We start from the raw sequence: 57,671 nt of genomic DNA, 5'->3' as shown, positions 1-57,671 counted from the left end.
GAGCATCGGCATCGACAGCAGGCCCATCCCCGCGCCCATCACCGCGCTTGCAACCGTCGGCTGCCAGGGCGCGGCGTCCGCGTCCAGCGTCACGAAGATAACCTCCGCCACCAGCGTCAAGCCGCAGCCGATCAGCGCGGTATCCCGGAACCCGATTCGCAGGTACAGCCGGTGCGCCTGCGATGAGGCAAGTGGCCAGGTCACCGTCATCACGGCGAGCACAAACCCAGCGGCGATCGGGCTGAGGCCAAGTACGGACTGCGCCCACGTCGGCAACGACGTCGACAGGCCAATCATCATCAGCCCCGCGATCAGCGTGGCGACGTACGACCCGGCTGTCAACCGTCTGGTCCATAGCCACGGCGGAACGACCGGCTCCGCGGCTCGGCGTTCCACGACAGTGACCATCACAAACGCCAGGACCGCGCCTCCGAAGACGACGAAACTAGGCACTGATAGCCATGCCCACGACGTACCACCCTGAAGGAGCCCGAAGACCAGGAGTCCTGAGGCGACGAGGATCAGCCCGGCGCCGGCATAGTCGATCCGATGCCGCTCACGTACGACGTTCTCCTTCAGGTAGCGCATCAGCATTGCCAACGCGATCGCGCCGAGCGGCAGATTAACCAGGAAAATCCACCGCCACGAAGCGTACTCAGCGAAGATGCCGCCGGCTGCGGGCGCGGCAATGGCCGAGATCCCCCACACGCTGGACAGCCAACCCTGGATCTTGCCGCGCTCCTCCACCCGGTAGAGGTCGGCCGCGACGGTGTTGACCGTCGCGGCGATCGAACCGGCGCCGAGCCCCTGGACGGCCCGGAAGATGATCAGCGAGAGCATGTTCCACGAGGCCGCCGACAGCGCCGAGCCGATGAGAAACAACACGATTCCGAAGACCAAGACCGGCTTGCGGCCATATAGATCAGCCAGCTTCCCGTAAACCGGGATCGTCACGGTGTTGGCTAATAGGTAGACAGAAAAAACCCACCCGATGAGGTTGAATCCGCCGAGGTCACCGACGACCTGCGGAATAGCCGTGGCGACGATAGTCGTATCCATAGCCATCAGCGCCATCGACAGCATGAGGGCGACAAGTACCGGAAATCGCCGGTCCCGCTGCTTGGTCGCCACAGTCACTCCGTTAGGCCGATGGTGGATCGGTGGTATGCGCGTCGATCAGATTACTGAAGCTGATTCGCCTGGCAGAGGCGGTGTGCGGCACGACTTCTCCCCGCATGGGAAGATGGAACGTGGATAAACCGTTACCGCATTACTACTCATAGATACCGAGCTGTGACCACAGCGCCTCGTCGCGCAGCGTCCAGTTATCGATTTCCGCACCAACTCGAAGGTGGCCTAGCATGACAGTCGCGCACGATCTCGCACCAAAGTTCGCCGAATATGCACACCCTGAGCGGCTCGTCAGCACGAGCTGGCTCGCCGACCATCTCAACGAACCAGGGGTCGTCGTCGTGGAGAGCGACGAAGACGTGCTGCTCTACGAGACCGGTCACATTCCCGGCGCCGTCAAGGTGGACTGGCACCTCGATCTCAACGACCCGGTCGCCCGGGACTACATCGACGGCGGGCGATTCGCCGACCTGATGTCCGCCAAAGGGATAGGCCGCGACACTACGGTCGTGATCTACGGCGACAAGAGCAACTGGTGGGCGGCGTACGCCCTATGGGTCTTCACCCTTTTCGGTCACCCCGATGTGCGATTGCTCGATGGTGGGCGCGCCCTGTGGCAGGCCGAGGGCCGAGAGATGACTACCGACGTACCCTCCGTGACACCGACCGACTACCCCGTTATTCGCCGCGACGACAGCCAGATCCGCGCCTTCAAAGAAGACGTGCTCGCCCACTTCGGCTCGCCGCTGATCGACGTACGGTCTCCGCAGGAATACACCGGCGAGCGCACCCATATGCCCGACTACCCGCAGGAAGGATCGCTGCGCGGCGGGCACATCCCCACTGCCGAGTCCGTTCCATGGGGTCGGGCCGCCGCCGAGGACGGCACGTTTAAGTCGCGCGCTGAACTCGAAGAGATCTACCAGGACGAGAAGGCGCTTTCACCCTCTGACAACGTCATCGCGTACTGCCGGATCGGCGAACGTTCAAGCCACACCTGGTTTGTGCTGCATCACCTCCTTGGCTTCGACAAAGTGCGCAACTACGACGGTTCGTGGACCGAGTGGGGTAACGCCGTGCGCGTACCGATTGCAACCGGCGAGGCGCCGGGCGAAGTGCCGGGATCGCCTGCATAGTAGACAAATCGATCGTTCTAAGCATCTGTTTGTGAGGAGTACGCCGTGACTGAGCCGATGACGGCCGATTTGCCCGAGACACTCGCCGGGATCGCACAGGACTTCCACGACCTGGCCGTCCCAGACCGGTTGACGCTCTTGCTGGAGTTCAGCAAGGAATTGCCAGATCTACCGTCGAAGTACGCCGACCATCCTGAGTTGCTCGAGCCGGTGCCCGAATGCCAGTCCCCGATCTTCCTCGTCACCGAGGTGGCAGACACCGGCCCAGAGGCAATCGTGCGACTGTTTTTCTCGGCTCCTCCGGAGGCTCCGACAACCCGTGGCTTCGCGGGAATCCTCAGCGAGGGCCTGGACGGTATGACCGCCGAGGAACTGCTCGACGTACCGATGGATCTGCCATTTCGGCTGGCGCTCGGCGAGGCCGTGAGCCCGTTGCGGCTGAATGGAATGGTCGGCATGCTGACCCGTATCAAGCGTCAGGTGACGGAGAAGGCGGGGCTGTAGCCCGTACGAGCACGCTCGAAGTTGCAATACAAAGCCCGCCGATCCCCTGGGGTGCAGGGACGGCGGGCTTTGTGACTTCCGCGTTATCTGGTGTCGCTAACCGACCCTAAGGCCGCTGAGCGACATTAAGGCTGCGGTGGCCGATTGCCGGCATCGAACTGCTGCGTCGGCCGATCATCGGGGTAGCCCTGCTGCGGCGAAGCGCCAGGAGGCGGGGCGAACTGCTGGGCGCCCTGCGGGCTCTGGAACTGCTCCTGGGCCGGGTAGTTCTGCGGCTGACCCTGCGCTGCCGGACGCTGACCCTGACCTGCCACGGGGTACTGACCCTGGCCCTGACGGTTCGCCGTCCGAGTCTGGTTGTGCTCCTTCGCCGCCTTGGTGTCGGCCGACATCTGATCGAGCCACCCGTCCCAACGCTGGCGCATCGGACCGATGAGTCCGCCGCCCACACCGACGATGATGACGCCGGCGATCGTGGCAAGGACTACGACCAGGACCGGGGTGGTCACCGCGAGGCCGATGCCTATCTGGTTGAGCGCGGCGATCACGCCGAGCGCGATGATGAACCAGCTCGCGATCTTAGCCAGCGTCGCGCCGTACGAGAGCGCGCTGAGCGAGCCGCTCAACAGGTCCCGCACGACTCGTGCCACGGCCGCGGCGATAACCACGATGATGATGGCGACGATCGCCTTCGGCAGCCACGCGACAATGTCGTTGACGATCGCACTGACTGGGTTAGTCGGGCCGAACGCCGACAGAGCCAGTTGCAGTGTAATGAGCAAGATGAAGTAGTAGACGAGCTTCTCAATCAGCGTGATTGCCGTGAAGTTCGAATTCTGGAAGAACTTGGAAATCCCGGATCGGTCGAGTAGCCGCGCGAACCCGACCTTGTCGAGGACCATCCTCACCAGCTTGGACACGGCCTTAGCGATAAGCCAGCCGATAAGCATGACGATGAGGAAGATGACGAGCTTGGGCACAAACGAGGCAATTGATGCCCACGCGCTTGTGAGACCCGAACTCCAATCCAGGGCTAATTGAGATGTGGATATTCCAGCTGACATGTGGCTCACTCCGTTGTCTAGCGGACAGTTCCTTACCTTTACCCCAGTTCGACGGTAACAATCATTCGGCCAAATATTGGCGATTTCGCAAGGTCACCGGCTCAAGTCCTACGGGCGGCGGTGCACTAGCAGCGGGAGCACGGCCTTCGCGCCGGCCGTGCGAAGGTGTGATGCGGCGACCGTGACGGGCCATCCCGATGAGCTCGCGTCGACCACAAGCAGCACGCTGCGGTCCGCGACAGCGTCGCACAACGCCTCGTTGACTCGGATCGAATCGCGCCAGTACGCCGCCTCGTCAGCAGAGGATGCGTCCGTTGCCAATGCCCGGTCGGAAATGATCGGCATCTCGGCCGTTTGCAACTTGCCGACGGCAGCGAGGTGGCGCGCAATACCGCCTGTCAACTGGGAGAACCCGGCGGCGGGAAGCGCGATTGCGACTTCAGGCCGGCCCGACCAGGAGGATCGCCATCGCGAGAGTGTGGCGACGGCGGCATCGTTGAGCTCTTGCACCGGTTCCCCGTCGACCCCGAACGCCTGCCGGATCACCTCGCGCCATTCTGGCGCGTCTGCGTGCACGATGACACGGCCAGGATCGGGCATCTCGTTACCGGGTATCCGGCCTCGGCTACCGAAGGCGCCTCCCGGCCACATCTTGCGTGGTTCGAGCACGTGCGTCTCGCCGCGCAATATGGTAGTGACCTGCGCCACAATCTCGTTCGAAGGCTCCACACGCAGCGGTTCGGGCAGCCTGCCGAGGCACACCGAACAGCGTCCACACGCTGCCGCCGTCTGGTCATCGAGCGACTCCTGCAGAAGCTGCATCAGGCAGCGTTCACCACGCGTATAGGCCCGCATGATTTGGGCTTCGCGTCTGCGGGTCGCGATGATCGCGTCGTAGTGAGGCGCGTCGTATCGCCAGTCCTTGCCGGTGCGCCGCCAGCCGCCCTCGGCACGCTCGACCACGCCGTCGACGGCGAGTTGCTTGAGCATCAGCTCCACCTTTGTACGACGCAGACCAGTCTCAGCCTCAAGCGCCGGCACGCTGGCCAGCTCGCCATCCGAGTACGCCGCCAGGCCTGCAAGCAACTTCTCGACCTGGCGTTCATCGGGGATGGTCGCGGTCGCGAAGTACTCCCAGACGCCAGCATCCGCTTCAGACGGCAAGAGCGCCACGATGGCGTGGTCTATCGCGCGACCGGCACGTCCGACCTGTTGGTAATACGAGACTGGCGACGGTGGGGATCCCACGTGCACGACAAATCCCAGGTCCGGTTTGTCGTAGCCCATGCCCAGTGCCGACGTCGCGATCAACGCCTTGAGCCGATTGTCGCGAAGCTGGTCTTCCAGCCGCTCGCGCTGCGCAGCGTCCAACTTGCCGGTGTACGCCGCGACCTTGGTATCGCTGCCATGAACCGCTTGTACGGCGGCGGCAAGGCGTTCGGCGTCGGCGACCGTGAGCGTGTAGACAATGCCGGACCCGGGCAGTTCCGGCAGATGGTCTATCACCCACGCGTAGCGTTCGAGCGGCGACAACGCGTCTACTACGGCCAGTTGCAGACTCCTGCGCGCGAGCGGGCCCCGCAACACCAACGTCGTCTCGCCGAGCTGCGCTGCGACATCTTCTGTCACGCGCGCGTTCGCCGTCGCCGTCGTGGCTAACACTGGCGTTTGCGGATTGAGTCGCTGCAACACCTCGGAGACCCGGCGATAGTCCGGCCGGAAGTCGTGTCCCCAGTCCGAGACCGCGTGCGCCTCGTCAATGACCAACAACCCGAGGTTGCCGGCAAGCCGGTCGAGCACCCGGCGGCCGAAGCCGGGATTGGCCAGCCGTTCTGGGGACACGAGGAGTACATCGAGATCGCCGCTGCGTAAGGAGTCTTCGATTGTCGACCATGCGTCGATGTTGGACGAGTTGACGGTCGCGGCGCGCAGTCCCGCGCGCTCGGCGGCTGCGACCTGATCGCGCATGAGGGAGAGCAGCGGCGAGACCACGAGTGTCGGACCGGCACCTTCATGCCGTCTGATCGCGGTTGCTGCCCAGTACACCGCGGACTTCCCCCACCCGGTCGCTTGCACGACCAGCACACGCGCGGCCGGCTCGCACAAGGCGGCGACCGCCTGCGCCTGGTCGTCGCGTAGCCGGGCACCCTCACCCGCGATCGATACGATCACCGACGCGGCGATCTCCGAGCGGGGCTCGGACAACTGGTCCACTGTCTGATCATTCAACGCATCGGTCATGACCACGACCCTAGGGGTCCGCGCCGACACGTGCGCACCATCATCCACAACCCTCAAATGTCCCTCTTGCTATCCCCAGAGCAGACTGTTGCCATGCAGCGACCAGATGAATCCGGTGATGCCGGCCCGATGCCTGACCCTGACACCACGTCCCGATCGCCCGCCAGGACGATAGCTCTGACCGATGGCGTCGCAGCGATCGCGATGACCTTGTTGGTGCTGCCGTTGATAGACCTGGTCCCCGAAGCCAGCAAACTAGGGTTCGGCTCGATGTTTGTCGACAACGTCGGACCGTTTTTTGCGTTCGCACTCTCATTCTTCGTGATCTACCAATTCTGGACCACCCACGACCGGCTCTATAGCGCATTCCCCAACCACAATGCGCGAGGCGTGACGGGACTGCACGGGATATGGCTGCTCTCGATCGCATTCCTGCCGTTCCCAACGGCGCTGCTCGGCCGCACCGACAATGGCGGGGCCGTCCCTCTGTATCTGGGTACGTTGCTTGTGATCAGTCTCAGCGGGGCGCTGATCGCACTCGGCGTGATGCGTCGCTACGAAATAGAGTCGGGCCAGGCCTCGCAGATCGTCACGGCGATACAGATGCGGTCGACGTGGCTGACGACCGCCGTTTTTGCGCTCTGCTTCGCGGTGAGCTGGTGGCTTGCCGATGCTGCGCTGTATGGTCTGCTGCTGCTGATCCCGGCCCGACTGCTGATCAGGCGTGCGCCGGCCCGCACCAGCTAGCGGCAGCACCGCACGTGCTCGCTACTGAGCCATTCGATTGCCGTGTTCATCCCAATGACCCTCGACCTTCTTGGACGGCTGTACTCGCGGAGGCTCGCCAGGCATCTTCGGGTATTCGGGTGGCCAGTTGAGCTCGCCACCCGGCAGCGACTGCCACAGGTCCAGCAGCGGCGTGATGTCATTAGCCGTCTCGTTCATGCCAGCCCACGGGTCACCATCGGCGAGGTAATCCACGACGGTAGTGACGTTGAAGGCGTGCGGTGAAGTAGTTTCGGCCAATCGCTCCCACGTCATTGGTGTCGAGACCGGAGCACCCGCCCTCGCCCGCACGCTCCACGCAGAGGCGACACTGCGATCACGCAGATTCTGGTTGTAGTCCAAGAAGACTGAGGACTCCCCTCGCTGTTCCTTCCACCACGCCGTGGTGACTGAATCGTCGCGACGCGCAAGTTCCCTACCCAGACCGATGGCGGCGTGGCGCACCTCGTCAAAGGTCCACCGCGGCTCGATGCGGACATATACATGGATGCCACGACTGCCACTGGTCTTCGGGTAGCTCCTCAGACCGAGCTCCTCCAAGAGTTCTCTGGCTGCCATCGCGACCCTTCGCACGTCGCCGAAAGTCGCTTCGGGTTGAGGGTCAAGATCGATACGCAGCTCGTCGGGATGGTCGACATCGGGCCGGCGTACCGGCCATGGATGGAAGGTCAGCGTGCCCATCTGTGCGGCCCACACGAATGCAGCGGGTTCGCTCGCACACAACTCATCGATGGGCCTGCCGTTGGGGGTTGCCACGCGCACCGTCTCTACCCACTCGGGAGCTCCCTTTGGCAGGCGCTTGGAGTAGAACCCATCCCCCTCCTTCTCTGGGGTTGTCAGTGTCATGCCGTCGCGGTAGCCGTTAGGCCATCGTTCGAGGGCGCACGGCCGCTCACCGATGCTGGTCATGAGTGCCTCAGACACGGCGGCGAAGTAGGAGCAAACCTCCAACTTCGTCAGAGCAGGCGTCCGATCCGTGGCCTCGAACACGACCCGATCAGGTGACGACACACGGACGTCGCGTTCGCCAACTTGCAGGTGCGCTGCTGGAGTCTTTGCCATTGCCTAGCCTTCCTCCGCCTGGTCGCACAGGGGCCATTGTGTGGTCACAACGAAACGCGCCCAGCCGAGTTCAAGCGATGCTACTTCGAAACCTGGACAGATCCGATACCAAGGTCTCGCGACCGTGGCGGCAGCGACGTACCGTGGAGGCATGACTTCTCATGCAACTGAACCAGCGCCCACCGTCGACAAGACCGACGAGCAGTGGCGCCAGCAGCTCAACGACGAAGAGTTCGCGGTCCTTCGGCAGGCCGCTACCGAGCGTCCGTTCACCGGAGAGTACGTCGACACCGAGACCGAGGGCGTGTATCAGTGCCGCGCTTGCGGTGCCGAGTTGTTCCGCTCCGACACGAAGTTCGGCAGTCACTGCGGGTGGCCGAGCTTCTATGCACCTTCCGAGTCCGACGCCGTGATCCTGCGCGAAGACTCAACACTCGGCATGACCCGCGTCGAGGTTCTCTGCCGTGCCTGCCATTCCCACCTCGGCCACGTTTTTCATGGTGAGGGTTATGCCACACCGACCGATGATCGATACTGCATTAACTCGGTTAGTTTGACCCTCGAGCCGAAGGCCTAGGCAACCGAGGTCGAACTATTCGTAGCCGTCCGCCCCGTCACTGAGGAGTACCACCATCATGAGAAGAGCCGCGCTCGTTTCCCCTGTCCGCACGCCTGTCGGCACGTACGGCGGATCGCTGCGCCCAGTCCCCGTTGAGGAGCTCGCCGCTCATGTGATCACCGAGGTCGTCAAACGCTCCGGTATCGATCCGGAAGTGATCGAGGACGTTGTGTTCGCCCAGTCCTACGCCAGCTCCGAGGTACCCTGCGTCGGCCGCTGGGCTGCGCTGCAGGCCGGACTGCCGACCCACGTTCCGGGGATCCAGCTCGATCGCCGCTGTGGCGGTGGCCTTCAGGCCATCGTGACCGCATCGATGATGATCGAAAGCGGTGCCGCGGACGTCGTACTCGCCGGCGGGGTCGAGAGCATGAGCAACATCGAGCACTACACGACCGACTTGCGGTGGGGCGCACGTTCCGGTGGCTCCACGCTGCACGACCGTCTGGACCGCGGTCGCGAACGTTCCCAGCCGGTGTGGCGGTACGGCGAGATCTCCGGGATGATCGAAACCGCCGAAAACCTCGCGACCGAATACGGCATCACCCGCGACGAGTCCGACGCTTACGCGCTGCAGAGCCAGCATCGTGCGCACGCCGCGTGGGAGGCAGGTCGCTTCGAAGAGGAGACCGTCCCGGTGACCGTCCCCCAGCGCAAGGGCGACCCGGTCGTGGTCTCCAAAGACGAAGGCGTCCGTCCCAACACGACGATCGAGACCCTCGGCAAACTACGCAGCCTGGTCAAGGACGGCGTGGTCACCGCCGGGAATGCGAGCCAGCAAAACGACGCTTCGGCAGCCGTTCTGATCGTCGCCGAGGACAAGCTAGACGAGTTCAACCTTGAGCCGATGGGCTTCCTCAAGGGCTGGACCGCGGTTGGCTGCGAGCCCGGCACCATGGGCTTCGGCCCGGTCCCCGCTGTCGCCAAGCTGATGCCGAAGATTGGCCTCACCCTCGACGACATGGATCTGGTCGAGCTCAACGAAGCGTTTGCCTGCCAGGTGCTCGCCGTCCTCAAGGGCTGGGGTTGGTCGGACATGGACAAGCTCAACGTCAACGGCGGCGGCATCTCGCTCGGCCACCCGATCGGCGCGACCGGCGTACGCATCGCGACCTCGCTGCTGCACGAGATGAAGCGGCGTGACGCAAAGTACGGCCTGGAGACAATGTGCGTCGGCGGTGGCCAGGGCATGGCGGCGGTCTTCGAATCCGCTAACTAACACGCACTTCTCGATGGGCCGGCCCGATCTGGGCCGGCCCATTCTGCATTCCGCTGTTTCGTGAGTTGGCGGGATCTGTGGGCATCTTGACATTTACGCCAGATCGTTGCCACGGCAGTATGGAGCCATGACCACGACATCGCCGGACCCGCGACGCGTGGTCGTGCTGTGTTTCAACGATGTGCAGTCACTCGATATCACCGGTCCTCTTGAGGTTTTCGCCAGCGCCAACAAGATCCGGCGGCCTGACGCGGACGACGAGCCATACGAATGCGCGCTAGTCAGTGCCGCGGGAACGGTCCGCACCTCGAGTGGCCTCACGCTGCTCACCGACAAGCTCCCCCTCAACACCGCCGGCATCGACACGATCGTCGTACCTGGCGGATTCGGCGCACGGCACCTCGCCAGCGACGACCCCACTGTCCGCTGGCTTACGCGTGCCGCCCCCAGGGCCCGGAGAGTCGCAACCGTGTGCACGGGCGCTTTCATCGCCGGCCGTGCCGGGCTCCTGGTCGGGCGTGAGGTGACGACGCACTGGGCGTACGGCGAGCAGCTACAGAACGAGTTCCCCGAGGCTGCGGTCAATACCGATCCGATCTACCGTCACGACGAGGACCTCTGGAGCTCGGCAGGTGTCACGGCGGGTATCGACCTCGCGTTGGCCCTCGTGCAGACAGACCTCGGTCACGAGGCATCTCAGACAATCGCTCGCTGGTTGGTGATGTTTCTGCACCGGCCAGGCAGTCAGAGTCAGTTCGCGATGCCCAGCTGGGCGCCGCGGGCGCGACTCTCACCCATCCGCGAGGCTCAGAATCTGGTCGCGGCGGACCCGGCGGCCGATCATCGGGTCGGCGTACTGGCCACGAAAGTCGGGATGAGTGAACGCAACTTCACCCGAGTCTTCCTTCGGGAGGTCGGCGTCTCCCCTGCCCGGTACGTCGAGGATGCGCGAGTGCGCACTGCCCGCGTCCTGCTGGAGAAGCGTGACGGCACGACAAACTCAATCGCCCACCGTTGCGGGTTTGGCACGGCAGAGACGATGCGCCGCGCGTTCATACGCCACGTCGGCATCGCCCCGGATCACTATCGAGGCAGATTCGGCAACGTATGACTCCCGAACTATCCACGACCGAAAGGACACCATGAAGCTAGCGATCGCCCTGTTTCCAAGGATTACCGCACTCGACGCGATCGGACCGTACGAGGTTCTGCAACGCATCCCGGAGTTCGAGGTGACCTTCGTCGGGCACGAGCGCGGCGAGGTCCGTACCGAGAACGGCATGCTCGGGCTGATCGTCGACGCGACATTCGAGGACATGCCGAATCCTGATGTACTGCTGATGCCCGGCGGGATCGGTACGCGCACGCTGATCAAGGACAAACGCATCCTCGATTGGGTACGCGGCGCGTACGACGGCGGCGCATTGGTGACCTCCGTCTGCTCAGGCGCCTTGGTAATTGCCGCAACCGGTCTGCTCGACGGACTTACCGCTGCCACGCACTGGGGCGTCTACGACCTGCTGAACACCCTCGGTGCAACTGCCGTCGAGGATCGCGTCGTACCGCATTGGGAGCGCCGAATCGTCACTTCGGCGGGCGTTTCCAGCGGCATCGACATGGCCTTGACGCTCGCTGCGCATCTCGTCGACGAGACCGCGGCGAAGGCGGCGCAGCTGTTCATCGAGTACGACCCGCAGCCGCCGTTCGACAGCGGGTCCCTGGCCAAGGCGGGCCCGGAGGTGCTAGCACGGGCCAAGGAGAACAACAAAGTCCGCGCCTAGCGCAGGTCCGTCACTGACCTTTCGTTCGATCCGGTGAATCGTGGCCTCGGCTCAGACAACTACGAATCGGTGAACTGTCACCGATGTCCTGACACATCACAACGCGGCCTGTGAACAACCTCAAAATTGTCGTACACCTGTCCTACCATCGAGACATGCGTAGGAGCCGGAGAACACCCCACGACCCGATCGGCCTGATCAACGATGACGACGTGCTCTACGGCGGAGAGTTCACCACCGCAATCGCCACCCTGAGCACACTCGAGACGGCCGCGGCACGTCACCACCACGCCGAAATCACCGCCCTGGTCACCGCGCACCGTAACTGCGCGCAGTTCCTCGAAGCCGACGCCGACCCCGCCGCGGTCCGCGCGCACGGACCGCACTGGCGCGTAGACACGTGGCTATCGGCGCGGCAGATCCTGCTCGCCGAATACGCGCCCGCCTGCGCGCTCAGCCTCAGCACCGCCAGCAGCAGGATCAACCACGCCCTCGCCGCGCACACCAACCACCCGGACGCCGTCACCGCGCTACTGCACCCCGCGAGCGGGATGACTGTACAGAAACTCCGCATCCTGATCCGCGAGACCGAAGCGCTGCACCATCAACAATGCGCCGAACTCGACGCGATCGTGCTGCCACGCGCCGCAGGAGACAACACCGCGCAATGGCGCCGCCGGATCCGCGCAGCCCTCCTCGCGGTCCTCGGCACACCGATCGCCAAGAAGATCCGTAAGAACCGGCAGTCTCAGCGGTACGTCGCGATCAGCCCCGACGGCGACATCGCGCACCTGCTCGGTGAACTACCCCTCGCCCAAGCCCAAGCGTTCACCACCGCCCTGGACGACCTCGCCGGCGACGCGGCGCCCGGCGACACCCGTACCCACCAGCAGCGCCGCGCCGACGCGCTCCTGACCTGCGTGCTCGGGCCGGCCGCGTTCACCCGCGACCACTCCGGCGACCCGGGCACGGCCTGTTTCGACGAAGACGGGCAGTACACGATTATCGACCCGGCCGAGACCGGGCAGGTCACCGAAATGTGGGACCTGATCCGGCAACTATCCGCGTGCATCGACCTCACCCTGCCCCGCACGCCCCTGGTGACCGTCGACGTCACGATCCCCGCGGCGATTCTGGCCGGTGCCGACACCGCCGCCCGCGCCACGACACAGGCCGGCCCGGCGTGCCCGGCCTGCGGCAGCCACCAACCCGACCCAGCCAGCAACACCAGCAACACCGGTACCTCAGAAGAGGCTGGTGCGACCGACGCCAACGTGACGACCACCGACCTCCGCGCGCATGCGGTGATCAACGGACTCGGACCCATCGACCCCGACCTCGCCCGCACGCTCGCCACAGACGCCCGCTGGCGACGGATCGTCAACGACCCGATCACCGGGATCGTCTACGACGTCGGCACCACCCGCTACCGGCCACCCGCCGACATGCGCCGCCGAATCGTCGCGCGAGACGGCGTCTGCCGCTTCCCCGGCTGCACCCGTAAAGCGGTCTACTGCCACCTCGACCACGTCACCGCATACCCCGCCGGGCCCACCGCCGATGCCAATCTCGCCGCACTCTGCGAATTCCACCACCGCATCAAACACCAGACCGGATGGACACCCACGATGCACACCGACGGGCGCATCGACTGGATCAGCCCCACCGGCCGCAAATACACCACCTACCCCATCAACCGACAAGCACCACCCCGCACGACCGCGGCCTAGTTCCACAGCAGTCATATTCAGACGGAACCACCCACGCAGGCTGCCCTGCGCGGGTGGTTCCGGTGGTTTACGGCAAACCGTGCTACGGCATGCTGGCGAGAATTTCACCTATCGGGCGGCGGATCCCGCTGTAGAACGGAATCTCTTCGCGGACGTGCCGGCGCGCCTCCGCGGCGCGCAGCTCGCGCATGAGGTCGACGATGCGGTGCATTTCCTTCGCCTCAAACGACAGCATCCACTCGTAGTCGCCGAGCGCGAACGCCGCAACTGTGTTGGCCTGCACATCGCCATAGTCGCGCGCGAGCTTGCCGTGGCCGGCCAGCATTTCGCGGCGCTCCTCATCGGGCAACAGATACCAGTCGTAGGACCGCACGAACGGATAGACGCAGATGTACTTCAGGGGCTCCTCACCATTGAGGAACGCCGGAATGTGCTGGCGGTTGAACTCGGCAGGGCGATGCAGTGCCATCTGCGACCACACCGGCTCCAAGTGCGCACCGAGTGCACTTCGACGTACGGCGGAATACGCCCGCTGCAGGCCATCGGGATCCGGCGCGTGCCACCAGATCATGATGTCGGCATCGGCTCGGAAGCCAGACACGTCGTACACGCCACGCACGATCAGGCCGTCGCTCTTCGCGCCGGCCTTGAAGATCTCCTCGATCTCCTTGGCCGCCTTCTTGCGCGAGACCTCCAGTCCGCGCAGCGATGGCGTCAGTTTGAACACTGAGTACATCGTGTAAAGAATCTTCGAATTGAGCTCTTCGGCGCGCTTAGCGTCCGGCTCACTTCTTTTTTCACTCATATTGACCTCATTCGCTCGATATTGCATGTGTCATTGAGAAGTTCCTTCCGTGGACTCGGTCAGATGCGAAAGCACGACCTCGGCGGCCGCTTGTCCGCTAGAGATGCACGCCGGCACTCCGACACCCTGGTACGTCGCGCCAGCAACAGCGAGTCCCTTCACCTCATCTACCGCTTGCCGCACGCGTGTCACCCGATCGAGGTGGCCGACGTCGTACTGCGGTAAAGCTCCGCCCCACCGTTGAACGACGACGTCGCATGGTTGGCCCGAAATGCCGGCCAGGAGCGCAAGATCGCGCCGAGCCAACGCCACAAGGTCGGGGTCCGGGCGCTGAAGCATGGCTTCCTCGCCAATCCGCCCGACCGACACGCGCACCAGAAACAAGTCCTCGTGGCCCGTTCCATCGGCGACCAGGTGCGGCCATTTGTTGGATACATACGTCGCCGCTTTGATCGTCGTACCCACCGAAACGGGCACCAGAAACCCACTACCCGTTGGTGGTGGCATCGCCAGGTCCGCTGTCCGGTATGCGAAAGCGAGGACAGCCATACTTGCGGTCGGGACTTCGGCCAGCGCCGCTGAGCCATCCGCGGTGACCCCGGCCAGCAACTGCGCGGCCTTCGACGGTCCGGTCGCGACAATGACCGACGTCGCCTTGATGAGATGCGGATCGGCGCCGGTGCCAACTTCGACATTGAAGCCGTCAGCAGTACGCCGCAACGACCGTGCGGGGCAGCGCAGATGCACCTGTACGCCGGCGGCCTCGGCCATTGCCGCAGGTAGCCGCGACACCCCACCGTCGACCAGTGTCGTGAAAACCGGCATCGCGGTCGTATCGGTAGATTTCGGCGGCAACAGCACCTTGGCCGCCTCGATCACATCGGGCTCCTGCTGCATCCGCGCGAAGAGTGCGGGCATCGTCGCGGCAAGCGAAAGGCGATCCGCGCGGCCGGCATACACGCCGCCGAGCATCGGTTCGACCAGTCGATCGACGACCTCACCGCCCAAGCGTGAGCCGATCGCTTCGGCCACACTCACATCGCCGCTGAGGACGGCGCCCCGCTGCCGGTCACGCACGGCGGCCACGCCAGCGGTCGTGAGCAGGCCAGAGACGGCGAGTGATTCCTCATCCGTGGGCACACCCATCGAGGTCATCGGCATTGGGTACTGTCCGTCAGCCAAGGCGATCTTTGCCGAAAGAACGCCGGGAAAGCGCATCTGGTCGCCCAGCCCGAGAGTGTCGATCAACTCGAGTGCTTCAGGTCGCCGAGTGAGCAGCGCCTCCGCGCCAATATCGATCGGCACGTCGGCCAAGTGAGCCGCGCGCAGCTTGCCGCCGACCACGTCGGCGATGTCGATCATCTGTACATCGAGTCGCGGATTTTCCTTACGCAGCCGCAATGCCGCGCTCAACCCAGAGATGCCGGCGCCGATGACGAGCACGTCGCACGCTTGAGGAAGCGGTGCGACGCGGGCTGCTGTAACCGTGCTCACGACGCGGCTGACACCTCGTGAACGAGCGCGACGACGCGGGTCAGCACATCCGGGTCAGTGTTTGGAAGCACACCGTGACCCAAGTTGAAGATGTGCCCGGGGGCGCGCTGACCCTCGGCGACGATTCGTCGTATCTCGGTCTCGATCACCTCCCAGTCCGCGAACAGCAGCGCCGGATCGAGGTTGCCCTGCACGGCGTACGCCGGACCCACCTGCGCGCTGGCGTGGTCGAGCGGCGTACGCCAGTCCACGCCGATCACGTCGGCACCGGCACCAGCCATCGACGGCAGCAGTAGCGCCGTGCCCAGCCCGAAATGGATCTTGGGCACCCGATCACCTATCGCCCCGAAAATCGCCGCACTGTGGGGCCGCACAAGCCGTTCGTAGTCCGCGACCGACAAGGCGCCCGCCCACGAGTCGAAGAGCTGCACCGCGCTCACGCCCGCGTCGATCTGGACCCGCAGAAATGTCGAGGAGATCTGTGAGAGCCTCTGCAGCAGGTCGTGCCACGCATCCGGCTGCGAATGCATGAACGCCTTGGTCTTCTCATGGTTGCGCGAGGGGCCACCCTCGATGAGGTACGACGCGAGCGTGAACGGCGCGCCGGCGAATCCGATCAGCGGCGTGTTACCGAGCTCGGCGACCAGTTGACGCACGGCCTGGTCGATAAAGTCCACTTGCGCGGGATCCATGCTCGGCAGCTGCGAGACGTCCGCGGCGCTGCGGATCGGTTCGGCGATGACGGGGCCGACTCCGGGTCGAATGTCGAGGTCGACACCGATCGCGCGCAACGGCAACACGATGTCCGAGTACAGGATGGCGGCGTCGACCTTGTGCCGGCGTACCGGTTGCAGCGTGATCTCGGTGACCAGGTCCGGACGCATGCACGAGTCGAGCATGTCGACGCCGATCCGCACCTCGCGGTATTCCGGCAGCGAACGACCCGCCTGCCGCATGAACCAGACAGGAGTGTGCGGCACCGGCTGCCGCCGGGCCGCGGCGATCAGCGGACTGGCCGTCAGGTCCTGCGGCAGGGACATCGACATGTGTGAATTGGGTTCCGGACTCGAGTGTTCGGTCGCCGTTGAATTTTTTCCCATGATGCCTGACATCTTCCCACGGCTCGTAGAACCCCGCCGCCGGTGAGTGCGCCGCACAGCAACCTTGGTCCGAGGTCACAATTCAGGCTCAGCCGGTATCCGGCGGCGCGTCTCCACCGATGCGACGTCGTTCGGTTTTAGTCTGCTCAGTGTGACCATCGCAAATTCGGCCTCGGACCCGACCTCCGCTCCTGAAGATTTCCAGCGAGCCGTAGCGAGCCTGTCGAGCGTGACGGTCCGGCCCGAGGTGACTCTCGAGCCCATCCGCGCCCCGCAGCGACTCGCGCCGTACTCGTACGCCCTCGGCGCCGAGGTGCTCCTCGACCCGGCCTCCGACGTGGCCGAGGCCACTGGCCGCCTGGTCCTGCTGCACGACCCCGCCGGCGACGAGGCCTGGGACGGCACGCTGCGCCTAGTCTCCTACGTCAGCGCGGCGCTCGAACCAGACATGGCCGGCGACCCGCTACTGACGGATGCGGCCTGGTCGTGGCTGACTGAGTCACTCGAAGAACACGGCGCACCATACGTCGCCCTCGGCGGCACCGTCACCCAGACGTCGTCGACGCGGTACGGCGACCTCAGTGGCCCCGAAAGTACGACGGACCTCGAGATCCGCGCCTCGTGGACCGCGACCGGTCCCGACCTGGCCGGTCATCTCAACGCGTGGGTCAATCTTCTGGCCTCCGCGGCCGGCGCACCGCCGCCCGGCGTTAGCCTCATCGCGCAGCGCGACTCCACGGGCTAGCGAGTGCCCGACTCACCCGATTCGCCTCCAGACGACGACGAGGTCACCGCACTTCTCGAGCCGCCCGGTGGAGTTAGCGCGCCGCTGACGACCCCGGAGCAAATCGCCGACCTGGCACGCAGGTTGTCCTCGGCCGAAGGACCGGTGGCGATCGATGCGGAGCGCGCATCCGGCTATCGCTACTCGCCGCGCGCACATCTAATCCAGCTCAACCGTCGCGGGGTAGGCACCGTGCTCATCGATCCGATCGAGGTGCCGGACCTCAGCAGTATTGGCGAAGCGCTGCGCGGTGTCGAGTGGGTCATCCATGCTGCCAGTCAAGATCTGGCCTGCCTCGCCGAGACAGGAATGCGGCCCGATCGACTGTTCGACACCGAGCTCGGTGGCCGCATCGCGGGCCTCGAGCGCGTGTCGCTCGGCCGGATGACCGAGCTGCTGTTGAAGATCTCGCTGGCCAAGGGACATTCGGCCGCGGACTGGAGCATTCGGCCGCTGCCACGTGACTACCTGGTTTACGCCGCGCTCGACGTAGAGATCTTGCTGGATCTGCGCGACGAAGTTGAGGCGCTCTTGGACAAGCAAGGGAAACTGGGCTGGGCACACGAGGAGTTCGAGAGCGTCCGCACTGCTCCCCCGCCACCACCGCGCGTCAACCCCTGGCGACGCACTAATGGCATTCAGGCCGTCAAGGATCGGCCAGGTCTCGCGATCGTGCGTGCGTTGTGGGAGTCGCGCGACGAGATCGCCAAACGCACCGATCTCGCACCGGGCAAGGTGCTCCCGGACCGCCTTATCGTCGCGGCCGCGATCGCGAAGCCGAAGCATATGGGCGCCATGCTTGACCTCGACGGATTCACCCGCCGCGGCGTGATCACTCACCGCAAGCGCTGGCTCGAGGCGATCAACGCCGCACTGGGCCTGCCCGAGACCGAGCTCCCCCCGCGCCGCGAGCCGACCGACCCTAGTGCACCTCCGTCGCGATGGATGAGCAAGGAACCTAAGGTTGCCGAGTTCTTCGCGACCGCTCGCGAAGTCGTGCTCGCTCTCTCCGAGGAACTATCTATCCCGGCCGAAAACATCGTCCCGCCAACCGCAATCCGCTCGCTCGCCTGGCAACACCCCGAACACGTCGACACCGAGTCGGTTGACGCGTTTCTCGCCGCCGAAGGCGCCCGCCCCTGGCAACGCGCGCTCGTCGCCGAACGCATCGCCGCCGCGCTCAATTAAATCTCGGCCGTCAATCAAAGTTACTCACGGGTAATATAGCGGTATTGCATCATCTTTCGCACCGTTAAGGAGCGCATTACCGTGAGCACATCCGAAGCCGCGCATACGCGCACGGCAACCCCGATCCGTGGGCGCGAGGTCGTCTTCGTCGACGGCGTACGCACACCGTTTGGGAAGGGCAACCACAAGGGCCAGTATGCCGAGACTCGTTCCGACGACATGATCGTCCGTGTCATTCGCGAACTGATGAAGCGGCATCCCGAACTCCCCAAGGACAGGGTCGATGAGGTTGCGATCGCCGCCACCACGCAGATCGGGGACCAAGGACTCACCATCGGACGGACAGCAGCACTGCTTGCGGGGCTACCCAACACCACTCCCGGTTTCGCGATCGATCGCATGTGTGCGGGCGCGATGACCGCCGTGACGACCACGGCGTCGGGCATCGCGGTCGGCGCGTACGACGTCGTGATCGCTGGCGGCGTCGAGCACATGGGACACCACCCGATGGGTGAAGGCGTCGACCCGAACCCACGCTTCGTCGCGGACAAGCTCATCGACGAGTCCGCGATCGTGATGGGCGCGACCGCCGAAAACCTGCACGACCGGTTTCCGCATCTGACCCGTAAGCGCTGCGACGCGTTCGCCAAGTCCTCGCAAGATAAGTACGACGCAGCGGTAAAAGCTGGCAAGATCGGCCCCGAGTTCGCGTCGATGGCGACCCGCTCGACCGAAGCGGGTTGGGGGCTGGCCACGGCCGACGAACCACCCCGACCCGGCACCACTCTTGAAGACCTTGCCGCGCTGAGCACTCCGTTCCGAGTGCACGGCCGCGTCACCGCCGGTAACGCGGCCGGCATCAACGACGGGGCGACCGGTTGCATCCTCGCCTCCGCCGAGACCGCAGCAGAGCTCGGCCTGCCCGTCGGGATGAAGTTAGTGGCCTATGCGTTCGCCGGTGTGGCGCCGGAAGTCATGGGCGTCGGTCCGGTGCCGGCGACCGAGAAGGCGTTGCGGTTAGCCGGACTCGGGATCGAGGATATCGGGCTGTTCGAGCTCAACGAGGCATTCGCCGTACAGGTGCTCGCGTTCTTGGATCACTTCGGTTTGCCCGATGACGACCCACGGGTCAACCCGTGGGGCGGCGCAATCGCGATCGGCCACCCGCTCGCCTCGTCCGGCGTACGGCTGATGACCCAGCTCAGCCGTGAGTTCGCCGAACATCCCGAGGTTCGCTACGGCATCACCAGCATGTGCATCGGGCTCGGCATGGGCGGCACGGTCATTTGGGAAAACCCGGCCTACGAGGGGAACAAGTAACAATGTCAGCTTCGGAGAACTCACTCGCGGAGTCGTTCAAGGACGAGGTCGTCACCCGCGCATACGTCCGCGAGGTACAGGTGCGAGGCCTTGCCGGCCACGTCGCGCTGATCACGATCGACAACGGGTTCGACCACACCAAGCCGTCGACGTTCGGCCCGGCGGGCCTGGCATCGCTGTCTGAGGCGATCGATTCGGCGATCGCGTCGCAACCGACGGCCATCGCCGTGACCGGCAAGCCGTTCATCTTCGCCGTGGGCGCCGACCTCACCGGCGTACCTATGGTCACCACGCCCGAGATCGCCCGGCAGATCGCCCAAGCCGGACACGCCACTTTTGGCAAGCTCGCTCAGACCGAGATACCCACGTTCGCACTCGTCAACGGTGCGGCACTCGGCGGCGGCCTGGAGCTTGCGCTTAGCTGTGACTACCGCAGCCTGTCGGCAAACACCGCAATGCTCGGCTTCCCTGAAGTGTTTCTCGGGCTCGTCCCCGGCTGGGGCGGCACCCAACTGCTCCCGAACCTCATCGGCGCGGACAACGCCGTCAGTGTCATCATCGACAACGCGCTGAACCAGAACAAGACCCTCACCCCCGCCCAAGCGGCGAAGCTGGGCATTGTCGATGTTGTCTTCGACTCCGCCGACTTCCTCGAGACCTCGCTCGCCTGGGTCGCCGACGTCGTCAACGGGAGCGTCGCCGTCAAACGACCCGCGGTGGACAAGGGCGAGGCATGGGACACGGCGCTCAAACGCGGCCAGACGATCGCCAACGTCAAGACGCATAAGGCGTCGCCCGCGCCGTACCGCGCACTCGACCTGATCGCCCTCGCACGCGAGGCCGACCTCCAGGCCGGATACCGCGCCGAAGAGGACGCGCTCACCGACCTACTGATGACCGACGAGCTACGAGCCAGCCTGTATGCCTTCGACCTCACCCAGAAACGGGCGAAGAAGCCCGCAGGCGCACCAGCTCGCAAGCTCGCGCGCAAGGTCACGAAGGTCGGCGTCATCGGGGCCGGGTTGATGGCCAGCCAGCTCGCATTACTGTTCGTGCGGACCCTCGAAGTCCCGGTCGTCATGACGGACCTCGACCAGGATCGCGCCGACAAAGGCGTCGCGTACGTCGTGGCCGAGATCGACAAACTACTGCAGCGTAAGCGAATTTCGCCGGATCGAGCCAACCGACTTAGGGCGCTGATCTCCGGTGCGGTGGGATACGACGCGTTCAGCGACGCCGACTTCGTCATCGAGGCGGTGTTCGAGGAGCTCTCCCTCAAGCAGCAGATTTTCGCCGAGGCAGAGAAACACATCAGCGACGAATGCGTGCTCGCCACCAATACCTCTTCGCTGTCGATCAGCCAGATTGCGGCCAACCTCGATCATCCCGAGCGGGTTGTCGGCTTCCATTTCTTCAACCCGGTCGCCGTTCTCCCGCTGCTCGAAATCGTCCGCGGCCAGCAGACGGACGACGCGAGTCTCGCGACCGCGTTCGCGACCGCGCGCGCCCTCAAGAAGTCGTCTGTCTTGGTGAAGGACGCCCCAGCGTTTGTCGTCAACCGGTTGCTGACGCGGTTTTTAGGCGAGGTTCTCGGCGCGATCGACGAGGGTGCCGAGTTTGCGGTCGCGGATCGCGCGCTCGATCCGCTTGGGCTGCCGATGAGCCCCTTGGTGCTTTTGCAGCTTGTCGGCCCTGCAGTCGCGCTGCACGTCGCCGAAACATTGCACGAGGCATTCCCCGACCGTTTCAAAGTGAGCGCCAACATGAGAGCACTTGTGGACGCTGGCAAGACCAGCGTCTACAGCTGGGACGCGGACGGACGACCATCCCTCGATCCCGATGTCGCGAAGTTGTGGGAGCGCGGCACTGCCCAAATCGACGGGTCCGAGGTACGCGAGCGGGCGTTGTCGGCGCTTGCGCAGGAGGCGCAGCTGATGCTCGACGAGGACGTCGTCGCGGAGGCGCAAGACCTCGACCTGTGCATGCTTCTCGGTGCCGGATGGCCGTTCTGGAACGGTGGCATCACCGCGTACCTCGATCGGTCCGGCGTGAGCGAGAAGGTCAACGGCAAGCGGTTCCTGCCGCGTGGCTACGCGAGCCTGCCGAATGCGTAGCTAGCAGGGGCTAATCGGACTCCAACTCGCCGGCACTCGCAAGCGGTATTCGCACGATCACGTCCAGCCCGCCTTCGGCGCGGGCTCGGGCGACCACGCGACCGCGGTGTGCCATCACGATCGCGTTGACTATCGACAGGCCCAGTCCGGTTCCTTCGCTGCGAGTCCGGTCTGCCGCGCGGCGGAACGGCGCAAACAGCTCCTCGGTGATGTCTGGGTCCAGCACTTGACCGGTGTTGCTGATCGTCAACACCGCCATCGCACTGTCTGTGGTGAGCTCGATCCAGATCATCCCGCCGTCGATGTTGTGGTTGACGGCATTCTGCACGAGGTTGGCTACCAGCTGTTCCAGAAGCCGTGGATCGCCAAGCAGCAGAGCGGGTTTAGTGAGCTCCTCGATCGTGAGGTCATGTGCCTGCGCCTTTGAGGCCATCGCGGAGACGGCAAGCGGTACGGCGTCGGCCAGGTCGTATTCGGACACCTTGTCCAGCCCCTGGTCGATTTGCGACTCGACCTTTGCCAGCACGAGTAACGCCTCGACGAGGTTATTGGCGCGTTCGGTCGCATCGAGCACGACCGCGCCCATCTCACGCAGATCGGGGACAGAGGCGTCCGGATCGGCGAGGGTCACCTCGACCTCGGTACGCATGATGGACAGCGGCGTACGCAACTCATGACTGGCGTTGGCCACAAACCGTCGCTGCGCGTCGAAGGAGCGATCTAGCCGCTCCAGCATCGCGTCGAAGGTGTCGGCGAGATCGCGCAGCTCGTCGTGCGCGCCGGGCAGCGCGATCCTTTCCTTGAGCATGGCGCCCGCCGCGATCCGGCGGGCCGCGGCGGTAACCTCGGCTACCGGCCCAAGCGCGCGGGCCGCGATGATGTAGCCCGCCCCGCCGCCGAGAAGTGCAGAGAACGCCGAGATCAGCAATCCGCGCAGCAGCAGCGTTTCGGCGGCATTCTTGCGGACCGCGTTGACGACCGCAGTGCCCTCAGCCTGTCCTTCGATGTGACCCGGAATCGTGATCTGGATGATTTGGCCGGGCGCGAACTGCAGCGCTGCCTCGATCGAGTTGTCGACAACCAGCATCGACATGAGTACACCGAGGATACTGATCGACGCGGACAGGAACGCGCACGCCAGCGCGAGCCGCATCCGCAGCCCGAGCCGGACAGCGGGCAACGCGCACTACCCCCTGATGCGGTAGCCGGAGCCCACGACCGTCTCAATGACGGCAGGCTCCCCGAGCTTGCGCCGCAGGGTCATCATCGTGACGCGGACGGTGGTGGTGAAGGGGTCGGCGTTTTCGTCCCACACTCGCTCGAGCAGTTCCTCGCTCGAGACGACGGCTCCGTCAGACGACATGAGCACCTCCAGGACACCGAACTCCTTCCTCGTCAACTCGATGTCCTTGCCGTTGCGGCGTACCTCCCGGCGCGCCGAGTCAAGCTCGACGTCCCCGGCCTTGAGCACCGGTGGCGCGGCCGGATGCGACCTACGCCCGAGTGCGCGCACGCGTGCCGTCAGCTCCGCGAACGCGAACGGTTTAGCCATGTAGTCGTCGGCACCCAGTGACAGGCCCTCAACACGGTCGGCCACCGCGCCACTGGCCGTCAGCATCAGCACCCGCGCGTTGGATCCCGAGCGCGACATCTGCTTGAGTACGTCATCACCGCTCATCCCCGGAAGGTCGCGATCTAGCACCACCACGTCGTACGGCGTAATGACTGCCTTCTCGTGACCATCGACCCCGTCGTACGAGACGTCGACGGCCATACCTTCACGGCGCAGCCCGCGCGCGACCGCGTTGGCGAGCTGCCGTTCATCCTCAACTACCAGTACACGCACGTGGACTCCTTCATCGACTATCAGACCTGACTGTTATTTCGAAGCGCCGATACCTCGTGAGGTCCGTGTATGCGCGCATACCAGGACGCTATGTTGTCCGTAATGAGGTCCGCGCTAAGTCCGCACTCTCGGAGAACTTCATCACGTGACCCGTGCTGGGGAAATACCGAAGGTACGCCGATCTCGCGGGTCGGAGTCAGTGACCCGGTATCGCGGATTGCCTGTGAGATAGCCGATCCGACGCCACCGAGTCGCAACCCGTCCTCGACGGTGACCACCAGCGCGAATTCGGTGAGACAGTTAGTCAGCTCGTCCGATACGGGAATGACCCAGCGCGGGTCGATCACCGTCGCGTCGATTCCGCGCTGAGCCAGCGCCGTCGCAACCTCGAGCCCGACTGCCGCCATGGGGCCGACCGTCACGATCGCGACATCTTTGCTCATGCCGTGCGCGAGTACGTCGTAGCCATCGTTGCGTTCGACCGCTGCTATATCAGCAGACTTCGTGCCCTTCGACCAACGCAGGACCGTCGGGGCATCGTCAACGGCGACCGCTTCGCGCAGCTCCAGCCGGAGAGTCTCGCCGTCGCGCGGCGCGGCGATTCGGACCCCGGGCACGGCACTGAGCAACGACAGGTCCCACACGCCGTTATGGCTCGGCCCGTCGTTGCCCGTGATCCCGGACCTGTCGAGGCAGACGGTCACGCCGACACCGTGCAACGCGATATCCATGACGAACTGATCGAAGGCCCGGTTGAGGAAGGTCGAGTAAAGCGCGACGACTGGGTGCAGACCGCCCATTGCCAGGCCCGCCGCGGAAGTCAAGGCATGCTGCTCGGCGATACCAACGTCGAAGGTGCGCGCCGGGAAGTCCTCAGCGAACCGGGCGAGCCCGGTGGGATGCAGCATCGCGGCCGTGATCGCCACTACGTTGTCGCGGTCCGCGCCGATCGTGGCCAGCTCATCGGCGAACACATCGGTCCACGAAGTGCTCGGGACCGCCACCGGCTCCCCCGTCTCGGGGTTGAACGCACCCGGCCCATGGAACAGGTCTTGCTCGTGGTTTTCGGCTGGCGCATAGCCAAAACCCTTATGGGTCACGCAGTGCACGATGACCGGACTACCGTAGTCCTTTGCGAGTTGCAGAGCGTTTTCGACGGCGGCAACGTCGTGTCCATCGACCGGACCGACGTACTTCATGCCCAGGTCGGCGAACATCCCTTGCGGCGACACCATGTCCTTGATGCCGACTTTGATGCCGTGCAACGCGTCGTACAGTACGGGTCCGACGACCGGCGTGGCGTTGATTGCGGAACGGAACTTGTCGAGCGTCTTCTCGTAGCGTGGGGTCAGCCGCAATGCGGCGAGTCGGGTCGCGACGCCGCCGATCGTCGGCGAGTACGACCGGCCGTTGTCGTTGACGACGATCACCACAGGACGTCCACCGGCGGCGATGTTGTTCAGCGCCTCCCATGCCATCCCACCGGTCAGCGCACCATCGCCGATAACGGCCACGACCGGGCGCGGATCGCCCTCGATCTCAAACGCCTTCGACAGGCCATCGACATACGACAACGACGCGGAGGCGTGGGAGCTCTCGGACCAGTCGTGCACGGACTCAGTGGTATTGCCGTAGCCGGAGACCCCGCCGCGAGCGCGCAGCTTATCGAAGCCTGCCTGTCGTCCGGTCAGGATCTTGTGCACGTAGATCTGATGACCGACGTCGAACACGAGCGGCTCACGCGGGGAGTCGAAGACCCTGTGCAGCGCAATAGTCAGCTCGACGACGCCGAGGTTGGGCCCGATGTGTCCGCCGGTCCGGGATACTTTTGTGATCAGGAAGTCACGGATTTCCTCGGCGAGCTCCGGTAGTCGGGACGCGGGGATTCTGCGTAAGTCCGATGGCGACGACACACCCGGGAGCAGATCCACGCCGGTCCCCTTTCTTTGCGCGTTGTATCAGTTCATTCGACACATCAGTCTAGGCCAACAGGGCAACACACTCCACGTGATGCGTCATGGGGAACGCATCGAATGCGCGCAGCCCGCGCAGTTGATAGCCGGACTCGGCGAACGATGCGACGTCGCGTGCCAGTGCGGCGGGGTCACAGGCCACGTACACAATGGCGCGCGGCCGCAGTTGCGCGATCGCCACGCACACCTCACGTTTGGCGCCTTTGCGAGGAGGATCGAGTACGACGATGTCGTATGCGCCGGCGTCCTCGGTCGGCACCACCGACGCAGCTTCCCGAATCCGATCCCCTGTGACCTGACCCTGCCTGAGCTCAACCTGAGGTAGGTCGCCAAGCTGCGCGACGCCGTCGCGGACCGCGGTGTGCGAGCCTTCGATTCCCAGCACGTAGCCGGTGGGCCCGACCGACTCGCCCATTGCGGCCGCGAACAATCCCATCCCGCAGTACAGGTCCAGCACACGGTCACCGGGTATCGGTCCGGCCATGCTCACCGCCGCGGCGGTGAGTACGTCGGCTGCCTGCGGGTGGACCTGCCAGAAGCCGCCGCCTCGAACCTTCCAGCTGCGACCGGCCGCGCGGTGGGTGCTTGTGTGCGACGAGCCCGTGGCGTACGACCATTTTTTGTTGGCCGTCATCTCGCTGACGACCCGCCGATGATCGGCTCCCGCCTCTACGTCGACCTCGACGGCTGGTTTCCAGCGCTGCGCAAACAAGGCGGGCTCTGCTACGTCGGTAGTGGCGATGAGGCAGTCGTCGATGGGCTGTACGTCATGGCTGCGGTGCCGTCGCATCCCCAGCGAGCCGTCGCGTGCGACGGCGTACTGCATCCGAGTGCGCCAACGCAGGTCCGGCGGGTCAAGCGCCTCGACCTCGACCTTGACCTCCAGACCAGCGAGTCGCTCGAACTGTTCACGTACGACGGCGCCCTTCAGCTCGCGCTGGGTCTGCGGGTTCGCATGCTGCCAGTCGCAGCCGCCACAGCCACCAGGGCCGGCGTACTGGCAGGGCGCCGTCACCCGACCGGGATGCGCGGCATGCACCTCGATCGCATCGGCACGGCAGAAACTACCGCCACGGTCCTCGGTGACCTCGACCGTGACGAGTTCACCAGGTAGCGCGTGGCGGACAAAAAGCACTCGGCCTTCCGCGCGCGCGACGCAGTGCCCGCCGTGCGCGACACGTTCCACCTCGACCCGGACCCGCCGACCCAACCAGGAAGAGCCCTGTTCAGAATTCATTAGTACAAATCTACTGCGCGGGCCCGGGTCGGTCGCCGTCCCGCGCCGTGCCACTTACGTTCTCCGAATTGGATAAGCCGTCGCTCTCGAGGTGACGTGCGGCGCTGCCGTCCGGATGCCGTACTCCGCCCGCCCGATCCCACAGCGGTACGTCGTTTAGGCGGTCCTGGCTCGACTCAAGTTGCCACGGGACGTTGGTGACCATGACGTTGGGCATGAATAGAAGTCGCGCCTTGAGACGTAGCGCGCTCTGGTTGTGCAGAAGCTGTTCCCACCAGTGGCCGACGACGTACTCCGGGATGAAAACCATCACCAGATCACGTGGACTGTCGAGGCGTACCCGCTTGACGTAGTCCAGGATCGGTTTGGTGATTTCGCGGAACGGCGAGTCGACAACGGTCAGCGCCAGTGGGATGTCGAATCGATCCCATTCTTCCTGCAATGAGCGAGTGTCCGAATCGTCTACGTTGACGGTCAATGCGGTGAGGGTATCGGGGCGGGTGGCACGCGCGAACGCGAGCGCGCGCAGCGTCGGCTTGTGCAGCCTGCTCACCAGCACGATGCTGTGCACGCGGCTCGGAAGCATCCGGTTGCCCGGCGATGGCTCGACCTCAAGTTCCGCGGACACCTTGGCGTAATGCCGGTGTATTGCCTTCATGGTCAGGAATAGCGCGACCATCGCTACCGCGGCGATCCATGCGCCGTGCGTGAACTTCGTGATGATGACGACAACGAGGACCGTGCCTGTCATCACGAAGCCCAGGCTGTTGATGACGCGTGAGCGTTGCATCCGGGCACGCTCGGCCGCGCCGCGCTCCGCCTTGAGATGCCTCGTCCAGTGTCGAACCATGCCGAACTGACTCAGCGTGAACGACACGAAGACGCCGACTATGTAGAGCTGAATCAGTTTGGTGACATCCGCGTCAAAAACCCACACCAACAGGACCGCGGCCCCCGCCAGCAGCAGAATGCCATTGCTATATGCGAGTCGGTCACCCCGCGTGTGTAGCTGTCGCGGCAGGTAGCGGTCCTGAGCGAGGATCGAGGCCAAGACCGGGAACCCGTTGAACGCGGTGTTCGCGGCGAGCACCAGGATCGCCATGGTCAGGAACGTGACCAGATAAAACCCGATGGAGTGTCCGAATACCGCGCTGGCGACCTGCGCCACAACGGTTTCCTGATAGCCGACTTGCTTTCCTGCCGCATCGACCAGGGAGCCGTCCGCCGGATCGACGATCCGCACCTTGGTCAGCAGCGCCAGCACGGTCAATGTGACAAACATCAGGACCGCGATCGAGCCCATCAGAAGCAGGGTCGTTGCGGCGTTCTTACTCTTCGGTTTACGGAAGGCCGGTACGCCGTTGGCGATGGCTTCGGTGCCGGTCAGCGCCGTGCATCCGGAGGCGAATGCGCGCAACACGAGGAAGAACAGCAGGAAGCCGCTTGGCGGCGGCCCGTGGTCGACGATGTGGTAGCCGGCCGTGGCCGCGAGCATCGTGTCGCCGGTCAGATATCGGAAAAGAGCCCATAGACCCATTCCGAGGATGCTCAGCACGAATCCGTAGACCGGAATCGCGAACACTCGTCCGGACTCGCGAACACCCCGCAGATTGACGAACGCGATCAGCAAGATGCAGCCAAGCGCAATCTCGAGTGTGTAAGGCCGCAGTGCCGGCACTGCGGAAGTGAATGTCGCAACGCCCGAAGATATGGACACGGCGACTGTGAGAACGTAGTCGACAGCGAGCGCGCTGGCCACGGTCAGGCCGGCATCCTTGCCGATGTTGACCGAGGCGACCTCATAGTCGCCGCCCCCGCTCGGATACGCGCGGACGTTTTGGCGGTATGACGCGACGACAACCGCCATGACCAGACAGACGCCCAGCGCTGCCCACCATGTGAAGTGGATAGCGGCCATTCCGCCGATGGCCAGGACCAGCATGATCTCCTGGGTCGCGTACCCGACCGACGACATCGCGTCACTGGCGAAGATGGGCAAGGCAAGCTTCTTGGGCAACAGCGTCTCGCCCAACGTATCGCTGCGAAACGGTCGCCCCACGATCAGACGTTTGAGTATCGACCCCGCACTAGCCACGTGCGAAAGAGTACGTGCTCGGCTGGGCATTGCGCACTCCGACGCCCCCAATGGACACCTATTCGCGACATATCGCCCCGAACGTCCCCTTCGGCAGGCGAAGCGGCTACCGTTACACCGAACCTAACCGCACGTTGTAGGGCCGCTGGAGGGCGATTGTGCACATTGTCATCATGGGGTGCGGTCGCGTCGGATCGTCGATCGCTAAACGGCTCGACAAGCTCACGCACTCAGTCTCTGTCATCGATCAGAACCCCGAGTCTTTCAGGCGCCTCGGACCAGAGTTTCGCGGCGACCAGGTCAAGGGCGTCGGCTTCGACCGCGAGACGCTGATCGAAGCCGGGATCGAGAAGGCGACCGCTTTTGCCGCCGTCAGCTCCGGCGACAATTCCAACATCATTTCCGCACGGGTCGCCCGCGAGATCTTCGGCGTCAAGCACGTTGTCGCGCGCATCTACGACTCGAAGCGTGCCGAGGTCTACGAACGACTCGGGATCCCCACCGTCGCAACGGTGCCGTGGACCGCGGACAGACTCTTTCGCGAGCTAATGGCAGACAAGAACGAGGAACTGTGGCGTGATGCGACCGATGCGGTCAGCCTCAACCGAGTGCAGTACGACGAAGGGTGGATCGGTCGGACCGTGACGAACTTCGAAGAGAACACCGGCTTCCGGATCGCCCTTCTCACCCGGTTCGGCAAGGCGATCCTGCCGACCCGATCCACCGTCATTCAGCACGGCGACGGCGTCTTCGCGCTCAGCTCAGACGAGAGCCGAGTAGCGGCATTCGACCTTGCCGGCAACGCACCTGAGGAGCCACAGTCATGAAGGTCGCGATCGCCGGTGCGGGCGCCGTGGGCAGGTCGATCGCTCGCGAGCTGGTCGGTTATGGCCATCAGGTCATGCTGATCGAACGCAACGCCGTCAAGGTCAACCCGTCCTACGTCCCGGAGGCCGAGTGGATTCACGCAGATGCGTGCGAACTCGCCTCGCTCGAGGAGGTCGCGATCCAGACCTGCCCGGTCGTCATCGCAGCGACCGGCGATGACAAGGCAAACCTCGTCGTCTCGTTGTTGGCAAAGACCGAATTTGGAGTGGGTCGCGTTGTAGCTCGGATCAACGACCCGCGCAACGAGTGGCTGTTCAACGACGCCTGGGGCGTCGACGTCGCCGTCTCCACCCCTCGCGTGCTCGCGGCGTTGGTCGAGGAAGCCGTCGCTGTGGGGGATCTCGTGCGGCTCATGAGTTTCCGCACAGGTGAGGCCAATCTGGTCGAGATCACGTTGAGCAGCACCTCGGCGTACGTCGGACAGCCTGTCGGCGACGTCATCTTGCCGCACGACACCGCCTTGGTAACGATCTTGCGTGGTGACCGGGTTATTGTGCCGACGCGAGACGAGCCGCTCGAGGCTGCGGACGAACTCATCTTCGTCGCCAACGAAAACGTCGAGGGCGAACTTCGCGCGGTGATGACAAAGGAGAGGTAGCGCCGCCCTAACGGCGGCATGGAGGCTAGTCGCGGTCGGGCTGTGCGGTACGCCGGCGGCGAAGCATCGGAATCGAGAAGCTTTCGCCACGCACGCGTCGTACGACGACGAACGTGAGAAGCAGCAGGCCGAAGGTCATCGGGTAGCCGAGGCCGATCCGTACGACGCCGAGCCAGGTTGCTTCGTGCGACTGATACAGCATGCCCTCGACGGCGAACTTCAGCAGGTACGACGCGCCCCACGCAAGCGTCGTCCAGTTATAAGCACGCATTAGTCGCTTGTTGCTGCGCCAGTTGCCCTCTCGTGGGCTGAGGAAGTGCCAGACCACCCCGACAACGGGATAACGGATCACAACCGAACCGATCAGCGCGACGGCCATCAGAGCCGAGCGCCAGATCCCGAAAAGGAAATAGCCGCGGGCCTCACCGGTACGGCTGGCAATAAAGACGCACACCGCGACAGCGACCAAACCACCGATCGCCTGTTGGACACTTTGCTTGCGCGCCAGCCTGACCACAAACACGACCAGCGCGATCGCGATCCCTGTCCAGATCGCAGGCTGCAGCCCGGCGATGATATTGGCGATGATGAATCCGGCCGCCGGGAGCGCCGAATCGAGCACACCACGCCAGCCACCGATTGAATCGATGACCAAGTCGCGCAACGGTCGGCCCTGCTCGGCCTCGGCCGGTATATCGGCTGGCCGGTCGTCGAGGTCATGCGCTTCGTCGCGTTGCTCGTCGCCGTGCCGAATCACACTCACCCTGCCCCAGTGGGCGTGAGTTCGTACCACGGGTTGAACAGCGCCGGCGACCCGTCGCGATCGGCGATTCGCCCGGATACGACCATCTCGCGGCCGGGCTCGATCCCTGGAATGCGTCGCTGTCCCAGCCATACGAGTTCGACCGCGCCGGTGCCGTCGAACAATTCGGCGGTCAAGGTCGGCGCTTTTTCGCTCGGGGTGTAGACGACCGAGCGGAGCCGTCCGGCGATGCGTACCGACTCCCCGGCGACGAGGTCGCGGCAGCAGCAGTTCCCAACCTTGCCGGTGCTCTCCTGTAGATCTTCGGCATCGAGTACGTCGGCGTCGGCGGCAAGCCGATGCATCAGTCGGGAGAAGACACCGCGCGGCTTGTCAGCTTTTGCCGCGTCAGCGGAAGTGGTCATGGCACCAGAGTATGCCAGTCATGGAGCCGAAGATCTGCTCCGTCAGATAGTTAGTTGGCTTACGCCTCGACGGTGCCGTCGTCACGCTCGCTGGCGGCCTCCTCCACCTGCGACGCGAGCGCCGCGGGCAGTTGCAACGTGAGCGGTTCACGCACGGGTTTGGGCTCGGTGCCGCGATTCACTACGACCCTCCGAAAAAGTTCAAGGAAGTCAGCGGCCACATCGTCGTCAATGGCGGCAGGTCCGGCGATCAGTGCCCGAAGGAACCATCGCGGCCCGTCTACGCCGATGAACCGCGCGTCTTGAGTGCCGCCGTCGTTGACGATAGCGGCGCGCAGCTCCGGTCCGAACTCGCCGTCGATCTGTTCGCGTCGTCCCCCGTTACGCTCGATCTCTGAGGAGATATCGGACCGGATGTCATCCCACGCGCCACCGGAGCGCGGTGCGGCAAACACGCCGAGCTGCAGAATTGAGCCGTCTCGCATGAGCGAGACGCCACCGACGGATCCGTCGGTGGCGATTTCGAGACGGACCTCGAATCGCGGGTCGACAGGGACGATGAGCGCGCCGAAGTCGAGCGTCGGCTCGTCGCCGCCCGGGGCATCGAGTATGTCGTACGGGCCGGCGGTCGTTTTACGGTCGTCGCGCTCGACGTGCGTCACCTCGGGCGGTACGCCGCGTTCGCGCAGCGCGCGATCAATTTTCTTGCGGCGGCCAAGCATGTGGGTGGTCTCCTTCGGGTTGCGCCGACATTGGCATCGTGCGGGCCCGGATTTCTGGGCCGTGGTTTCTGGACGTGGAATGTAGTTGTGGTTTCGCTTGGGTCGGGTCTAACCTACCGGCCCGACGAGCCGTGCCCGCCAGACCCGCGGATCGACTCGGACAGTTCGGAAGACTCAACGAAGTCTGCCTGGGTGACCTGTTGGACGAGCAGCTGCGCGACACGGTCCCCGCGGCGTACCGTGACCGGCTCCGTCGGATCGAAGTTGATCAGGTTGACGAGCACCTCGCCGCGATATCCGGCGTCGATCGTGCCGGGGGCGTTGACGATGCTCAGTCCGTGCCGATGGGCGAGACCAGAGCGAGGGTGCACAAGCCCGACGTAACCTTCGGGGAGCTCAAGGGCGATTCCGGTACGGACCAGAGCGCGCCGCCCCGGCCCCAGCTCGACATCTTCGGCGGCATGTAGGTCGGCACCGGCGTCGCCAGGATGGCTGTACGACGGCATCGGTAGATCGTGATCGAGACGACGGACTCTAATCTGCACGGCTTCCACACAGGAAGGCTACTCTCGTAATATGCCTCGACCGGATGCCGATCGGCCCGACTCCTTTACGTCGGCGCGACAGCCCTCTCCCCCGGCCAACTACCGCGAATGGCTGTACGCGCCGAAAGGCGCATGGGCGGTAGTGATCGGGTTCGCGATTCTGTTCAGCGCTCAACTTCATCCCGCCTTGTTGGGAGTGAGTCCGTGGCTAATCTACGGCGTTCCGCTGGCGCTCGGCATTATCGCCCTGCTGTTGGTTAACCGCGGCCGGGTCAGCGTAAGCGACGACGTCGTGCGCGCCGGGGGCAACAGCTTCGACGTCCGCGAGGTCGCCTCAGTCGAGGAACTCGACGTACCCAACACCCGTCGCGCCATCGGACCTGAGGGCGATCCCAGCGCCTGGGCATTCACACGCCCGTGGATCCACACCAGCGTCAAGGTCGTCAGTACGACGGATGACCCGCCGTACTTTTTGATCAGTTCCCGCCGCCCGACCGAACTCGCCGCGGCGATCGTCGCCGCGGCCGAAGCGCACTCGGACTGAGAGCTAAGCCGCGCAGTCGCGGCAGATCAACTGACCCTTGCTTTCGCGTGCCAGCCTGCTGCGGTGATGGACGAGGAAGCAGTTGGAGCAGGTGAACTCGTCGGACTGCTTCGGCACAACCTGCACCGTGAGCTCTTCGTTGGACAGGTCCGCACCGGGCAGTTCGGTGGGTTCGAGATCGGCATCGTCAACGTCGATCTTTGACGACTGGGTCTCCGCGCGGCGCGCCTTGAGCTCCTCGAGGGAGTCTTCGGCGAGGTCGTCAACCTCGTTGCGCCGCGGCGCGTCGTAATCGGTAGCCATTTGGTTGCTATCTCCTTACACGTACTAATGCTCTGGGTGAATGCTGCGAGTGAGTCAAAACTCGAAAGTCTGAACTAGGTCGATGAATTAGGTCGTGGATGAACATCGCGCCCGATTCCAAGCCCCCGAACGGTCGAAATGTTGCCGAAGTCTCCCGGCCAGGCACCCTGGCGCAGGAAGTTCAACTGTCAAGCGCCCCCGATAATTCCCTGCCGAAACGATCTATTTCCGGGTTATTGGGTTGCGCTTTACCAGCACCGACCGCGCGAGGGTACATCACCACGGCGAGAAAAGGAAGTCTTTACGCGCCGGAGGGCCTCCGCAAATTTATCTGCGCGACGGGGCAGAATGTCAACCACGCGATTTTGTCCCGGCACAAGGACCTTCGGTCTGTCGCCGGCTCTGTGGGAGGAACACGGGTGAGCCTGGAGCAGCAACGCCAAGTACGCCGTCCGGGCGGACGTCGGCCGGTCCCCCCGCTCATCTTCCTGCTGATACTTGCGATTCTCGCGCTCGCCGTCTGGTGGAAGGTCATCCGGAAAGATGAGGCATCTCAGGTCAACAAGGCCGCCGGGTGCACTAAGACCGCAAGCAGCCAGGTCATCGCCGAGTTGAGCAATATGGCCGCGATCAAGGTGCACGTGCTCAATGGGGCCAACCAGCAGGGTCTCGCGGCAGCGATCCAGGCCGATCTCACCGGTCGCGGTTTCAGCGTCCTCGACATCGCGAACTATTCCGGTGATACGCCGATTACTAGCGCGGGCGAGATTCGCTATGGCCCGAAGGGCGAGTTCGCCGCACGGGTCCTGCAACATCAGACGGTCGACTTCGAGCTGATCACGGCTCCAACGGTCAAGGACGACACCGTCACGTTGATCGCCGGTCAGGGATACAAAGGTCTCGTCACCCCTGAGAAGGCCGCCCCTCTGGTGAAGAAAGAGATCGAGACCGAGGGCAAGGTCAAGGCGGGCTGCACCCGCGAGGAGCTGAAGACCAGCTAGCGACCTCAGTCAGGGACGCCCCAAGACGGATCGATGTGCGCGTGCAGCAGCCGCGCGAGATCGTCGGCGACTGCCGGCGCCCCGACGACCAGCAGCCCGGCTTCATGGGCCGGAGACCGCACCGTCAAACCGGCCTCTGCGGCGATGAGCGTCGCAGCAGCGAAGTCCCACGCGTGCAAACCCCACTCGTAATACGCATCTAGCCGGCCCTCGGCGGCGTAACAGATGTCAAGTGCGGCCGATCCAATCCGCCGGATATCGCGGACCGAGCCCAGCACCTTGGCCACGAGGGCGCCTTGCTGCTCTCTACGCGCGGCTAGGTATCCGAATCCGGTCGCCACCAGACTGGCGGCGAGTGACGCCGGCGTGGACCCGTGTAGCGGCACGTTGTCGCGGTAGGCACCGCCGCCGGCGTACGCGTGATAGACCGCGCGGGAGTGTGGGCGCACGACTGCTCCGGCTACGACGGCACCGTCGATCTCGCACGCGATCGAGACCGCATAGTCGGGGATGCCGTAGAGGTAGTTGACCGTCCCGTCGATCGGGTCGATGATCCATCGCACCCCGGTCTCGCTGGCACGTTCGCCGTGCTCTTCGCCGTACACGCCATCGCCCGGGCGGGCCACGCGCAGTTCCTCGATGAGGAAGGACTCGCACGCCTTGTCCATCGCCGTGACCACATCGACGTCGCTCGTCTTGGTCTGCACGTCGCGGATGCCCTCCGCGCGCCCCTCGCGGATCAATCGCCCGGCGCGGACGCCTAGGTCGACGGCGAGATCACGCATAGCGGCAGGGTCAGGTCGGGCAGTCATGTGAACCATCCGATCACAAATGCGAACCTCGATCGCGCCGCGGGTCATTTGCCCGCACGGGCCCCGCTAGTCTGAAGCGAACCATGCAATACCCGCCACGTTGGGAGTCAGGTGCGATGAGTGCAACGACCGAAGGATTCGGGATCGATATCGGCGGTACCGGCATCAAGGGTGCACGCGTTGACCTCACTACCGGCGAACTACTCAGCGAACGGAACCGAATGCCGACGCCGTCGCCGTCAACGGCCGAAGCCGTCGCGGAGGTCGTCGCCAAGATCGTCAACGACAATGGATACACCGGCGAGGTAGGCATCACCTTCCCCGCGGTCATCCAAAACGGCGTGGCACATACCGCCGCCAACGTCGACAAGTCATGGGTCGACGCCGACGTACGCAAGATCATGAGCAAGCAGCTACCAGGCGGCGCGGAGATCATCAACGACGCCGACGCGGCCGGGATCGCCGAGGTCCGCTTTGGCGCCGGCAAGGATCAACGAGGAACGGTCCTGCTACTGACTTTCGGCACCGGAATCGGCAGCGCACTATTCACAGACGGACATCTTGTGCCCAATACCGAGTTCGGCCACATCGAACTAGACGGCAAAGACGCGGAGAAGTACGCCGCGGCATCGGTCAAAGACGAAGAAGACCTCAGCTACAAACACTGGGCGAAGCGGGTTAGCAAGTATCTTCGTACGCTGGAGAAGGGACTCTGGCCGGACCTGATCATCGCCGGTGGCGGCGTGAGCAAGAAGGCCGAGAAATGGATCCCGCATCTGGAGTGCCGCACGCCCGTCGTGCCCGCCAAGTTACTTAACAATGCGGGCATCGTCGGTGCCGCGCTGGCGGCGTATGAGAACCGCGGCGAGTGACCTGATCGCAGCAATATTAGGAATGTTCAGCATGTCAGGCTCCACGGGCTACGCTTATCGCACACCCGAGATAGAGGCCGAACACCGGATGCGCGCAACACGTGACGAAGTTCCTCGTTACAATGGAGCGCACCGGTAGTTAGCCGGAGACATCAAACCCTCTCAGGACCGTTTCATTGGCGTGCCTGTTTAGTGGGATCGCCCCGATTGTGCGAGGCCTTCGTCATGAAGGCGCTCGCGTCGAAAGGACTCGCGTGCCTCGAACATCGCCACGCAACGGCGACATCGTCGTGTCACACATTCCGTCTAGTCAGTCGGCACATGTCGATACCGACCCCCAGCCCGAGTCGATCGACGGACAGGTGAGCGCCGCCGCCACGAAGAAGGCCACTGCCACTGCCACCGTCGCCCCTGCGAAGAAGGCTCCAGCCGCGAAGAAGGCTCCGGCTAAGAAGGCTCCAGCTGTCAAGGCCGTCCCTTCGAAGAAGGCGGCCGCGACCAAGCAGTCGGCCACTGCGGCGGCCAAACCTACGAAGACCACCGCGAAGAAGGCGGCTAAGCAGGCCGCCGCGTCCGCGGACGTCGCAGCTGACGTCGAGATCGTCGGCGAGAGCGAAGAAGCCGACGAGACCGAGGGCGCCGCTACGGATGCGGCCGACGACGAAGACGAAGACGAGAAGGAAGAGTCAGAAGCCCTGCGCCAAGCGCGCAAGGACGCCGAGCTGACTGCTTCCGCTGACTCTGTCCGCGCCTACCTCAAGCAGATCGGCAAGGTCGCCCTCCTCAACGCAGAGGAAGAGGTTGACCTCGCCAAGCGAATCGAGGCGGGCCTTTACGGTGTTGAGCGCATGCGCATCATCGAAGAGAAGAAGGAAAAGCTCACCACTCAGCAGCGTCGCGACTACAACTGGATCGTGCGCGACGGCGAACGAGCCAAAAACCATCTCCTCGAAGCCAACCTTCGCCTCGTCGTCTCGTTGGCCAAGCGTTACACGGGCCGCGGCATGGCATTTCTCGACCTGATCCAGGAAGGTAACCTGGGCCTCATCCGTGCCGTCGAGAAGTTCGACTACACCAAAGGGTACAAGTTCTCGACGTACGCCACCTGGTGGATTCGTCAGGCGATTACCCGCGCGATGGCGGATCAAGCACGCACGATTCGTATCCCAGTCCATATGGTCGAAGTCATCAACAAGCTCGGCCGCATCCAGCGCGAACTCCTGCAGGATCTCGGCCGCGAGCCGACACCCGAAGAACTCGCCAAGGAAATGGACATCACGCCCGAGAAGGTGCTGGAGATCCAGCAGTACGCGCGTGAGCCGATCAGCCTGGACCAGACCATCGGCGACGAGGGCGATAGCCAACTCGGCGACTTCATTGAAGACTCCGAGGCCGTCGTCGCGGTCGACGCAGTGTCATTCACGTTGCTGCAGGATCAACTGCAGTCGGTGTTGCAGACACTGTCCGAGCGCGAAGCCGGCGTTGTTCGGCTACGGTTTGGCCTCACCGATGGCCAGCCGCGCACGCTCGACGAGATCGGTCAGGTCTACGGGGTGACTCGCGAACGAATCCGGCAGATCGAGTCCAAGACGATGAGCAAGCTGCGTCATCCGTCCCGCTCCCAGGTCTTGCGCGACTACCTCGACTAGCGGCCCGAGCCTCGTCCGCGGGTAGCGTTCGCTCTCCACCGCGACTGGGACACCCATACCGCGACAATCACCAAGGCGATCCCGACGACCTCAACCGGCGTCGGGATCTGTCGTAGTACGACGACCCCGATGGCTGCTGCAGTTGCGGGCAAGATCGCGAGCAGCAACGCGAATCCGTCTCGTCCCATCCTCACAAGCACCACTTGATCGAGCGCATACGGCAAGGCACTGGACAGTACGCCGACGGCGATCGCGAACAGTAGCAAGTTGGGCGAGTGCCATACCGGACCCGTGGTCAAAGCCATCGGCGAGGTCACCAGCGCCGCACCGCACAGGCCGACTGCCAGCCCGTCGATCCCCTGCTTTCCGTCGGCAACGATCTTGCCGAGCACGATATAACCGGCCCACAGCACGCCCGCACCGATCGCAAATACGACTCCGAGCGCATGGCCGTCCCACCGGACGTCGCCAAGCAGCACGATGCCAAGCACAGCGAGCAACAGTCCGCCGAGATCGCGCACGGTGCGCGATCCGAGCGCGGCGATCGCAACTGGCCCAATGAACTCCATGGCGACCGCCGTACCGAGCGGTAGCCGGGCAATCGCCTCGTAGAAACGATGTTCATTCCCAGGGTCACCATGCCGAACGTCAAGGCAATGATGACCTGGCGCCGGGTCATCATGCGCAGCCGTGGCCGACGCCACGCGATAAGACAGATAGCCGCGACGGCAACTCGCAGCCACGCGACCGCGACGGGCGAGAGATGCCCGAACAGAAGCACAGCCACCGACGCGCCCAGATACTGGGCAATCGCACTGATGACGAAGATCAAGGGAGCCGGCACTGCTCGGGTAGCCGTCACTCGCACTTGATTAACTCCGTCACATCGGAACTCACCGTTCACTATCGGCAGAACGGATCACGGCGTTTTACCGCCAAGTCAGCCCGATTGTCAGCATAGAGTGGGCGCCACATTCGAATATCGCAGTAGCTCAGACCAATAGCGCACGCCACACCGAGAAATTGGAATACCTCGGTTGGCAGGTCGTTATACGTATGACGGTGCCGGCGGCATAGCAGTTGTCGGTCGCACCGAATGCACGATCGATGAGGTCCCGTGCGAGCACGGGACCTCGACAGAGACAGGAGATTGACCATGAACGCGACCTCTCCAGCCGCCACGGCGGTCGCCACCGACCAGGCCAGCGCACTTACGGCCGAGGATCGCTGTGATCGGTGCGGTGCACGCGCAGTGACCCGCGCCGTACTCGCCAATGGGCTCGATCTGCTGTTCTGCGGACATCATCTCCGCGAATACGAAGACGCAATCAAGGCCAAGGACATCACACTGATCAGCTAGACGGCGCTTTTCGCGCCAAGGCATTTGGAAACGGCACGGCCCCTCTGGGGTCGTGCCGTTTCTGCGCTGTCGAGCTCGCCGCTCGATGAGCCACCCGACCCTCGGTACTGCAGGCTAGCTACGGTTCTTGCGCAGGTAGTCGATGCGCGCACGCAACTGCTCCGCGTTCGCGACCGAGGTCGGCGGACCGCCGCAGACTCGCCGGGCTTCGGCGTGCGTGATCGCGTGTTTCTGTCCGGTGCGCTGAAACCGTAGGGACACAAGCGAGTTGAGTTCTTTGCGCAGGTTGGTCACGATCTCGTGATGCGCAAGGTCGCGGCGCGGCCCCGGTTCGGCCTTCGGCGCCGACGCCCGGCTGACCTGCTTCTCCTGTCGCTGGCGCAGCAGCGTGGTCACCTGCTCGGGTTCGAGCAGCCCTGGTATGCCCAGAAACTCCTGCTCGTCGTCTTCGTCGGCCTGTGAACCCCAGGTCGCTCCATCGAAAATGACATCGTCGAAGTCGGCAGACGCGCCGAGCTTCTCAAACGCACCTTCTTCGGTCTCGTCCTTCTCCCCCGGCTGCTGCTCGACCTGACCGAGCTCATCCCACTCGTCGTTGTGCTTGGGCGCACCGAGCACGTGGTCACGCTCGGCCTCCATCTCGCTGGCGAGCGCCCGCAGCCTCATGATCGATGGCAGGAACACGGTCGCGGTCTCCCGCGATCGACGAGCCCGGATCACGCGGCCCACAGCCTGAGCGAAGAACATCGGCGTACCTACATTGGTCGCGTAGACCAGTACGCCGAGGCGCGGGATGTCGACTCCCTCGCTCACCATCCGTACGGCGACGATCCATGGGTCCGTCGAGGAGCTAAACTTCGCAATCCGTGCGCTGGAGCCACGATCGTCGGACAGTACGACGGTCGGCTTCTGACCGGTGATGTGCTCAAGCAGTTCGGCGTACGCCCGCGCGTCCGACTGGTCGCTGGCGATAACCAGGCCGCCGGCGTCCGGTACGCCGCCGATCCGCAGCTGCATCAGCCGCTTGTCCGCCGCCCGCAGCACCGAGGCGATCCAGTCGCCCTCGGCGTCCAACGCGGTGTGCCAGGCGCGTTGAGTCTGTTCGGCCAGGGCGACGTCGCCCAGCCGCATCGTGACCTCGTCGCCCGCTCGCGTGCGCCATCGGGCTTCTCCGGAGTAGGCCATGAAGATCACTGGGCGTACGACGCCGTCGCTGAGCGCCTCGGAGTAGCCGTAGTTGTAGTCCGCGACGGACCGCGAGGTGCCGTCGCCGACCGGTTCGTACGTCGCAAACGGGATCGGGCTGTCGTCGGAGCGGAACGGTGTCCCGGTGAGGGCGAGACGCTTAACGGCCGGCGTAAATGCGCGCCGAACCGAGTCGCCCCAAGACTTTGCGTCCCCCGCGTGATGAACCTCGTCGAGAATGACCAGTGTCTTCTTGGCCATGACCCGCATCTTGAACACGTCTGGAGCGGTCGCGACCCCGGCGTACGTCGTGGCGAATCCGTGGTAGTCACCCGCCACTCGTCCGGTCGTGGTGGAAAACTTCGGGTCGATCCGGATCTGATGGTTTGCCGCGACACCGGCCCACTGCGCCTTCAAGTGGTCAGTCGGGGTCACGATGATGATCTGGTCGATCGTGCCGGCTGTCATGAGCTCGACGGCAGCGGTCAGCGCGAACGTGGTCTTGCCCGCACCGGGAGTGGCGACGAGCATGAAGTCATCGGTTTTGTTGAGAAGGTACCGCGACAGGGCGCGGCGTTGCCATTTGCGCAAGCTACGCGTCTGCGTGCTTGTAGTTTCACCAGTCACGTCGTTATGGAACTAATCCCTCGCCTGAATTCTCGCCGGGACCTAGTCCTTGCCCTTGGGCAGATTGTTGTAGATCTCTTTGCAGTCCTTGCACACCGGCGAGCCTGGCTTGGCTGTCTTCGTGACCGGGAAGACTTCGCCGCAGAGCGCGACCACCATGTTTCCCATGACGGCGCTTTCGGCGATCTTCTGCTTGCGCACGTAATGGAAGACCTCGTTGTCATTCGAGGAATCGGTGTCCTGAAGGTCCGGGCGTTCCTTGATCCGATCCAGGGTCTCTGTGCTCACTGATCCTCCTCGTTATGGTCCGGTACGCCGTCAACGTCCCCGTCGATCATCTTATGTGGCGGTTCGGCGCCGCCCGGCGACTCTAGCTGGCGGTTCGTCGTTGTCGGGTGCATGGCGCGGAACTTCTTCGAATTCTTTGGCGGGCCGTCGTTGGCCATGACCACCGCGACCCACGGCAAGAAAACACCGACAACCATGACTGCCAAGGCCACCCAAAGGCTCCACTTGACAAGCAACGCCGCGGCGACCAGCAGCACGATACGCATCACCATCGTGATGACGTAACGTTTTTTGCGTGACCTGAGCTCCTCGTCTCGACTGAGGGCAGCCCCGGTCACAAGAGTCGCTTGGTGTCGCCGCTTCATTTCACTCCGTCCCTGCCTTTCCACTGTAGGCCAACGGCGCTGCGCGGCCTTCGTAGATTGGCTGCGACACTTCTCGCATGGATCAATCTCCCCAACACGCCGCGTCCGTATTGACGAAATGGGATCCGGGGATGCCGGATCTCGGCAGTGACCGTCGCCGCCTCGGCACCGAGCTCAGCGCCGCCCTTGCTGTGGCCGGGCGCGAACCGGTCACGGCACGCACGTGTTGGCAGCTGTTCACGCAGGGCGACCCGGTGCGTTACGCCGATGTGTGTGCCGCGCTCGGCGAGGACGTCACCGACCTGGCACGGCGCCGCGGGCTGTTGACGCCGATCGATGACGCCGAATTCGTCCGGTCGACGGCCTGCATCGCGCAAGTCGAACTGCCGAACCTGACGGCCTGGGTGGCCTCCGACTTCGGCTGGCAGGACCTCGAACCGGCGTACGTCGGCGGCCCCGGCAACGCCGCGCTCACGCTCGCTAAGGCAATGGTTCCGTCGCCCGGGGCCGGGCTGGGCGTGGACATGGGCACCGGATCGGGCGCGCTCGCGGTCATGCTTGCCGGCGGTTTCGACGATGTGATTGTCACCGACGTCAACCCACGCGCGCTGGCGTACGCCGAACTGACCGCCGCGCTCAATGAGCTCCAGTGGCAATGCCGGCTCGGCAGCTTCACCGCCGCGCTCCCGTTGAACCCGGAACCGACGTACATCGTGTCCAATCCCCCGTTCGTGCTGGGCAACCCCGACCACACCAATCAGTTTCGGGACGCGCTCGACGGCGCGCGACAGCCCTTCCGACTCGTCGAAGAACTCAGTCAGGTGCTCGCCGACGGCGGCGTCGGTCAGTTCCTCGCCAACTGGGCCTATCTCGCAGGCGAGGACGACCCAGTCAATTCCCTTCTCACCCATGCCACCGACCACGACTGCGACATCGTGGTCATCGAGCGCGCAATGGTGGACCTGCCGACGTACGTCGACCTCTGGACCGAGGAACGCGGTGGTCGACATCGCGCCTGGGTCGATCGTCTCGCCGAGGCCGGAGTGCGCGCGATCGGCACCGGGATCGTGACCGTACGCCGCAGGCGTTCGGGCGATCCCTTCTTTGCCGTGCAGCGGCATACGGAGGAATCCACCGCCACTTTTGGCGCGAGTCTCGGCCGTTGGCTCGATCGGCTCCGGCTTACCGACTCTGCCGCCGGGCTCACCGAAGAGGTAGTGCTGAAGGCCGCGCCGTACGTCGTCGAACCGGACGGCCAATTCACGTTTGTGCGCGTGGATGACGAGCTAGGCCTGCGCCTGCTCACCGATGATCACGGCCTGGAGTCGGAGGTGCTGCCCATCCTGCAGCAGTGCCACACTCCCCGAGCGGTCGCCGACATCGCCGTTTCGAAGCTGAGCCGCGCCGAGATCATCGAGGCGGTGGAGTGGTACGTCGAGGTCGGGCTCCTTGAGCCGGTCGCGAGTGCGCGGTAGGGGCAATTAGGCCTGCTCGCCCGTCGCGTGCTCGGCGACCCATTCCACCAGTGGCCGGGTCTGCCGCCAGTCGGCGCGCACCGCATCGGCGAGTTTCGGCGTATGGATGATCGGTTCGAATCCGTAAGTCTTGCCGACCGTCAGTGACTTGTGGCGCAGTAACTCGATGCGCGGATGGTCGGCGTCGAACCCGCGCGGCACAGTCTTCAGTGTGTCTCCGCCTGTTGTCCAACCGGCCTTGGTGAGCCGTGCCAGAATTTTCTGCAGCGCCTTCCCGTGTCGCTCATCGACGACCGCGCGGCGGTAACGGGCCAGCGCGTCGGCCTCGGCGCGGTAGAAACCGGCGCCGGTACGAAATCCCGAAGGGTCGATCTGCAGATACCACCCGGTCGAGGCGCCTTTGGCGACGAATGCGCCCTGCTGCGTCTTGTACGGCGTCTTGTCCTTGGAGAACCGCACGTCGCGATACGGCCGAAAGATCTTGGCCGCCCCGAACTCCTCCTCCAGACCCGACAACAGCGCCACGACCGGGGCGCGCACGTGCTCGTCGTACACGGCCTTATGCGCATCCCAGAAGGTCTTTGAATTGTCCGCCTCGAGGTCTTCGTAGAAGTCGAGCGCGGCGACATTGAATCCGGTGAATTGCGACATGTGGGCTAGAATAACTGCATGACTTGTTCGGCAACGCGCACCTGGTGGCGGCCCTAACGGGCGGCCCGGACCAGTCACATCCACGACACCGCCCCACTGTGGGCGGTTTTTGCATTTATGCGGCGTCTGGTGGGGCACCTATTCCTACAGGAGCACCGATCCATGCATCCCACCCGAACCGGCACCAGGCCTATCCCTCAGACTCCGGCGCCCACTCGCACGTTGTCCGGGATCACGCCAAGCGGCTCACTCACCCTCGGCAACTACCTGGGCGCGCTACGCCGCTTTGTCGACGGCCAAGACTCCACGTCGGGCAGCCGCGACAGCTACTACTTCATCGCCGATCTGCACGCCCTGACGATGCCGCATGACCCGCAACAGCAACGTGAGCTGACGCTCGAGACAGCCGCGCTGTACTTCGCCGCAGGGCTCGATCCATCACGCTGTGCGGTCTTCGTGCAGTCACAGGTGCGCGCGCACGTCGAGCTCTCTTACCTTCTCGAGTCCACGGCGTACGTCGGCGAACTGTCGCGGATGATCCAGTTCAAGGAGAAGGGCGGTCGTCCGCGGACACGAGCGAGCCTGTTCACGTATCCGTGTCTCATGGCCGCAGACATCCTGCTGTACGACACACATGTCGTACCGGTCGGCAGCGACCAGAGCCAGCATGTCGAGCTGGCGCGCGATGTCGCGGCGCGGTTCAATCAGGCGTACGGCGAGACGTTCGTCATTCCGCGCTTCGTCCCACCGGCCTCGGCGGCCAGGTTGGGCGACCTTGCCGACCCGGCGCGCAAGATGAGCAAGTCGGCGCCGCCCAGCGCCACGGGGGTAATCAGGATGCTGGACACGCCCGACGTGATCGCTCGCAAGATCGGCAAGGCCGTCACCGACTCGGGCAACGAAGTGCACTACGACCCGGCCGCCAAACCCGGTGTCTCTAACCTGCTCGACATCACCGCCGCGCTCGTCGGTACGACGCCTGAGTCCGTCGCCGAGCAGTGTCCGTCGTACGGCGTGCTCAAGCGGGCCTGCACCGAGGCCGTCGTCGCGACCCTCGAACCGATCCGGCACCGGTACGCCGAGTTGGTGGCCGATCGCTCGTCCCTGCTGGCCACGCTCGCGGACGGCGCGAATCAGGCGAGTGCACAGGCCGACCTCGTCGTACGCCGCGCGAAACACGCGATGGGGTTGTTGTGTTGAAATCGGGACGCGGCAAACATGACCCGGGCCACAGGCTTGCCGAATTCTTCTCTCACATTCGGGAACAACGGCGCGCCAGATTCGTTGAACCTAGTGAAGACAGTGCGTAGAACAACCAATTCTGGGCACTAACCGTCTTACACAAGCAAGACAACCGGCTCACGACTCAGTCACGAACCGCGTAACGCACCGATACGGCCACGACGCCTGCACCACAGGTCGCCACGTGGCTATTGATCATAAAGAGGTTGATATGACTGTCACATTGACTGCCACACCGGGCAACTCCACTGAGCCCGGCGCGACCGACTGGGACAAAGCCGCAGCCGGCGAATCGGCGCCTTCAACAGACCTTGTTCGCGTCTATCTTACGTCGATCGGCAAGATTAAGTTGCTGACGGCCGAACAAGAAGTGGACCTTGCCCGACGCATCGAGGCGGGGCTCTACGCCGAGCGGCTCCTCGGCGACCCGGACAAGAAGTTCTCACCTGCAAAACGTCGCAACCTGCGCGCCGTCGTCGTCGATGGGCAGGGCGCCAAGTCGCACCTGCTTGAGGCCAACTTGCGACTGGTCGTATCGGTCGCCAAGCGTTACACCGGTCATGGTCTCGCCTTCCTCGACCTGATCCAAGAGGGCAACCTCGGCCTGGTCCGCGCGGTCGAGAAGTTCGACTACGCCAAGGGCTTCAAGTTCTCGACGTACGCCACCTGGTGGATTCGTCAGGCGATCTCCCGCGCGATGGCCGATTCAGGTCGTTCGGTGCGGCTGCCCGTGCACTTGGCCGAGCAGGTCAACAAAGTTGTGCGGACCCGTCGCCGGATGCACCAGGAGATGGGCCAGGAGCCGACGATCGACGACATCGCCTCCGAGCTCGACCTCAAGCCGTCCAAAGTTGCCGAGCTACTCGAGCATTCCCGCGACGTCTTGAGCCTCGATCAGACCGTCGGTACCGACGAGGACGCGGCGCTCGGAGACTTCATCGAAGACACCGATACGCCGGCGGCGGACGAGGCGATCAGTTTCGACATGATGCGCAGCGATGTACGTAAGGTTGTCGCTGATCTCGACGAACGCGAGCGCGCACTGGTCTCTCGCCGGTTCGGGCTTGACGGTCAGAAGCCGTTCACCCTGGAGCAGATCGGGCGCGAGTTCGGGATGTCCCGGGAGCGAGTCCGTCAGATCGAGCGTCAGACGATGGCTAAGTTGCGACTGCCCGAACGTTCAGAAGGCCTCCGCGACTACCTGTCCTGACCAGTCAGCACCGTCATACCAGTCCAGCACCACCCCCGCCCCGGCGTACTTCATGAGTACGTCGGGGCGTGTTTGTGCGGGCAGGCGATTCGGACCCAGCCCTGAGCACCGGCTCAGTAGGCGGGGGCCAGCCGACGTGGGCCTGGGGTATTCGACGACCGAGCCGGTCCGACGCGCAGGCTAGCGCGCGTCACCCGCACACCTTCGGCAGTCGCGATTACCGGGTCGAGCGTCAGCGATCGCACCTCGGGTAGGTCTTCGGCCAGCGCCACAAGACGCCCAATCAGGTCGTACACGGCCTCGAGCTTCACCGGTTGTGCGCCGCGATAACCGGTCAGCAGTGGAAAGGCGCGCGGCGCCTTGACCAGCTCCTCGATCTCAGAGTCCGTTAACGGCAACGCCCGGTAGGCGATGTCGCCGAACAGCTCGGTCGCCAGGCCGCTGAGTCCGAAGCTGGCCAGCACGCCGAAGGACGGGTCGTCGACCAACCCCACCGAAACCGGCACGCCCTCGTTTCCGGGGTCGCTGCGGTCGCCGACGATGCCGTAGGCGCCCAGTATGGTGCGGCACTCCTCCGGGCTGAGGGCGCGCCCGCCCGAGTGGTCGGCGAGCACCTGGTCGATGATCTCGCGGGCGACGTCACGATGCGCCTCGGCGTACTCAAGTATCGAACCGGTCGGGTGATGACGCCACCGGTAGTACGTCGCGGCCCTCGCCAGCGCGAGCACCGCGCGCTCGGGAGTCGGATACGACGGGACCGAGCCGCGCCGCAGCTCGCCGTGCTCGCCTTCTAGCCGCAGTCCCTTGGGCACGCCGCTGAGGCCCTGAAACGTCGTAGCGATCGGCTTTGTCGAGGTGGCACTCAACCGTCCCAGCGCCTCGGCGTACGGCGTGGAGTCGGTGACGACCGGCGGCACGAACACCGCGACGATGGCGTCAACCTCGTCGCTGTCGATCGCCTGCTGCAGCGCTTCTTCGAACGCCTCGACGCCCGCCTCGGGGCCGATGTCGACTGGATATCCGTCAGCGACCTGGAGGCCTTGCTCTTGGCAGGCGTCGATGACCAGCACACCAAGCGCCGAGGAGTTGCCGACCGCCGCGACCCGGATCCCTTGCGGTAACGGCTGATGCGCAAGTAGTGATGCCAGGTCGAATCCCTGCTCTAGCGTGTCGACCCGGATCACGCCGGATGACTCGAACAGCGCCTGGACGACAGAGTCACTCATCTTCGCCGCGCGGGCCGCGAGGTCTGGCTTGGCGCCGTGCCGACCACTCTTGACCGCGATGATCGGTTTCAGCCGCCCGATTCCTCGGGTCAGGCGGGCGAACTTGCGCGGGTTGCCGAAACTCTCCAGATGCAACAGGATGACTTCGGTCCGGTCGTCGGTGGACCAGTACTGGAGCAGGTCGTTGCCGCTGACATCGGCTCGGTTACCGGCCGAGACGAAGGTCGACATGCCCAGTCCGCGGCTCGCCGCATCGGCGAGGATGGCGACGCCGAGCGCGCCGGACTGACAGAAAAATCCGACCCGTCCCGGCGGCGGCACGTTGGGTGAGATGGTCGCGTTGAGGCGGACGTCGACGTTGGTGTTGACCACGCCCAGGCAGTTGGGGCCTACGACCCGCATGCCGTACGCGCGCGCCGTTTCCACCAGGTCTTGTTGCTTGGTGCGACCGTCTTCGTCGCGTTCACCGAAGCCACCGGAGATCACGACCAGCCCGCGCACCTTCTTCTGACCGCATTGCTCGACGACCCCCTCGACCTGGTCGGCCGGCACCGCGAGGACGGCGAGGTCGACATCGTGCGGGATATCAAGCACGGTCGGGTACGCCGGCACACCGGAGACATGCGGCGACGTCGGGTGCACGGGGTAGATCGGCCCGGCAAGGCCGAATTCCAGAAGGTTGCGCAGGACCGCGTGGCCGATCTTGCCGCGGTCGTTGCTCGCTCCGATCACCGCGACCGATCGCGCGGTCAGCAGCCGTTCGAGGGACCGGGCCTCGGCCCGCTGCTCGCGGGCATACAGCACCTCAACCGAGGTCTCGGTGGGCTCGATCGGGAACTCGAGGTGTACGACGCCTTCCTCATAGGACCGTTTCGGGCTGTAACCGGCGTCGATGAAGGTGCGCACCATCCGACTGTTTTCGGCGAGCACCTCTGCGGTGAATCGCTTGATGCCGTTGACCCGTGCTGCTGCGGCGAGATGTTCGAGCAACATCGGCCCGAGGCCACGGCCCTGTTGGCCATCCTCGACGAGGAAGGCGACCTCGGCGTCGTCTTTGCCGGCGTACCGGTCGTAGCGGCCGACCGCGATCAGTTCGGCGCCGAGGAACACCACGAACGCCATCCGGTCGTGATAGTCGACGGTGACGAACCGTTTTAGTTCGCGCGCGGGAATGCGCGGCATGGGGCCGAAGAATCTGAGGTAGCGGGTGCGTTCGGAGGTCCGCGCGTGCATCTGCTCGAGCTTGTCCGCGTCGCCCGGCACAATCGGGCGCACGTGCACCGTCCCACCGTCGGACGCGACGACATCCGCTTCCAGGTCCGATGGGTAGTTCGGCGTGTCTTTGCCGATCGGCGCCGGGGGTTGGTCGGCGGCAGGCGAGGTCTGCGCGGTGACTTCGGTGTCGGGGTCGTCACTCATGTTTAGTCGCTCTCGATTCACGAGTCGTTCTGTTGGTTTCAGTTGTAAGTGGTCGATTGTGTAGTTGGGGTGTGCGCGCGGATCGCGCCGGATCAGTCCCGAGGGTCGGCAGGGTCGAGCCCGACGAGCGGGTAGAAGGCCTGTCGCGCCTTGATGATGGCCCGATCGAGGGGGTCTTTTTCGTCGCCGTCCCAGGGCGTGAAGTCGACCGACGCGCCTTCGCCCATCTTCGCCGGCGGCTGCACGTAGCCGGAGTTGGTGCCGAGGAACCGCGGTAGCTTCGTCGCGGCGAGGTCGTCTAACCAACTCTGCGGAATGTCAGTGTCCAGATCAATTGGTACGCCGATGGCTTGCGCGAGCAGATGCGTCCAGGACCGCGGTACGGCGCGCACCAGACCGTAGCCGCCGCCGCCGGTCGCTACCCAGCGTCCGTCGCAGAGCTCATTGGCTAAGTCCCGTAGGCGGGCGTAGATCGCGTTGTGCCCATCGACGGTCAGTGACAGGTCGGCGAGTGGGTCCTCATGGTGGGAGTCGCAGCCGCATTGCGTGATCAAGATTTCAGGGCGGAACTGGCGCAACACGTTGGGCACGGTCGCCTCGAACGCGCGCAGCCAGTCGCCGTTGGTCGAGCCGGCCGGAATCGGCACATTGATACTGGAGCCGGACGCGTCGCCGGTGCCGCATTCGCTGGCAAAACCGGTGTGCGGCCACAGTGTGAGGGGCGACTCGTGGATGCTCACGGTCATGACGCGAGGGTCGTCGTAGAACGCGGCCTGAACGCCGTCGCCATGGTGCACGTCGGTGTCGACGTACGCGACGCGCTGCGCGCCGTGGTCGAGCAGCCAGGCGATCGCGACGGTGAGGTCGTTGAACACGCAGAAACCAGAGGCGGAGCCGGGCATGGCGTGGTGATGCCCACCGCCGATGTTGACCGCGTGGTCGAACTCTCTGTTCCAGACCAGTTGCGCCGCCCGCAGGGTGCTGCCAGCGACGAGCGCGGAGGCTTCGTACATGCCCCAGAAGATCGGATTGTCGTCGGTGCCGAGTCCGTGGCCGATGCCCCACGGCTGCATAGGCGCGTCGCGTACGGCAGCGAGGTAGCGCGGTGAGTGGACGCGTTCGAGCTGCGCCGCGGTGGCCGGCTCCGGGTCGACAAACGTCACGTTTGGTTGGTCGAGTACGCCGAGCGAGCGGGCAAGTCTCATCGTGAGGTCGATCCGGACAGGATGCATCGGATGCTCTCCGCCGAGGTCGTACTTAAGAAGGTCGTCCGACCAGAGAACCGCAACAGAGCTAGTCATGGCGTTACGCTACCCCGCGGCCCGCGGCCGATCGGGGTCGGTGATCCAGTCGCTCCACGACCCCGGATAGAGGGCGGCATCGATTCCAATTCGACGTAGCCCGAGAATCACGTGCGTTGCCGTTACGCCTGAGCCGCAGTAGACGGCGACCGGTGTTTCCTCATCGCCATCGCCATCGCCATCGGCGTCCGTCGTGCGGACCGAGTCCACCCGCTCGCGCATCGCGGCCGCGTCAACGTAGCGCCCGGCGTCGTCGACAATCGCAGTGGTGGGCAGATTGCGCGCGCCAGGGATGTGCCCCGCTATGGGATCGACCGGCTCGTGTTCACCGCGGAACCGCTCGGGGCTGCGCGCATCGAGCAGCGTGCCGCCCTCTTCCACGAACGCGATGATGCCGCCCGCGTCGATCGTCGGCAGTGCTCCCGGTCGAACCACGATGTCACCCGCGAGCGCCGCAACCTCTCCGGTCGCCACGGGCTGGCCGGCGTCCGACCATGCACGCAGCCCGCCGTCGAGGACCCGCACGTCGCGGATGCCGGCCCAGGTGAGCACCCACCACGCCCGCGCCGCGGCGTACCCGTCCGCGGCGTCGTACACCACGACCGGGCGATCTTCGCACAGTCCTAAAACGCGAAGGTCACGTTGCAGCGAAGACGGGTCCGGTAGCGGGTGTCGTCCCCCCGTCGCGCGTATCTCCCCGGCCAGCACCGTGTCGAGGTCACAAAACTGCGCGTCAGGCAGGTGCATGGTCCGGTATAGCGCGGCACCGGCGTCGGGCTTGCCCAGCACCCATTGGACGTCCAGCAGGACGGGAGTAGTTGCGCCAGTTAACGCGTCGGCAAGGTCGGCTACCGATATCATCGGGTCCGATAGCGTGCCGGCGCGCGTGTTGTTTGGGCCTTCGGGTTCGTCGTAAGAACTCATACATTCAGCCTACGGCGGTGGCGTCATTCGACCGCGTCGACCGGCCTGGCGAGCGCACTGCCCGGCAAGCGTCGCGGACCATTAGGATGGTCGTTGATCTAAGGAGCCCGGTGAACGATCTCATTGACACCACAGAGATGTACCTCAAGACCATCTTCGAGCTCGAAGAGGTTGGCATCGTGCCGCTGCGGGCACGCATCGCCGAGCGGCTGCATCAGAGCGGTCCCACGGTAAGCCAGACCGTCGCCCGCATGCAACGCGATGGTTTGGTCAACGTCGAGGGCGACCGTCATCTGGCACTGACCGAGGAAGGTCGGTCGCATGCTACCGCGGTCATGCGTAAGCACCGCCTCGCAGAGCTCCTCCTGGTCGAAGTGTTGGGCCTTGAGTGGGAGAAGGTGCACACCGAGGCATGCCGCTGGGAGCACGTGATGAGCGTCGACGTCGAGCAGAAGATCGTGTCGCTGCTCGCCGATGCGCAGTTCGATCCGTATGGCAATCCCATCCCCGGACTCGAGGATCTCGGCGCGGCGAGCCCGCCGTCGGACACCGCGGGACTGAAGACCATCGCGCAGACGGTGACCGCCGATGGTCAGAGCGTCGTCGTGCGCCGCATCTCCGAACATCTGCAAGCCGATGAGGACCTTCTCGGTCGGCTTGCGGCCGGCGGCATCCGTCCCGGCGCAACTGTGCGGTTGGTCCGCAACGGGGACGGAATCCAGATCGGCGAGACGGTCTTCGGACCCGACGTCGCCGAACATGTCTTCGTGGTAGCTCAGTAGGGACCTCGGCGCTCGCGCCGGCCCACCAAAGCGCGTCGCCCGAATCGCCCACAGTCAGTTAGCCGCATCCTGCTGTATTTGGGCCATTGCCGAGGCAAACCCGGCTCGCACCGCATCCGGTGGCAGCCCGCTATCGAGCGAGTTTTGGATGAGGTGCGCGAGCGAGTAGTCCGGATTGGAGCGCAACGCGCGCTCGAGTGCGCACCGGGCGAGCACGCCATTGCCTTTCAGATAGACCTCGATCGCCAGCACCGATGCAACCGGCGCGATCGACTCTTCCGGCGCGATATGCAAAACCTCGGACCACAGGTCCTCATAGCTCGGTTCCTGAGCTAGCGCTATCGAGCCGATCAGCACGTCCCGGATCGGAAACCGGTCGAGGGCCAGACAGCACAGTGCCGCCTGTTGGCCGGTGAGTGGCGGCAGGGTTCGTATGTCGTCATCCCACTGACCACGCAGGTCCAACAGGTCCTCAAACCCTTCAAACAGGTCTTCGGTCGGCAACCGCAGCGCGTCCAGTCGGGCGATCGTCTCGGCGATCACTGGCCGCATAGCGCTGGGCCGCGCGGCGATCTGTTCGGCGAGTTCGGCTCGGCTACCGAACGTGCGATGTCCGGCCACGACCGAGGCCACCTCGACCGGCGACGGAGCGCGCGTCTCGTCGGCGCGTCTGCGACCCTCCGTGGCCTCCCACACCCACGCGACAACCTCGACTCCGGCTTCGCCGAGTCGGTCCTCGATCAGCCCGGCGAGGTCACGCACCGTTGACTCGTCGGCAAGATCGCGCTCTTCGGAGTCCGACTCGTGACCGGTCGCTGTCGGGAGCGGACCGAAATATGCGACCAGGACCTGCCGGGCATCGGTCCGCAGTACCACGGCCGCGACCGAGTCGGCACAGTGCTCCGCATCTGCAGCACCCATGGGCGCGTCGATCCGGCCAGTCACAGCGAGCCGGTGCCGGCCCCCGGTGAGGCCGAGGAACACCAGCGACCGCTCCGGCCTGAACCCGATGAGATGCGGCACCGCGGCCCGCACGTCAGAAGGAGTGGACAGTTTCATTACCTCCTCGTCGCCCGACTGTTCTCCAAAACGGGCCGTCGGGAGGTCCGGTCGCCGCCGGGGCGGGGTGGGTCCCTTACGTGGCCGTGCTGACTTTTTCTTGCGGCCGCTACGGGCAGCCGCGGCGCGTCTGCTCGCGCGGCCGAACTCTGATGCGCTGCGTTCGTTGTCTGTGGTCATGGCCTCTACCCTGGAGCACATGACAGCGGAGAAACAGACCATGCGACAGTCGGTGGATAACTCTGGATGCGTGTGGACAGACTTCGCCGAAACAGTGCCGTTGTGGTGTATGACAGGCAATGTGGACTCGTGCGTGTCCGGTCATGTGGCGCCGCAGTGAGGCAGCCTGCAAGCCGTCGCGGGCGGCCCGCGGGCCGGCCGGACCGGGCCGCCTGGCTACCCCGCGCGACCGCCCAGGCGTTGCGCTTTACGCCACCGGACCCGCAGCCGGGTAGCTATCCGATCGACTCAGGCCAGGCAGAAATCCAGATGGACGCCGACCGCGTAGGTGGCTGGATCCTCACTCTCGACGGCGTTCTCTCCTCATATGTCGCGCTGGACGATCCGACCCATCTGGAGTTCGAGTACACCCGGTGGATCGGCGATCTACTCGACAGCCTCGAGCCCACCGGCGTACCACTGCGAGTGCTGCATCTCGGTGGCGCCGCATGCACGTTGGCGGTGTACGTCGAGATCACCCACCCGGGCTCGCGGCAGTCAATAGTGGAGATCGATGGCACGTTGATCGACCTCGTGCGCGCGCAGTTCGGAATCCGCTCATCCAGGCGGTTCCGACTCGTGCACGATGATGCGCTGCGGGCGCTGCAACAGACTCCGGACGGGACCATCGATGTGATCATCCGGGATGCATTTGTGGGACGTAACACCCCAGCGCATCTGGAGGATGACGGTCTCATGAGGGAGTCCACCCGGGTATTAGGGCCCCGTGGCATCTATATATCGAATGTCGCCGATCGGCCGGGGATGGAACTGACTCGCCGAGAGCTGCGCGCTCTGGTGTCTGCGCTCGACCTTCGGCCACAAACGTCGCACACCCACTCGATGGCGTTCGTCACCGATCCGTCGGTGCTGCGCGGCAGACGCTACGGCAATGTCATCGTCGCGGCGTCGCGCGATCCCCTGCCTATCGCGGGCTGGATGCGTCGTACTGTGCGCGCCGGCCTTCCGGCGCGCGTCGTACACGGCGAACGGCTCGCCCAATACCTATAGACCGCGCAAATCCCTATAGACCACGCAAATCCAGCGACACAAAAGGAGGGGCGAACGACCTGGGTAGGTCGTTCGCCCCTCCTTGGCTGCGCTTCGCGGCAGCTAGGTGGCTAGCTGCAGCCGCTGGTGCTGCCGCAGCCTTCGCAGACATAGCATGAACCGGCGGGGCGCATCTTCACGCCGCACGATAGGCACAGCGGTGCATCCGCGCCCTTACCTTGGACCATCTCCATGAGCTCCGCGGACGATCCGACGTTAGCCGGAGCCGGTGCCGCTGCAGACGTCTGCGGAGCGCTGATCGGTGCGGACGAGGCGAGGCCTTCGAGGTCGATCTGGTCGCTGTCGTCGTCGCTACGGCTGCTCGGCGTGTCGTAGTCGTCCGCGACTTGCGCGGCGCGTTCTGCGGCGGAGAAGATACCGAGCTCGGCACGCTTCTCCTCCGGCAGGTAGTCAAGCGCGAGCCGGCGGAAGATGTAGTCGATGACCGACTGCGCGAGTCGGATGTCCGGGTCGTCGGTCATGCCTGCCGGCTCGAACCTCATGTTCGTGAACTTCTCGACATATTGCTCGAGAGGCACGCCGTACTGCAGCGCGATCGAGATCGCCACCGAGAACGCATCCATCACGCCGGCGAGGGTCGAGCCCTGCTTGCCTAGCTTGAGGAACACTTCGCCCAGTCCGTCGTCCGGATAGGAACCGGCTGTCAGGTAGCCTTCTGCTCCCCCGACACTGAACGACGTCGTCATGCTCGGACGTTTCTTCGGCAGCCGTTTGCGCGTCGGGCGACGCTCGATCACGGTCTCGACGACAGGCTCGTCAACCTTGTCCTTCTTCTTTGTCGACAACGGCTGACCGACCTTGCAGTTGTCGCGGTAGATCGCCAGCGCCTTGAGCCCGAGCTTCCATCCTTGGAAGTAGATGTCCTCGATTTCCTCGATCGTCGCCTGTTCCGGCATGTTGACGGTCTTGGAGATCGCGCCCGAGATAAATGGCTGGGTCGCGGCCATCATCCGCACGTGGCCCATCGGCGAGATCGCACGCTCACCGACCGCACAGTCGAATACTTCGTAGTGCTCGGTCTTGAGTCCTGGCGCGTCGATAATGTGCCCGTGTTCGGCGATGTACTCGACGATGGCCTCGACCTGCTCCTCCTGGTAGCCGAGCGTGCGCAAGGCAGCCGGCACGGTGAGATTCACGATCTGCATCGATCCACCGCCGACGAGTTTCTTGAACTTCAGCAACGAGAAGTCCGGCTCGATGCCGGTCGTGTCGCAGTCCATCATGAACCCGATGGTTCCGGTCGGTGCGATGACCGAGGCCTGCGCGTTGCGCCAGCCGTTCTTCTTGCCGACTTCCAATCCCTTGGCCCACACGCCTTCGGCGTGCTTGAGTACGGCCGCGTCGGTGTGGTGGATCGAGCGAACAGAGTCCGACGCGGCGGCGTGCTTACGCATGACCCGAGTGTGTGCGTCGGCGTTGCGCGCATATCCCTCGTACGGACCGACAATGCCGGCCAGTTCGGCGGAGCGCTTGTAGGCCGTACCAGTCATCAACGAGGTGATCGATGCCGCCAGCGCCCGGCCGCCTTCGCTGTCGTAGGCGAGCCCATTCGACATCAGCAGCGCACCGAGGTTGGCATAGCCGATGCCTAGCTGGCGGAAGGCACGCGTCGTGACGCCGATCGCTTCGGTCGGGAAATCGGCGAAGCAGATCGAGATATCCATCGCGGTGATGATGAACTCGACGGTCTTCTCGAACTTCGCCGAGTCGAACCCGCCATCGGCCGTGCGGAACTTCATCAAGTTGATCGAGGCGAGGTTGCACGACGAGTTGTCGAGACTCATGTATTCCGAGCACGGGTTGGACGCCGTGATGCGGCCGCTTTCGGGGTTGGTGTGCCAGTCGTTGATCGTGCTGTCGTACTGGATGCCCGGATCGGCGCATGCCCATGCGGCCTCGCTCATCTTGCGAAATAGCGACTTCGCGTCAACGGTCTCGATGACCTCTCCGGTGCCGCGGGCGCGCAGCCCAAACTCGGTACCGTCGTCGACCGCGCGCATGAACTCGTCGTTGACACGCACCGAGTTGTTGGCGTTTTGGTACTGAACGCTGACGATGTCCTTGCCGCCAAGATCCATGTCATAGCCCGCATCGCGCAGCGCGCGAATCTTGTCTTCCTCACGCATCTTCGTCTCGATGAACTCTTCGACGTCGGGGTGATCGACATCCAGGACGACCATCTTGGCCGCACGCCGAGTCGCGCCACCGGATTTGATCGTTCCGGCGCTCGCATCGGCGCCCCGCATGAAGCTCACCGGGCCTGAGGCCGTCCCGCCTGATGAGAGCAGTTCCTTGCTGGAACGGATCCGGGACAGGTTGAGCCCCGCGCCCGAACCACCTTTGAAGATCAGACCCTCTTCGCGGTACCAGTTGAGGATCGAGTCCATCGTATCGTCGACCGACAAGATGAAGCACGCCGAAACTTGCTGCGGCGCCGAGGTTCCAACGTTAAACCACACCGGCGAGTTGAAGCTGAAGACCTGATGCAACAACATCCACGTGAGCTCGTCCGAGAAGATCTGCGCATCCTTGGCGCTACGGAAGTAGCCGTTGAGCTCACCAGCTTCACGATAGGTGCTCACGACTCGGTGGATGAGCTGGCGCAGGCTGTTTTCGCGGGTGTCACTGCCGACAGCGCCGCGGAAGTACTTCGTCGTGACAATGTTGGTCGCGTTGAGGCTCCAGAAGTCCGGAAACTCGACCCCGCGCTGCTCGAAGTTGATCGAGCCATCGCGCCAGTTGGTCATCACGACGTCACGGCGCTGCCAGGTCACCTCGTCGAGCGGATTGACGTCATCGCTGCTGAATACCCGCTCGAGCCGCAGTCCCTTGGCCGAATAGGTGGGTTTTGCACTCGCAGTGGCCTTCTTCGCTTCCGCCGCGTCGGTGGTGGGCTCGTCGCTCTTCGCCGAGTGTGTTGTCTCCGTCATGAGACCGGGG

The 57,671-nt window shown here is 64.4% G+C and carries 52 protein-coding genes (1 of these 52 running past the window's edge); 24 read left to right on the top strand and 28 right to left on the bottom strand.

The window, feature by feature from the left end; all coding sequences use genetic code 11:
* Positions 1-1,131: the 5' portion of an MFS transporter gene (locus CLV47_RS04710; RefSeq protein ID WP_202862380.1), read on the bottom strand. It extends 504 nt beyond the left edge of the window; 1,131 of the gene's 1,635 nt are visible here — the first part of the coding sequence; the start codon lies at positions 1,129-1,131; the stop codon falls past the left edge of the window.
* 230 nt (positions 1,132-1,361) lie between these two features.
* Here CLV47_RS04710 and CLV47_RS04705 point away from each other — a divergent pair, with 230 nt between their 5' ends.
* On the top strand, positions 1,362-2,267 hold the full coding sequence (locus CLV47_RS04705) for a sulfurtransferase (RefSeq protein ID WP_106347817.1): 906 nt from the start codon (positions 1,362-1,364) through the stop codon (positions 2,265-2,267).
* 45 nt (positions 2,268-2,312) lie between these two features.
* Positions 2,313-2,771 carry a SufE family protein gene (locus tag CLV47_RS04700; RefSeq protein WP_202862379.1) on the top strand — a complete coding sequence of 153 codons (459 nt, stop codon included), beginning with the start codon at positions 2,313-2,315 and terminating at the stop codon, positions 2,769-2,771.
* A gap of 125 nt (positions 2,772-2,896) precedes the next feature.
* On the opposite strand, the gene CLV47_RS04695 is transcribed toward CLV47_RS04700, so the two are convergent.
* The gene (locus CLV47_RS04695; RefSeq protein ID WP_202862378.1) at positions 2,897-3,835 is read right to left on the bottom strand and encodes a mechanosensitive ion channel family protein; all 939 of its coding nucleotides are present in this window, start codon (positions 3,833-3,835) and stop codon (positions 2,897-2,899) included.
* Between the two features lie 108 nt (positions 3,836-3,943).
* Positions 3,944-6,076, bottom strand: a complete 2,133-nt coding sequence (locus CLV47_RS04690; protein WP_106347816.1) for a RecQ family ATP-dependent DNA helicase — start codon at positions 6,074-6,076, stop codon at positions 3,944-3,946.
* A 93-nt stretch (positions 6,077-6,169) separates the two neighbouring features.
* Between CLV47_RS04690 and CLV47_RS04685 the strand changes: the two genes are divergently transcribed.
* Positions 6,170-6,823 carry a TMEM175 family protein gene (locus CLV47_RS04685; RefSeq protein ID WP_170110959.1) on the top strand — a complete coding sequence of 218 codons (654 nt, stop codon included), beginning with the start codon at positions 6,170-6,172 and terminating at the stop codon, positions 6,821-6,823.
* 21 nt (positions 6,824-6,844) lie between these two features.
* On the opposite strand, the gene CLV47_RS04680 is transcribed toward CLV47_RS04685, so the two are convergent.
* Complete coding sequence (locus CLV47_RS04680; RefSeq protein ID WP_106347814.1) at positions 6,845-7,924, bottom strand: DNA polymerase domain-containing protein; 1,080 nt, start codon at positions 7,922-7,924, stop codon at positions 6,845-6,847.
* A gap of 151 nt (positions 7,925-8,075) precedes the next feature.
* On the opposite strand from CLV47_RS04680, the gene msrB reads away from it, so the two are divergent.
* From msrB to CLV47_RS04655, 5 genes are all read left to right on the top strand, one after another.
* Positions 8,076-8,501, top strand: coding sequence for a peptide-methionine (R)-S-oxide reductase MsrB (msrB, locus tag CLV47_RS04675; RefSeq protein WP_106347934.1), 426 nt, complete (start codon positions 8,076-8,078; stop codon positions 8,499-8,501).
* Between the two features lie 58 nt (positions 8,502-8,559).
* Complete coding sequence (locus CLV47_RS04670) at positions 8,560-9,759, top strand: acetyl-CoA C-acetyltransferase (protein WP_106347813.1); 1,200 nt, start codon at positions 8,560-8,562, stop codon at positions 9,757-9,759.
* A 127-nt stretch (positions 9,760-9,886) separates the two neighbouring features.
* Positions 9,887-10,870, top strand: coding sequence for a GlxA family transcriptional regulator (locus tag CLV47_RS04665; protein WP_106347812.1), 984 nt, complete (start codon positions 9,887-9,889; stop codon positions 10,868-10,870).
* A 31-nt stretch (positions 10,871-10,901) separates the two neighbouring features.
* Complete coding sequence (locus CLV47_RS04660; RefSeq protein ID WP_106347811.1) at positions 10,902-11,540, top strand: DJ-1/PfpI family protein; 639 nt, start codon at positions 10,902-10,904, stop codon at positions 11,538-11,540.
* A gap of 155 nt (positions 11,541-11,695) precedes the next feature.
* Positions 11,696-13,270: an HNH endonuclease signature motif containing protein gene (locus CLV47_RS04655; protein WP_146135283.1), complete on the top strand. Its 1,575-nt coding sequence runs from the start codon at positions 11,696-11,698 to the stop codon at positions 13,268-13,270.
* Positions 13,271-13,352: 82 nt separating this feature from the next.
* Here CLV47_RS04655 and hemQ read toward each other — a convergent pair whose 3' ends face one another.
* The 3 genes from hemQ to hemE are packed head-to-tail and all read right to left on the bottom strand — an operon-like array spanning position 13,353 to position 16,615.
* Positions 13,353-14,075, bottom strand: a complete 723-nt coding sequence (gene hemQ / locus CLV47_RS04650) for a hydrogen peroxide-dependent heme synthase (RefSeq protein WP_106347809.1) — start codon at positions 14,073-14,075, stop codon at positions 13,353-13,355.
* A gap of 30 nt (positions 14,076-14,105) precedes the next feature.
* Complete coding sequence (gene hemG, locus CLV47_RS04645; protein ID WP_106347808.1) at positions 14,106-15,569, bottom strand: protoporphyrinogen oxidase; 1,464 nt, start codon at positions 15,567-15,569, stop codon at positions 14,106-14,108.
* Positions 15,566-16,615: a uroporphyrinogen decarboxylase gene (hemE, locus tag CLV47_RS04640; protein ID WP_146135282.1), complete on the bottom strand. Its 1,050-nt coding sequence runs from the start codon at positions 16,613-16,615 to the stop codon at positions 15,566-15,568. The genes hemG and hemE overlap by 4 nt, the downstream gene beginning before the upstream one ends.
* A gap of 205 nt (positions 16,616-16,820) precedes the next feature.
* Between hemE and CLV47_RS04635 the strand changes: the two genes are divergently transcribed.
* The 4 genes from CLV47_RS04635 (at position 16,821) to CLV47_RS04620 (ending at position 22,075) form a co-directional block, all read left to right on the top strand.
* The gene (locus tag CLV47_RS04635) at positions 16,821-17,414 is read left to right on the top strand and encodes a DUF3000 domain-containing protein (protein ID WP_238145228.1); all 594 of its coding nucleotides are present in this window, start codon (positions 16,821-16,823) and stop codon (positions 17,412-17,414) included.
* A 3-nt stretch (positions 17,415-17,417) separates the two neighbouring features.
* A complete protein-coding gene (locus CLV47_RS04630; protein ID WP_106347807.1) occupies positions 17,418-18,641 on the top strand; it encodes an HRDC domain-containing protein in 1,224 nt (407 codons plus the stop codon).
* An 81-nt stretch (positions 18,642-18,722) separates the two neighbouring features.
* Positions 18,723-19,961: a thiolase family protein gene (locus CLV47_RS04625; RefSeq protein ID WP_170110957.1), complete on the top strand. Its 1,239-nt coding sequence runs from the start codon at positions 18,723-18,725 to the stop codon at positions 19,959-19,961.
* A 2-nt stretch (positions 19,962-19,963) separates the two neighbouring features.
* Positions 19,964-22,075 carry a 3-hydroxyacyl-CoA dehydrogenase NAD-binding domain-containing protein gene (locus CLV47_RS04620; RefSeq protein ID WP_106347806.1) on the top strand — a complete coding sequence of 704 codons (2,112 nt, stop codon included), beginning with the start codon at positions 19,964-19,966 and terminating at the stop codon, positions 22,073-22,075.
* 10 nt (positions 22,076-22,085) lie between these two features.
* Here the strand turns inward: CLV47_RS04620 and CLV47_RS04615 are convergent, their stop codons facing one another.
* The 5 genes from CLV47_RS04615 to CLV47_RS04595 are packed head-to-tail and all read right to left on the bottom strand — an operon-like array spanning position 22,086 to position 29,190.
* Complete coding sequence (locus CLV47_RS04615; RefSeq protein WP_146135281.1) at positions 22,086-23,255, bottom strand: sensor histidine kinase; 1,170 nt, start codon at positions 23,253-23,255, stop codon at positions 22,086-22,088.
* A 6-nt stretch (positions 23,256-23,261) separates the two neighbouring features.
* Positions 23,262-23,921 carry a response regulator transcription factor gene (locus tag CLV47_RS04610; RefSeq protein WP_106347804.1) on the bottom strand — a complete coding sequence of 220 codons (660 nt, stop codon included), beginning with the start codon at positions 23,919-23,921 and terminating at the stop codon, positions 23,262-23,264.
* A gap of 20 nt (positions 23,922-23,941) precedes the next feature.
* A complete protein-coding gene (gene dxs / locus CLV47_RS04605) occupies positions 23,942-25,852 on the bottom strand; it encodes a 1-deoxy-D-xylulose-5-phosphate synthase (protein ID WP_106347803.1) in 1,911 nt (636 codons plus the stop codon).
* A gap of 49 nt (positions 25,853-25,901) precedes the next feature.
* Positions 25,902-27,131 carry a class I SAM-dependent RNA methyltransferase gene (locus tag CLV47_RS04600; protein WP_106347802.1) on the bottom strand — a complete coding sequence of 410 codons (1,230 nt, stop codon included), beginning with the start codon at positions 27,129-27,131 and terminating at the stop codon, positions 25,902-25,904.
* A gap of 10 nt (positions 27,132-27,141) precedes the next feature.
* A complete protein-coding gene (locus CLV47_RS04595) occupies positions 27,142-29,190 on the bottom strand; it encodes an APC family permease (RefSeq protein WP_238145227.1) in 2,049 nt (682 codons plus the stop codon).
* Between the two features lie 194 nt (positions 29,191-29,384).
* Here CLV47_RS04595 and CLV47_RS04590 point away from each other — a divergent pair, with 194 nt between their 5' ends.
* The gene (locus tag CLV47_RS04590; RefSeq protein WP_106347800.1) at positions 29,385-30,053 is read left to right on the top strand and encodes a potassium channel family protein; all 669 of its coding nucleotides are present in this window, start codon (positions 29,385-29,387) and stop codon (positions 30,051-30,053) included.
* Positions 30,050-30,712: a potassium channel family protein gene (locus CLV47_RS04585; RefSeq protein WP_106347799.1), complete on the top strand. Its 663-nt coding sequence runs from the start codon at positions 30,050-30,052 to the stop codon at positions 30,710-30,712. Before CLV47_RS04590 ends, CLV47_RS04585 begins: the two co-directional genes overlap by 4 nt.
* A 25-nt stretch (positions 30,713-30,737) precedes the next feature.
* Here the strand turns inward: CLV47_RS04585 and CLV47_RS04580 are convergent, their stop codons facing one another.
* The 4 genes from CLV47_RS04580 to dut all read right to left on the bottom strand — a co-directional run bounded on the left by CLV47_RS04580 (position 30,738) and on the right by dut (position 33,146).
* A complete protein-coding gene (locus CLV47_RS04580; protein ID WP_170110956.1) occupies positions 30,738-31,475 on the bottom strand; it encodes a DUF3159 domain-containing protein in 738 nt (245 codons plus the stop codon).
* Positions 31,472-31,879: an OB-fold nucleic acid binding domain-containing protein gene (locus CLV47_RS04575; protein WP_106347797.1), complete on the bottom strand. Its 408-nt coding sequence runs from the start codon at positions 31,877-31,879 to the stop codon at positions 31,472-31,474. Before CLV47_RS04575 ends, CLV47_RS04580 begins: the two co-directional genes overlap by 4 nt.
* Before the next feature lie 59 nt (positions 31,880-31,938).
* A complete protein-coding gene (locus tag CLV47_RS04570; RefSeq protein ID WP_106347796.1) occupies positions 31,939-32,601 on the bottom strand; it encodes a DUF3710 domain-containing protein in 663 nt (220 codons plus the stop codon).
* 113 nt (positions 32,602-32,714) lie between these two features.
* Positions 32,715-33,146 carry a dUTP diphosphatase gene (dut, locus tag CLV47_RS04565; RefSeq protein WP_272946782.1) on the bottom strand — a complete coding sequence of 144 codons (432 nt, stop codon included), beginning with the start codon at positions 33,144-33,146 and terminating at the stop codon, positions 32,715-32,717.
* Between the two features lie 31 nt (positions 33,147-33,177).
* On the opposite strand from dut, the gene CLV47_RS04560 reads away from it, so the two are divergent.
* Positions 33,178-33,690, top strand: a complete 513-nt coding sequence (locus tag CLV47_RS04560) for a DUF3093 family protein (protein WP_106347794.1) — start codon at positions 33,178-33,180, stop codon at positions 33,688-33,690.
* A gap of 3 nt (positions 33,691-33,693) precedes the next feature.
* On the opposite strand, the gene CLV47_RS04555 is transcribed toward CLV47_RS04560, so the two are convergent.
* Positions 33,694-33,993: a DUF4193 domain-containing protein gene (locus CLV47_RS04555; RefSeq protein WP_106347793.1), complete on the bottom strand. Its 300-nt coding sequence runs from the start codon at positions 33,991-33,993 to the stop codon at positions 33,694-33,696.
* A gap of 419 nt (positions 33,994-34,412) precedes the next feature.
* Here CLV47_RS04555 and CLV47_RS21975 point away from each other — a divergent pair, with 419 nt between their 5' ends.
* Complete coding sequence (locus CLV47_RS21975) at positions 34,413-34,994, top strand: LytR C-terminal domain-containing protein (protein WP_170110955.1); 582 nt, start codon at positions 34,413-34,415, stop codon at positions 34,992-34,994.
* Between the two features lie 5 nt (positions 34,995-34,999).
* Here CLV47_RS21975 and CLV47_RS04545 read toward each other — a convergent pair whose 3' ends face one another.
* Entirely contained in the window at positions 35,000-35,806 is an 807-nt protein-coding gene (locus CLV47_RS04545; RefSeq protein ID WP_106347930.1) for an inositol monophosphatase family protein, read from the bottom strand.
* A gap of 116 nt (positions 35,807-35,922) precedes the next feature.
* Here CLV47_RS04545 and ppgK point away from each other — a divergent pair, with 116 nt between their 5' ends.
* Both ppgK and CLV47_RS04535 read left to right on the top strand, forming a co-directional pair.
* Entirely contained in the window at positions 35,923-36,678 is a 756-nt protein-coding gene (gene ppgK / locus CLV47_RS04540; RefSeq protein ID WP_106347791.1) for a polyphosphate--glucose phosphotransferase, read from the top strand.
* Positions 36,679-36,932: 254 nt separating this feature from the next.
* Complete coding sequence (locus CLV47_RS04535) at positions 36,933-38,327, top strand: RNA polymerase sigma factor (protein ID WP_337589556.1); 1,395 nt, start codon at positions 36,933-36,935, stop codon at positions 38,325-38,327.
* Here the strand turns inward: CLV47_RS04535 and CLV47_RS04530 are convergent.
* Positions 38,324-38,896, bottom strand: coding sequence for an EamA family transporter (locus tag CLV47_RS04530; protein ID WP_202862377.1), 573 nt, complete (start codon positions 38,894-38,896; stop codon positions 38,324-38,326). The genes CLV47_RS04535 and CLV47_RS04530 overlap by 4 nt on opposite strands.
* 587 nt (positions 38,897-39,483) lie before the next feature.
* On the opposite strand from CLV47_RS04530, the gene CLV47_RS04525 reads away from it, so the two are divergent.
* Positions 39,484-39,687 carry a DUF7455 domain-containing protein gene (locus tag CLV47_RS04525; RefSeq protein ID WP_106347790.1) on the top strand — a complete coding sequence of 68 codons (204 nt, stop codon included), beginning with the start codon at positions 39,484-39,486 and terminating at the stop codon, positions 39,685-39,687.
* Positions 39,688-39,801: 114 nt separating this feature from the next.
* On the opposite strand, the gene CLV47_RS04520 is transcribed toward CLV47_RS04525, so the two are convergent.
* The 3 genes from CLV47_RS04520 to CLV47_RS04510 are packed head-to-tail and all read right to left on the bottom strand — an operon-like array spanning position 39,802 to position 42,152.
* Complete coding sequence (locus tag CLV47_RS04520) at positions 39,802-41,499, bottom strand: DEAD/DEAH box helicase (protein WP_106347789.1); 1,698 nt, start codon at positions 41,497-41,499, stop codon at positions 39,802-39,804.
* A gap of 42 nt (positions 41,500-41,541) precedes the next feature.
* A complete protein-coding gene (locus CLV47_RS04515) occupies positions 41,542-41,787 on the bottom strand; it encodes a DUF3039 domain-containing protein (protein WP_106347788.1) in 246 nt (81 codons plus the stop codon).
* On the bottom strand, positions 41,784-42,152 hold the full coding sequence (locus CLV47_RS04510) for a DUF3099 domain-containing protein (RefSeq protein ID WP_106347787.1): 369 nt from the start codon (positions 42,150-42,152) through the stop codon (positions 41,784-41,786). Before CLV47_RS04510 ends, CLV47_RS04515 begins: the two co-directional genes overlap by 4 nt.
* A gap of 77 nt (positions 42,153-42,229) precedes the next feature.
* Between CLV47_RS04510 and CLV47_RS04505 the strand changes: the two genes are divergently transcribed.
* A complete protein-coding gene (locus tag CLV47_RS04505; RefSeq protein ID WP_106347786.1) occupies positions 42,230-43,627 on the top strand; it encodes a methyltransferase in 1,398 nt (465 codons plus the stop codon).
* A gap of 6 nt (positions 43,628-43,633) precedes the next feature.
* Here CLV47_RS04505 and CLV47_RS04500 read toward each other — a convergent pair whose 3' ends face one another.
* Positions 43,634-44,278: a DUF2461 domain-containing protein gene (locus CLV47_RS04500; RefSeq protein WP_106347785.1), complete on the bottom strand. Its 645-nt coding sequence runs from the start codon at positions 44,276-44,278 to the stop codon at positions 43,634-43,636.
* 162 nt (positions 44,279-44,440) lie between these two features.
* On the opposite strand from CLV47_RS04500, the gene trpS reads away from it, so the two are divergent.
* Positions 44,441-45,478: a tryptophan--tRNA ligase gene (gene trpS / locus CLV47_RS04495; protein ID WP_106347784.1), complete on the top strand. Its 1,038-nt coding sequence runs from the start codon at positions 44,441-44,443 to the stop codon at positions 45,476-45,478.
* A gap of 253 nt (positions 45,479-45,731) precedes the next feature.
* Positions 45,732-46,730: an RNA polymerase sigma factor SigB gene (gene sigB, locus CLV47_RS04490; RefSeq protein ID WP_106347783.1), complete on the top strand. Its 999-nt coding sequence runs from the start codon at positions 45,732-45,734 to the stop codon at positions 46,728-46,730.
* Positions 46,731-46,843: 113 nt separating this feature from the next.
* On the opposite strand, the gene CLV47_RS04485 is transcribed toward sigB, so the two are convergent.
* The 3 genes from CLV47_RS04485 to CLV47_RS04475 all read right to left on the bottom strand — a co-directional run bounded on the left by CLV47_RS04485 (position 46,844) and on the right by CLV47_RS04475 (position 51,600).
* Positions 46,844-49,375, bottom strand: coding sequence for a bifunctional acetate--CoA ligase family protein/GNAT family N-acetyltransferase (locus CLV47_RS04485; RefSeq protein WP_106347782.1), 2,532 nt, complete (start codon positions 49,373-49,375; stop codon positions 46,844-46,846).
* Between the two features lie 92 nt (positions 49,376-49,467).
* Positions 49,468-50,676, bottom strand: coding sequence for an acetoin utilization protein AcuC (locus CLV47_RS04480; RefSeq protein ID WP_106347781.1), 1,209 nt, complete (start codon positions 50,674-50,676; stop codon positions 49,468-49,470).
* A 9-nt stretch (positions 50,677-50,685) separates the two neighbouring features.
* Positions 50,686-51,600 (bottom strand): sulfurtransferase, encoded by a 915-nt coding sequence (locus CLV47_RS04475; protein ID WP_238145225.1) that lies wholly within the window; start codon positions 51,598-51,600, stop codon positions 50,686-50,688.
* Between the two features lie 110 nt (positions 51,601-51,710).
* On the opposite strand from CLV47_RS04475, the gene CLV47_RS04470 reads away from it, so the two are divergent.
* A complete protein-coding gene (locus CLV47_RS04470; RefSeq protein ID WP_106347780.1) occupies positions 51,711-52,382 on the top strand; it encodes an iron-dependent transcriptional repressor DtxR in 672 nt (223 codons plus the stop codon).
* Positions 52,383-52,436: 54 nt separating this feature from the next.
* On the opposite strand, the gene CLV47_RS04465 is transcribed toward CLV47_RS04470, so the two are convergent.
* Positions 52,437-53,621: a DUF4192 domain-containing protein gene (locus CLV47_RS04465; RefSeq protein ID WP_170110954.1), complete on the bottom strand. Its 1,185-nt coding sequence runs from the start codon at positions 53,619-53,621 to the stop codon at positions 52,437-52,439.
* A gap of 156 nt (positions 53,622-53,777) precedes the next feature.
* Here CLV47_RS04465 and CLV47_RS04460 point away from each other — a divergent pair, with 156 nt between their 5' ends.
* Positions 53,778-54,671: a spermidine synthase gene (locus CLV47_RS04460; protein WP_170110953.1), complete on the top strand. Its 894-nt coding sequence runs from the start codon at positions 53,778-53,780 to the stop codon at positions 54,669-54,671.
* A gap of 110 nt (positions 54,672-54,781) precedes the next feature.
* Here the strand turns inward: CLV47_RS04460 and CLV47_RS04455 are convergent, their stop codons facing one another.
* Positions 54,782-57,661, bottom strand: a complete 2,880-nt coding sequence (locus CLV47_RS04455) for a vitamin B12-dependent ribonucleotide reductase (protein WP_106347777.1) — start codon at positions 57,659-57,661, stop codon at positions 54,782-54,784.
* Between the last annotated feature and the right edge of the window lie 10 nt (positions 57,662-57,671).

Origin of the sequence: Antricoccus suffuscus, assembly GCF_003003235.1 — a bacterium.
In the GTDB taxonomy this organism is placed as follows: domain Bacteria; phylum Actinomycetota; class Actinomycetes; order Mycobacteriales; family Antricoccaceae; genus Antricoccus; species Antricoccus suffuscus.
Note: the sequence above shows the minus strand (reverse complement) of the source record. Positions and strands in the feature narration are given on the sequence as shown.

Coding starts and splice junctions, on each gene's coding strand:
- CLV47_RS04705 (WP_106347817.1), top strand. CDS start 1,362: ATGACAGTCGCGCACGATCTCGCACCAAAGTTCGCCGAATATGCACAC.
- CLV47_RS04695 (WP_202862378.1), bottom strand. CDS start 3,835: ATGTCAGCTGGAATATCCACATCTCAATTAGCCCTGGATTGGAGTTCG.
- CLV47_RS04690 (WP_106347816.1), bottom strand. CDS start 6,076: ATGACCGATGCGTTGAATGATCAGACAGTGGACCAGTTGTCCGAGCCC.
- CLV47_RS04685 (WP_170110959.1), top strand. CDS start 6,170: ATGCAGCGACCAGATGAATCCGGTGATGCCGGCCCGATGCCTGACCCT.
- CLV47_RS04680 (WP_106347814.1), bottom strand. CDS start 7,924: ATGGCAAAGACTCCAGCAGCGCACCTGCAAGTTGGCGAACGCGACGTC.
- msrB (WP_106347934.1), top strand. CDS start 8,076: ATGACTTCTCATGCAACTGAACCAGCGCCCACCGTCGACAAGACCGAC.
- CLV47_RS04670 (WP_106347813.1), top strand. CDS start 8,560: ATGAGAAGAGCCGCGCTCGTTTCCCCTGTCCGCACGCCTGTCGGCACG.
- CLV47_RS04665 (WP_106347812.1), top strand. CDS start 9,887: ATGACCACGACATCGCCGGACCCGCGACGCGTGGTCGTGCTGTGTTTC.
- CLV47_RS04660 (WP_106347811.1), top strand. CDS start 10,902: ATGAAGCTAGCGATCGCCCTGTTTCCAAGGATTACCGCACTCGACGCG.
- CLV47_RS04655 (WP_146135283.1), top strand. CDS start 11,696: ATGCGTAGGAGCCGGAGAACACCCCACGACCCGATCGGCCTGATCAAC.
- hemQ (WP_106347809.1), bottom strand. CDS start 14,075: ATGAGTGAAAAAAGAAGTGAGCCGGACGCTAAGCGCGCCGAAGAGCTC.
- hemE (WP_146135282.1), bottom strand. CDS start 16,615: ATGTCGATGTCCCTGCCGCAGGACCTGACGGCCAGTCCGCTGATCGCC.
- CLV47_RS04620 (WP_106347806.1), top strand. CDS start 19,964: ATGTCAGCTTCGGAGAACTCACTCGCGGAGTCGTTCAAGGACGAGGTC.
- CLV47_RS04600 (WP_106347802.1), bottom strand. CDS start 27,131: ATGAATTCTGAACAGGGCTCTTCCTGGTTGGGTCGGCGGGTCCGGGTC.
- CLV47_RS04585 (WP_106347799.1), top strand. CDS start 30,050: ATGAAGGTCGCGATCGCCGGTGCGGGCGCCGTGGGCAGGTCGATCGCT.
- CLV47_RS04575 (WP_106347797.1), bottom strand. CDS start 31,879: ATGACCACTTCCGCTGACGCGGCAAAAGCTGACAAGCCGCGCGGTGTC.
- CLV47_RS04570 (WP_106347796.1), bottom strand. CDS start 32,601: ATGCTTGGCCGCCGCAAGAAAATTGATCGCGCGCTGCGCGAACGCGGC.
- CLV47_RS04560 (WP_106347794.1), top strand. CDS start 33,178: ATGCCTCGACCGGATGCCGATCGGCCCGACTCCTTTACGTCGGCGCGA.
- CLV47_RS04555 (WP_106347793.1), bottom strand. CDS start 33,993: ATGGCTACCGATTACGACGCGCCGCGGCGCAACGAGGTTGACGACCTC.
- CLV47_RS04545 (WP_106347930.1), bottom strand. CDS start 35,806: ATGACTGCCCGACCTGACCCTGCCGCTATGCGTGATCTCGCCGTCGAC.
- ppgK (WP_106347791.1), top strand. CDS start 35,923: ATGAGTGCAACGACCGAAGGATTCGGGATCGATATCGGCGGTACCGGC.
- CLV47_RS04530 (WP_202862377.1), bottom strand. CDS start 38,896: ATGGAGTTCATTGGGCCAGTTGCGATCGCCGCGCTCGGATCGCGCACC.
- CLV47_RS04525 (WP_106347790.1), top strand. CDS start 39,484: ATGAACGCGACCTCTCCAGCCGCCACGGCGGTCGCCACCGACCAGGCC.
- CLV47_RS04510 (WP_106347787.1), bottom strand. CDS start 42,152: ATGAAGCGGCGACACCAAGCGACTCTTGTGACCGGGGCTGCCCTCAGT.
- CLV47_RS04505 (WP_106347786.1), top strand. CDS start 42,230: ATGGATCAATCTCCCCAACACGCCGCGTCCGTATTGACGAAATGGGAT.
- CLV47_RS04500 (WP_106347785.1), bottom strand. CDS start 44,278: ATGTCGCAATTCACCGGATTCAATGTCGCCGCGCTCGACTTCTACGAA.
- trpS (WP_106347784.1), top strand. CDS start 44,441: ATGCATCCCACCCGAACCGGCACCAGGCCTATCCCTCAGACTCCGGCG.
- sigB (WP_106347783.1), top strand. CDS start 45,732: ATGACTGTCACATTGACTGCCACACCGGGCAACTCCACTGAGCCCGGC.
- CLV47_RS04485 (WP_106347782.1), bottom strand. CDS start 49,375: ATGAGTGACGACCCCGACACCGAAGTCACCGCGCAGACCTCGCCTGCC.
- CLV47_RS04480 (WP_106347781.1), bottom strand. CDS start 50,676: ATGACTAGCTCTGTTGCGGTTCTCTGGTCGGACGACCTTCTTAAGTAC.
- CLV47_RS04475 (WP_238145225.1), bottom strand. CDS start 51,600: ATGAGTTCTTACGACGAACCCGAAGGCCCAAACAACACGCGCGCCGGC.
- CLV47_RS04465 (WP_170110954.1), bottom strand. CDS start 53,621: ATGACCACAGACAACGAACGCAGCGCATCAGAGTTCGGCCGCGCGAGC.
- CLV47_RS04455 (WP_106347777.1), bottom strand. CDS start 57,661: ATGACGGAGACAACACACTCGGCGAAGAGCGACGAGCCCACCACCGAC.